Source organism: Donghicola eburneus (assembly GCF_900115865.1).
Lineage (GTDB): Bacteria > Pseudomonadota > Alphaproteobacteria > Rhodobacterales > Rhodobacteraceae > Donghicola > Donghicola eburneus.
In genome coordinates this window covers 110495-167528 of record NZ_FOXY01000005.1, presented here as the reverse complement: position 1 = coordinate 167528, position 57034 = coordinate 110495, and the positions used below count along the sequence as shown (strand labels likewise).

Sequence of the window (57034 nt, the reverse complement as noted above, 5' to 3'; positions counted from 1 at the left end):
AATCTCGGACGTCACGCTCAGCCCGTGATCTGACTGGACGCCCTGCCCGTCAAACGACAAGGCGGCCCCCATCCGGCTCGCCCGAGCGGTTTTCACAAACACGGTTCGCTCCAGCCAAGCGCGCCCTTCCTCCCCGAACCAGCCGCTCTGGACAGACGGGATCACACGCACCTCGGTCGCAGTCGTCCGCCAGTTCGGCAAACCAAGTCCAGCCTCGGCAGGTGTAGGGTCCAATTCCAGCACATCCCCGCCAGTCATCGGTGCGCCAATTCCCGCTTGGATATGCGTGCTTTTGGCCCCGAACCGCTCTGGAACCTGCCATGTCCCTGCGACCGCCAGATAGCCATAGGCCCCTTCGGTCGCGGCCCCAATCTCCAGCTCAGCACCAGCCGGCCAAGCATGGGTTTGCCCCCACGCCAAAGACTCACCGTCCAATTGAGCTTTCATCCGCGCGCCGGTCAGGGCGATGATCAGATCTCCGTCAGCCGTGTAGCGTCCGCCCATCTGTCCCATCTCAATCGCACAGCCATCAAAACCAGCCCCGAGCAAGGCACGGGCCTCGGCCAAAGCCATGGGGTCCATCGCCCCACCCGCCGACAAACCAAACGCCGACAGCCCGTTGCGCCCTCTGTCCTGCAAAGTGACTGAGGGTCCGGCGGACAGAACCTTGATCCGGGTCATAGCCGGTCCTCCAGCACCCCCCCGCCAGCGGCGAGATGATCGGCAAAAGCTTCTGGCCCCACAGGATCAAAGCGCAGGACGTCCCCTGCGCTCAGATACGGCCCCGCCCCATCAGGATCAAATCCACGCCATGCGGCCTGCCCGATCTGCCGCCAGCCAGTTCCCGAAGGTACGGCAAAAAGCACGATTTGCCGGATTGCTGCCGTAATCGCCCCAACCGGCACTTTCGGCGTCAAACCACTCTGCCGTGGCACATTCCAATGGGCAGGCAACTCTCCAAGATACGGCATTCCAGGCGCAAACCCCAAAGCCAGCACCCGAAGCGGTGTAGCGGCCAATTCATCGACCAAGTCCCCAGAAGACCGACCCGCCAGCCCCGCAAACTCCTCCAACTGCGGCGCAAAATCCGCATCAAAGCAACTCGGCAACCGCCAAGCCCGCGCGACCGGAGCCTCCACCTTAGACCAATCCTCTTGCCCCAACACATCGCGCAATGCCGCCTCGGCCCGCCCATGGGACAACACCACCGGATCAAAGCGCATAAACGTCGATTTCAGCGTCGATCCGACCTCGGTCACCCCATCCAGCCCCAACGCAGAAACAGCATCACGGCACGCAATCGCCGCCGCATTCGCCTGCATCGACAGGGCCGGCGCAAATTCCACCAGCAAGCCATCTTCGCCAAGGGGATAAAGAACAGGGTCAATCTTCGTCATGGCGCGCAGCCTAGCCAAATCCTCAGGCGCCGCAAGCCATGGTCGCGCCCCTCAGTCTCCTGAAACACTAAGCTCTTTCTGCTTTGCAAAAATACTCACGGCCCGCCGCAAGCCACAAAAAGCGCCAAAAGAAAAAGGCCCCGACCGTCACCAGCCAGAGCCCCTCTGATCTTATTCCGCCGCGTCCAGATACTCTTCCATCGGCGGACAAGTGCAAATCAGGTTGCGATCCCCGTGCACGTTGTCCACGCGCCCGACTGGCGGCCAGTACTTGTCCACGCGGAAGCTGCCCGCAGGGAAGCACCCCGCCTCGCGGCTGTAGGGGCGATCCCATTCGCCCACCAGCGATGCCACCGTATGGGGCGCATGCTTCAGCGGGTTATTCTCGGCGTCCATCTCGCCGCGCTCGATCGCGGCGACCTCTTCGGCGATGTCCTTCATAGCGACAATAAAGCGGTCCAGCTCGGCCTTCGTTTCCGATTCCGTCGGCTCGACCATTAAGGTCCCTGCCACGGGGAAGCTCATGGTCGGCGCGTGGAAACCGTGATCCATCAGACGCTTGGCAACGTCATCGACGGTCACATGGGCGCGGTCACTGAACGGGCGCGTATCAAGAATACATTCATGCGCCACACGGCCCGAACGGCCTTTGAACAGGACGTTGTAATGGTCCTTCAGTTTGCTCGCGATATAGTTCGCCGACAGGATCGCGACCTTGGTGGCTTGGGTCAAACCAGCGCCGCCCATGGCCAGACAGTAGGCCCAAGAGATCACCAGGATCGAGGCTGACCCCCATGGCGCACCGGACACCGGACCTGTTGCACCGCCCGTTTCGGGGTGGCCAGGCAAATAGGGCACAAGGTGCGCTTTAACACCGATCGGACCCATGCCGGGGCCGCCGCCACCGTGCGGGATAGCAAAGGTTTTGTGCAGGTTCAGGTGGCTGACATCCGCGCCAATCTCTCCGGGTTTCACCAGACCGACCAAAGCATTCAGGTTCGCGCCATCCAAGTAAACCTGCCCGCCATAGCGATGGGTGATCGCGCAAACCTCGCGCACGGTTTCCTCGTAAACCCCGTGGGTCGAGGGGTACGTGATCATACAGGCCGCCAGATCATCGCCGGCCTTTTCAGCCTTGGCGCGGAAATCCTCGAGGTCGATATCACCGTTCTCCAGCGCCTTGACCGCGACGACCTTCATCCCGCACATCTGGGCCGAGGCAGGGTTGGTCCCGTGGGCAGAGGTCGGGATGAGGCAAATCTTGCGGTGCCCTTCGCCGTTGCCCTCGTGGTAGGCCTTGATCGTCAAGAGGCCCGCGTATTCGCCCTGCGCGCCCGAATTCGGCTGCATGGACATCGCGTCATACCCTGTGGCCATGCACAGAATGCGGCTCAGATCGTCCACCATTTCGGCAAAACCAGCGCGCTGGTCCGCTGGCGCAAACGGGTGGATCGCGCTGAATTCGGGCCAAGTGATCGGAGCCATCTCGACCGCCGCGTTCAGCTTCATGGTACAAGACCCCAGCGGGATCATCGCACGGTCCAGCGCCAGATCACGGTCAGACAGACGACGCATATAGCGCATCATCTCGGTCTCGGCGCGGTTCATCTGGAAGATCGGGTGCGTCAGGTAATCGCTGGTCCGAACCAGATCAGCGGGCAGACGGTACGCCTGATGAGCCTCATCGAACGTGCGGGTGATGCCAAAGGCCTCCCACAGACGTTCGATGGTTTCGCCGCGAGTGGTCTCGTCCACCGAGATCCCCAGCTTCGTCGCCCCAACCTTGCGCAGGTTGATCTTGCGGTCCAGCGCCGCCTGATAGATCACGCCCTGCATTGGGCCGACCTCGACCGTGATGGTGTCAAAGAAGTTGGTTGGTTCGGCGCTAAATCCAGCCTCTTCCAGACCTTCGACGAATTGCACGGCGACCGAATGGATGCGCTGCGCGATGGCTCTCAGGCCTTTGGGACCATGGAACACCGCGTACATGCCCGCGATCACCGCCAGCAGCGCCTGCGCGGTACAGACGTTCGAGGTCGCCTTCTCGCGCCGGATGTGCTGCTCGCGGGTTTGCAGGGACAGGCGGTAGGCGGGCGTGCCGTGGCTGTCTACAGACACCCCGACAATCCGGCCGGGCATGGAGCGTTTGTACGCGTCGCGGCAAGACATATAGGCCGCGTGGGGGCCGCCTCCGCCAAGAGGCACGCCGAACCGCTGGGTGCTACCCACTGCGATATCCGCGCCCATCGCACCCGGCTCTTTCAGCAGGGTCAGCGCCATGATGTCTGCAACCACGATGCCCAAGGCTTTGGCCTCGTGCAGGGCATCCATCTGCGCGGTGAAATCGGTCAGCCCGCCATAGGTGCCGGGGTACTGGAAGATCGCTCCAAAGACCTGATCGGCCTGTAGATCGGCGGGGTCGCCGACGATGACCTCGATCCCCAAGGGCGCCGCGCGAGTTTGCATGACGGCGATGTTCTGCGGGTGGCAGTTCTCATCGACGAAGAAAGCCTTGGCTTTGGACTTGGCCAAACGCTCGGCCATGGCCATCGCTTCGGCGCAGGCGGTCGCCTCGTCCAGGAGCGAGGCATTGGCGATTTCCAGACCGGTCAGATCGCAGACCATGGTCTGGAAGTTCAAGAGCGCCTCAAGGCGGCCCTGCGAAATCTCGGGCTGGTAAGGCGTGTAGGCCGTGTACCACGCGGGATTTTCCAGAATGTTGCGCTGGATCGCGGGCGGGATCACCGTGTTGTAATAGCCCTGCCCGATCATCGAGGAATGCACGGTATTCTTCTTGGCGATCTGGCGCAGGAACCATGTCAGCTCGCGTTCGGACTTGGGCGCGCCGTATTCCAGCGGCTCGGCCTGACGGATGCTGGCGGGTACGGTTTCGTCGATCAGGGCATCCAGACTGTCTGCCCCCACCGCCTTCAGCATCTCGGCCATTTCCTCTGGCGAGGGGCCGATATGACGACGGTTGGCGAAATCATAGGGATCGTAGTCGGTGGGGGTAAAGGTCATGTCAGCCTCAGCCTGCGTAGTCTTTGTATGCGCCTTCGTCCATGAAGCCGTCGATTACACTGGTGTCTTCTACTTTGATCTTGAAGAACCAAGCCGCGCCCAAGGGGTCCTCGTTCACGAGGCTGGGGTTGTCCACGATCGCGTCGTTCACTTCGACGATTTCGCCATCCACGGGCGCGCTGATGTCCGATGCGGCCTTGACCGACTCGATCACAACGATCTCTTCGCCCTTTTCCACTTCGCGGCCCACGTCGGGCAGTTCGACAAACACCACGTCCCCGAGCTGGGTGCTGGCGTGTTCAGTGATGCCGACCACCAGCAGGTCGCCTTCGATTTTGAGCCATTCGTGTTCTTCGGTGAATTTCATCTCGGGGGTCTCCTACTGGCTTAGCGCTTGAAGTTATTGGGGACGAAGGGCAGGTCCACGACCTGCACTGGCATGCGTTTGCCGCGCACATCGCCAAACAGGCGCGTGCCGCTGGCCGCAAATTCTGTGGTGACATAGGCCATCGACATGGGCGCGTTCAGCGTGGGGCCAAAGGCACCGCTGGTCACTTCGCCGATCGGATCGGCGGCTTCTTCGCTGGCGTATATCATGGTGAGGGCGCGCATCGGGGCGCGGCCTTCGGGCTGCAGACCGACGCGTTTCTTGGGGGCGCCGTTGTCCAGCTGGTCCAGAATGACCTCCGCACCGGGGAAGCCGCCTGCCCGTTCGCCGCCCGTCCGGCGGGATTTCTGGATGGCCCAGATTAGGTTGCCCTCGACCGGCGTGGTCGTTGGATCAATGTCGTTGCCGTGCAGGCACAGACCTGCCTCAAGCCGCAGACTGTCGCGGGCCCCTAGACCGATGGGCTCGACAGCCTCCAGCGCGATCAGGGCTTTGGCAAAATCGGTGGCGGTCGCTTCGGGGACCGAAATTTCGTAGCCATCCTCGCCCGTGTAGCCAGAGCGCGAGACCCAGAGTTCGCCATAGGCGCTATCGACCACGGCGACGTCCATAAACTTCATGTCCGGCAGCGCGGGCACGACGGATTTCAGGGCGTCTTCCGACGCGGGGCCCTGCAAGGCCAACAGCGCGCGGTCAGTGATTTCTTCGACCCCATCCATGTGGGCCTTCAGGTGCGCAATGTCGGCGGCCTTGTTCGCGGCGTTCACGACCAGCAGCAGATGATCGCCGCGGTTAGCAAACATCAGGTCGTCCAGAATGCCGCCCTCTTCGTTGGTAAAGAAACCATAGCGCTGGCGCCCCTCGGCCAGACCCAACACATTCTGGGGAATGAGTGCTTCCAACTGAACAGCAGCATCAGCGCCACGCAGGATCACCTGCCCCATGTGGCTGACATCGAACAAGCCGGCAGCGGCACGGCAATGCAGGTGCTCTTTCATCACCCCAAGGGGATATTGGACGGGCATGTCATAGCCCGCGAATGGCACCATTTTGGCACCTAGTTCCACGTGCACATCGTACAGCGGTGTGCGAAGCAGATCGCTCATCTGTCCTCCGGTTCTTCCGGAGCGAACCTCCGGCATCGTGTTCCTGCGGGTTTCCCCACGCTCGATGCCCCCTCTGTCCTTGTCGCCTGAGATCGCTATCCCTTCGGCGGACGCTTTCGCGCCTCTCTCCAGAGTGTTCCAGTAGGCCGGTTCTTTTGCCTGAGAGTTTACCGGGGCGGTTGCTCCTTCGGCCCTGACATACGCCAGTGTCTCCCGTACCTGTCGTTTTTGATAGGCGAAGAGTCGAAAACGCGCAACGGGATTCGTTAATCTGTCGCTCAGATTTCTGTGCACGCGCAGAAAGCATGAAAAAGGGCAGCCGAAGCTGCCCTGTTCCGATCTGTCACTGCAGGCCCTGTTACGGGGTCTGGTTATCCTCGTCGGCCAGTTTTGCGTCCTCGCGCAGTTCCAGCCACATGGCGTTCAACACCGCGAACAACGCGGCCAGAGGCAGGCCCAAGATCCAGGCAAAGTACCACATGTGTCAGTCCTTTCTCAGTACAGGGTTTCGCCGTTGGCGGTGACGTCATCCTCGGTCACCTTGCCCCAAAGGACAGAGTAAACCCACGAGGTGTACATCAGGATCAGCGGCATAAAGATTACCGTCGCGACCAGCATCACGAACAGGGTCAGATGCGAGCTAGAGGCATCCCACACGGTCAGAGAGCTGTCGGGATCAGTGCTGGACGGCAGGATGAACGGGAACATGGTCAGGCCCACGGACGAGATCACCCCGAGGATGCCCATCTTGGACCACAGCATGGTCGTTGCCTCCCCGCCCGAGGTCAGCCCCCGCAGCGCCATCAGCATCCCGACAAAGCCCATGATCGGCGCAATCATGATCCAAGGACGCGCGCCATAGGCCGCCAGCCAAGAGCCACCCTTGACCACGTCCGACATTAGCGGGTTTGACGGGCCATCGGTGACCGCCGCATCGACAAAGCTGTAGCCGTCGGTGATCAGCAAAAGCCAAGCCCCCGCAACCGCGTAGCCAATGATCGCGACCACTCCGGCAGTAAAGCCGTAGCGGCGGGCACGGGACTGGATGCGGCCTTCGGTTTTCAGGTTCAGCCAAGCCGCGCCGTGCATGATCAGCATCGACAAAGACACCACGCCTGTCAGCAGCGCGAAGGGGTTCAAGAGGCCAAAGAAGCTGCCCTCGTAGATCGGCATCAGCGATGGGGTCAGGTGGAACGGCACACCGCGCAAGACGTTGCCGACGGCCACGCCAAAGATCAGCGCAGGCACCGCGCCCCCCGCGAACAGGGCCCAGTCCCACGTGCTGCGCCATGTGGGCGACGGACGCTTGGACCGGTATTTGAACGCCACCGGACGCACGATAAAGGCGCACAGGACGATGAACATCGCCATGTAGAACCCGCTGAAAGACACCGCGTAAAGCGGCGGCCATGCGGCGAAAATCGCACCACCGCCAAGGATGAACCACACTTGGTTGCCTTCCCACACGGGGCCGACCGTGTTGATCACCACGCGGCGTTCGGTGTCCGTCTTGGCAACGAAAGGCAGCAGCGCCCCCGTCCCCATGTCGAACCCGTCCGTCAGGGCAAATCCGATCAGCAGGACCCCGAGCAGGCCCCACCAGATCACGCGAAGCAGTTCGAAAGAAATCAGCTCATGAAGGATCATATCGATTACTCCGCCGGTGTGAATTCGGGCACATTGCCGTCATGGGTGCGCAAGCGGTGCTCGTGCTTGGCCATCCATTCGTCGGTCACTGCGACGTCCTGCGTCGGGCCCTTTTTGATGTATTTGATCATCAAGCCCATCTCGACGACGAACAGAACGGTGTAGAACAGCGCAAAGCCTGCGATGGTCAGCAGCAGCTGCGTGACGCTCAGGTGGCTGACAGACAGCGCGGTGGGCAGAATGCCGTCCACGGTCCAAGGCTGGCGGCCATACTCGGCCACGATCCAGCCCATCTCAGCCGCAATCCATGGCAGCGGGATCGCCGCCACGGACAGGCGCAGGGCCCAGCGGGGATAGTCCATCCCTTTGAACGAACTACGGACAAAGAAGTAACCGTTGATCAGGATCAGCGCCATGCCGATACCGACCATGATGCGGAAGGCCCAGAACATCGGCCACACATGCGGAACGGTATCGTTCGCGGCCATAACGATCTGCTCTTCGGTCGCGTTGCGCGGGTCATCCACGTAGCGCAGCAGCAGGAAGGCGTAGCCCAGATCGTCGCTATGCTGCTCAAATGTCTCCATGACATCTGCGGGCGTGTCTTGCATCTGCTCTTGGATGGTCATCAGCGCGTCATAGGCGATGATGCCGGAACGCACTTGTCCTTCGGCCTCTTCGACCAGTTCCGCGATGCCGGGGATTTCCTCGGTCAGCGAACGGGTGCCGATCAGCCCCATAACATAGGGCACATGGACCGCATAATGGGTCTCGCGGTCTTCTTGGTCGGGGATGCCCACCAGCGTAAAGGGCGCGGGGGCCTCTTCGGTTTCCCACATGCCTTCGATCGCGGCCAGCTTCATCTTCTGGTTCAGACCAGCGTCATAGCCGCTCTCGTCCCCCAGAACGACGACCGAGATCGCCGACGCCAAACCAAACGACGCTGCAACGGTGATCGACCGGCGGGCCAGTTCAATGTGACGTCCCTTGAGCAGGTACCACGCCGACACGCCCATCACGAACATTGCAGCAGTCACATACCCCGCAGAAACGGTGTGCACGAATTTGGCCTGTGCCACCTCGTTGAACACCACGTCGAAAAAGCTGGTCATCTCCATCCGCATGGTCATCGGATTGAATTCCGCGCCCACAGGGTTTTGCATCCAGCCGTTCGCGATCAGGATCCACAAGGCCGAGAAGTTCGAGCCAATCGCCACCAACCACGCGACCATCAAGTGCTTCACGCGGCTCAGCTTGTCCCAGCCAAAGAAGAACAGGCCCACGAACGTCGCCTCGAGGAAGAAGGCCATCAAACCCTCGATCGCCAAGGGCGCGCCAAACACGTCCCCGACATAGTGGCTGTAGTAGGCCCAGTTCATGCCGAACTGGAACTCCATGGTGATGCCCGTGGCCACGCCAAGGACAAAGTTGATCCCGAAGAGAGTCCCCCAGAATTTGGTCATCTGTCGCCAGATCGGACGACCTGTCATGACATAGACCGTCTCCATGATCGCAACGAGGATCGAAAGACCCAGCGTCAGTGGCACGAACAGAAAGTGATAGAGCGCCGTCATTGCAAACTGCAATCTGGACAGCTCTACGACATCGAGTTCCATTGTCTGCTCCTGTGTGCGCGGGAAAACCTATCCCGCAGATTAAGATTTTACGAGGAGACATATCCCATAGTCGGAATGCATCGGTCCTTGATCTGGGTCAAAACCTAAATCCGCGATACAGCAAACGTAAGGTGATAAATTACCGCAAGGTAATCGTGCGATCCGCGAGCGCACGGTCACAGTCTCGGTGGCTGGCGATCAGGATAGCAGAAGTGGGCAAATAAGTTCGAATGCCATGTAAAACAGCGGTTGCGGTGGCTTCGTCCAGCCCTTCGGTCGGTTCGTCCATCAGCAACACAGCGGGGCGCCCTGCGATCAGACGACCCAATGCGACACGCCGCCGCTCCCCCCCCGACAGCGCACTTCCTCGTGATCCGACGCGGGTTTTCAGCCCGTCGCGCGATGTCGCGAATCCCGAGAGCTGCACCGCTTCCAAGATTTGCCAAGCCTCATCTTCGGACAAATCAGGGTTCCCCAGACGTAAACTGTCCAGAACAGTGCCATCAATCAGCGCCGCTCGCTGAGGAAGATAACCTAGGTTCCCGCGCAGGTCCTCGTCGCTGTATTGGTCAACCGGTGTCCCGCCGATACACACGCTGCCACGATCCGCAGGCAAGAGCCCAGCGATCACATTCAGCACCGTGGATTTCCCAACGCCCGAGGGACCGGAGAGCAGCGCCATCTCGCCCCGTTCGACGGTCAGGGACAGGGTGTCGATCAGCGGCGTGATTGCCACCCCGCGCAGGTCCAAAGGCGGCACCACAACGGGTCCGGTTTTGCCGCGCTCTGCGAGTGGGGCGGTCTCTTCGGGAATGTCGTCCATCACGCGCCGCGCAGAGTCTGCGATCCGCCCGAATTCAGAGATCCCGCGGGCCAAGGGCATCAAAACCTCGGACAGAGCCAATGCCGCTAGAACACCGGTTGTCGCCAGCGGCGTGCTCAGAGTGCCTTGGCTGACCTGCCAGAACCCGATGAATAACGCCCCTGCCACAGCGCTTTGCACGGCGATGGTGACCCAGAATTGCGCGACCCGTTCCACGCTGTCACGGCGATCCCGAGCACGCCCAAGGGCAAAGCCCGCGCGGTGGATTTGTGCAGCCTGCGCATCCAGTGCGTTATAAACCGTCAGGTCCTCTCGCGCGGCAAAGGCGTCGTTGGCCCGCGCGCGCACGGCTTGGATCGCGCGTTCTGCGCGCCGGGCGGCCGGCAGCGCTTTGGGCCCGAACCGTCGGCCGATCGCCAGTGCACCGCCGCCATAGACCAAGGCGATCCACCCAGCGACCGGCGCACCGATCAGCCAGAGCAGCCCCAAAGAGGCCAAAATTAACGTAATCGCACCGGCAATCGCGGGCAGGAACAGGCGCAAGGTCACCCCGTCCAGAGCATCCACATCAGAAATCATCCGGTTCAGCGCAGCGCCCGCGCGGGCCCGTTCGAGCCGCCGCAAGGGCTGCGCCATCAACCCGCGCAGTAGCCGCAAACGCACCGCGACGAGCGCCTTGAGCGTCGCATCATGGGTGAGCAGCCGCTCCCCGTAGCGCGCTGCCGTCCGGCCCAAGGCCAGCGCACGGACCCCTGCACTGGGTTTAAAAACGTCAAATGTCAGGCCCGCGCCTGCCAGACCTGCCGCCGCAGCGGCCGCGATAAACCAGCCCGACAGCGATAACAGCCCCACGCCAGCCAACAGGACCAAGACGGTCAACGCCCCACCGCGCCACATCGCCCCCTTGGCAGAGCGCAAGCACAGGATCAAAACACGCTTCATCGCTGTCATGCGCTTGTCCCCCTCGGCTTGGGCGCGATCGATAGATCACACGCGGCAACCAACGCCGGATCATGGGTCGCAATGACCAGCAGCACGCCCTCGTCCCGAAGGCCAAGCAATGTGCTCCGCACCGCCGCAGCTGTCTCGGCGTCCAGATCCGCTGTGGGTTCGTCCACCAACAGCACATCTGCGCCCGCAAGGAGCGCACGGGCCAGTGTCACTCGGCGCGCTTCGCCGCCAGACAGACCCGCTCCGTTTTCACCCAAGGTTTCGTTAATGCCATGGGGCAAGCGGTGAATTTGCAACAAAATTCCAGCGGCTTGCAGCGCATTATTCACAGCCGCCACATCCGCGTCAGGCCGCGCGAGCTTCAGGTTTGCCAGTACCGATGCCTTCATGAAATGGGGGGATTGGGGCATCCACCCGATCCGCTGCCGCCAACCCGTTGCTGTGGCCGCGGTCAACGAGCGGCCTGCGACCTCGATCACGCCCGCCTCTGCGGGCATCAACCCCGCCAGCGCAGCCAAGAGTGTGGACTTGCCCGACCCGCTGGGGCCGGAAATCGCTAGGGCCTGTCCTGCGGCCACCTCGGCATCCGGATAAGAAATCGATTGGTCGCCCAAGCGCAGGGTGACATCCATCAGACGCACAGCCGCTGGACCGTCGATCTCCGCCGCCTCTGCCCCGCGGCCCAACACGGCAGGCACCTCGGCATCGCGCCATGCGATCACCTCGTCTGCGACAGCCAAGGCCGCCGCGCGGTCGTGCCATGCGGCAGACATATCGCGCAGGGGCGCAAAGTATTCCGGTGCAATCAGCAGCAAAAACACACCGGACCACACGTTGAGCGGCGCGCCATACGTGCCAAACTCGATCTGTCCCAGCAGCGAAAAGCCGACATAGACCGCCATCATCGCGACGCCGAGCGCAGCGAACAATTCCAGCGCAGTCGAGGTCAGAAAGGCGATCCGCAGAACCGCCATCGTCCGCGCGCGCAGATCATTGGTCGCCCCTTCGAAATCGCGTAGCACCGCACGCTCTGCCCCCAAAAGCCGAATATCGACCAGCGCGCCCACGCGCTCGGACAACAGCGTGCCTAGCGTCGACATCTGGTCCAATTGGCGTGCGCTGGCCTGTTGCGCGGCCATGCCAACCAACGCGGAAAAGACAGGGATCAGTGGCCCCGCCACCAGCAGGATCGCCCCCGCTGCCCATGACTGGGTAAAAGCGACAATCAGCAGCGCCAAGGGCACCACCATCGCTCGCAGCCGCGCCGGACCGAACCGCAGGATCGCAGGACGTAGCATTTCCAGCTTTTCCGAAACTAGACTGGACAGCGCGGCGGGCGCAGCCAAGGGACGGCGTGTCAACTCGCCATCAATGATCGCACGGCGCAGCGATGAAACGTGCCGCTCTGCCAGATCGGTCAATCGGCCACTGGCCCACCTCTCGAGCCCTGCGCGGCACAGCCCAAGGCCAAGAACCAAGGCCGCCGAAATTGCCACGAACGCCGCGTCAAGTGTGCCAGCAGTCCCCCGCGCCACAACAGACGCAATAGCCGCCGCCTGTCCCAGCCAAGCGAAAGAGCCAACCAGTAGCGCCAATTCGGCGCGGCGGTCTCGGGGCGCTGCGATCTGTTTTGGTGTATCGGGAATGCTCATTCTGATCAGCTATCCCGCTGGCCTTGCGGGGACAAGCACAAGTCCTGCGACAAACCGCACTAGGCGCGACGCCATGCGCTGGACGCACGCTCCCACCGCTGCACGATCAAATATTCGATCGCCAGCATGAGTGCGGTAAAGCTTAGGGCATAGGCCAAAACCGACGCTGTATCAAAAAGTTGGAAATAGAGGTGGATCTGAAAACCCACCCCGTTGGACCGACCCAAAAATTCGACAACCAGCACGATTTTCCAGATGACGGCCAATCCGTTGCGGGTCGATGCTGCCACAAATGGTCCAAGCTGTGGCCAGACCACATGGCGCAATCGCGCGCCCAAAGGCATGCGGTAGACCTGCGCCATCTCGGTCACGCCGCGGTCCAGTGCACGCACCCCTTCGCGGATCGTCACAGTGACCATCGCGAATTTATTCAGGGCCACGGCAAAGATCGCTGCGACCTCGTTCAAACCGATCCAGAGATAGCACAGCACAATGATGACGAGCGCAGGCACGTTCAAGAGCACCGTCACCCAAGGGTCGAGCCACAGGTTCAGCCGATCGGACTGCCCCAAAACAACCCCGAGCGCCCCACCTCCGATCATCGCCAGAGCGAACGCCATCAGTACACGCTGCAATGTCGCCCCCATATGGGTCCAAAGCTTGCCGCTTTGGGCATGATCGACGATGACAGACAGAACCTCGCCTGGGAAAGGCAGGACCATCGGATCCGCGGTTGACCATGCGGCCACCACCCACAGACATAGCAACGCTGCCAGCGAAACCGCCGTGACGCCAGATTTCCCCATCCGGTCTCTCCTCCCGTTCGGCACTTAGCCTAGCCGAAGCCTAACACATCCTGTTCCGCGACCAAGGTCGCATAGGGCATCAAAAAGATCAGTGCTTAACCTGCACTCATGGGAGTTCTACGGAGAGTCATGGCCGCGCTTGCGTGGCTGTTCATTGCGCATTGCGCCAGCGCCGAGGGCTTGCCCCGCGAGCGCATCGAAGACTTTATCGTCCCGCCCATGTCCTTGGGCGAGGCGCTGAATGACAAGGGCGTCTGGCAACTGCTGAACTCTGGCGGGGCCGAGACGGGCTATGTCTTTGAAACCTCGGTCATGGCCCCGTTGCCCGGCTTCTCCGGCGCGCCGATCAACATGTTGGTGGTGCTGGACCTCAACGGGCGCTTCATGGACGTCAAACTGATCGAGCATAACGAGCCGATCTTTGTCTCTGGTCTGGGAGAGGCACCTTTCCGTCAATTCCTAGAGCAATATCGAGGGCTCTCGATTTCTGACAACATGGTTGTGGGCACCCCATATGGTGCGGGTGGCGATGGCGGGCAGCTCGTCTATCTGGATGGCGTGACCAAAGCCACCGCGTCGGTCCGGATTGCCCACGAAAGCATTTTGGCCGCCGCCCTGCAGGTCGCCCGCGAAAAGATGCAAGGCATCTCGGCGGGTCCGCCTGCCCTGCCCGATCTGTCGATTGACGAGCCTCTGACTTGGCAGGATCTCGTAGACCAAGACCTGATCCACCGCGTCACCTATACCAACGCCGAAGTTCAACAGTTGTTCGAGGGGACGATCTGGCAGGATGACGACCCAGAGGCTCTGGACGATCCCGAAGCCCTGTATCTGGACCTGTGGGTCGCCGATCTGGGGCCGCCCTCGATTGCCCGCGCTGTCTTGGACGAGGATACCTACGAGGAACTCCAGTATTTCCTGTCGATCTCGACATCTGACGCACCGATCCTGATGGTTGAGACCGCCCGCCACGGGCTGGTGACCGAAGACTTCGTGCGCAACACCTCGCCCGATCTGATCGCTGCGCACCAAGATGGCCTACCCGTGGCCATGCGCGACGCCGACATCTTTGTGACTTTGGCCGATGATGCGCCGGACGCCCTGCACGACGGCACCGCCATGATCTTGCGCACCGACCGCCGTCTCGGCTTTGATCCAACCCGCGACTGGCTGCTCTCTATTCAGGCGCAACGACAGCACGGCATGTTCCAACCGGAAACAGGCTCGGTCTCTTTGGACGCAACCCTGTCGAGCCCCGAGCGGTTCTACACGCGCCCCGCCGAAGTCCGCCGTCTGTCCCCGTTCGAGGAAGCTATTCGCAGCCGCCAGACCGACCTGATTGTCCTGGGCATCGCGATGGCCGTACTGATCCCAGTGCTCTTGTTCGGTCAATCGTGGCTGGCCGCCCGCAAGCTGTTTACCCCAATCCGACTAGCCACTCTGGCTGGCGTTCTGGGTTTTGTCGGATGGTGGGGCCAAGGGCAACTGAGCATCGTCACGCCCCTCGCCACGCTGCAAACGGCGCTGACAGGCGGATCCTATGCGTTCCTGCTGTATGACCCCTTTGGCCTTGCTGTGTGGGTTGCCGCGATTGCCGGTTTCGTCCTGTGGGGACGCGGGCTGTTCTGTGGCTGGCTCTGCCCGTTCGGAGCGCTTCAGGAGTTTGCCCACCACATCGGTCGGTTGCTGCGCCTGCCCCAGATCACCATCAGCGCCACATGGGACCAGCGCCTGAAGTCGGTGAAATACATCGCCCTCGCCGGACTCGTCGCGGTCACCATCTTTGCCCCCGCCCATATGGACAAAGCCGCCGAGATCGAGCCATTCAAAACCGCGATCACCACGTTTTTCATCCGCGAATGGTACTACGTGGCCTATGCCGCGCTCTGGCTGGTGCTTGGCCTGTTCGTGTTCAAAGGGTTCTGCCGCTATCTTTGTCCACTCGGGGCGCTGATGGCGATCGGCGGCGCTTTGCGACTGCGCCGCTGGATTCCCCGCCGCGTAGAATGCGGATCGCCCTGCCAGCTGTGCCGTGTGAAATGCAACTACGGCGCCATCAAGAAGACCGGAGAGATCCAGTACTCGGAATGCTTCCAGTGCCTAGATTGCGTGACCATCCATGACGACCCAAAGCAGTGCGTGCCCCTGATCCTTGCCGCAAAGTCGCAAAAACGCCGCCCACAACCGGAGGCCGCCGAATGAACCGTCGCCGTTTCCTGACGCTCTCTGCTGCGTTTGCCTGCGCGCCCGCTCTGGCCCGTGCGGATACGTGGTCCGGTATCGCACTTGGGGCGGAGGTCAGCGTGACGCTTTATGGCTCGCCAGACCAAACAGGCCCGATGTTGTCCGCCATCCCGCGCAGATTGCGCCAGATCGAGCAGACCTTTTCGCTCTATGAACCTTCTGAGCTGACGCGCCTGAATGAACGGGGCTTGGCCGCGATGTCCCCCGAGTTCGCGCATCTGATTGACCTGTGTGATCAGGCGCACGGCCTGACAGGCGGGCTTTTTGACTCGACGATCCAGTCCCGTTGGTCCAACCCACAGGCGAGAACAGGCTGGCAGCACACCTCGCGGAACGGACGCCATCTGACCCTTGGCGCGGGCCAAAGCCTAACCTTGAATGGCATTGCCCAAGGCCATGCCACCGATCTGATCCGCGCGGACCTGCAGGCGGCGGGCGCGGATAAAGCCCTGATCAACATCGGCGAATATGCGGCACTCTCTGGCCCATTCCATATGGGGATCTCTGACCCAGTCCAAGGCATTGTCGGGCAGACCAGCCTAACCGGAACAGCCGTTGCGACCTCGAGCCCCTCGGCCACTCTGATCAACGGCGCGCCCCACATCACGGGCCCGATGGGCGAGCACCCGCTGTGGTCCACCGTCAGCATCACCGCAGACAGCGCAGCCATGGCCGATGCCCTATCGACAGCCGCCTGCATGATGCCCCTGACCGCCCTGCGTGCCCTGAAACGGCAAGCGAACCTGCACAAGATCACCGTTTTAGACGCTGACGGAAACCTACGGACGCTCTAACGCAAAAGGCGCGCCGGTTTTCCGACGCGCCCTCTTTTTCAAACCAATCGAAGATCAGCTAGCAGCGGCAACCGCGCGCTTGGTCATCACGCCCACAAGGTGCGCGCGATATTCCGGCGTGCCGTGCAGATCGCCGATCATGTCGCCTGCGTCCACGGTCAGACCGTTGATCGCATCGGGGCTGAAGTTCGCACTCAGCGCTTCTTCGGCCTCGGTCCAGCGGAAGACACCATCATTCGACGCGCCCGTCACAGCCACACGGACGCCATCGGCGAACTTGGCCACGAACACACCCACCAGCGCAAAGCGCGATGCAGGCTGCACGAACTTCTGGTAATTCGCCGCCTGCGGGACAGGGAAACGAACCTCGGTGATGATTTCGCCTTCTTCGAGCGCTGTCATGAACAGGCCGTCAAAGTAGTCATCCGCCGCGATTTCACGGTTGTTGGTCACCACAGTTGCGCCAGACGCCAGCACGGCCGACGGGTAGCACGCCGCCGGATCGTTGTTGGCCACGCTGCCGCCAATGGTGCCACGGTTGCGCACCGCCGGATCGCCGATGTTGCTGGCCAGAGCCGCAAGCGCCGGATAGTGCGCCGCAGCCTCGGCTGCGACAACAGCATGGGGGGTTGCGCCACCGATGCAGACCTCGCCTGCGTCGTTTTTGCAGACGCCCTGCATCTCTGGGATACCCGTCAGGCTCACCAGTTTGGACGGCATCGCCAGACGCTGCTTGAGCGTCGGGATCAGGGTCTGACCACCCGACAGAGGCTGCGCCTCGTCGTCGGCCAGCGCCGCAACTGCATCTGCGACGGTCGTGGGTTTTTCAAAGTCGAATGCGTACATATCGCTCCTCCTGAGATCGCAGTCTCCTGCTTTCTCTTTCTCGAAATACTCCGGGGGTCCGGGGGCAGCGCCCCCGGTCCACCCTCTCCGTCATTAGCCTTGCATCGCAGCCCAGACGCGCTGGGGCGACAGGGGCATGTCGATATGGGTCACGTCTTTTTTGCCGCTCGACTGGATCGCGTCGATCACCGCGTTCACCACCGAAGGCGGCGAGCCGATCGCGCCTGCTTCGCCGCAGCCCTTCACACCCAACGGGTTGTGAGTGCAGGGTGTCGCGCAGGAATGATCCACCACATAGAACGGCACATCTTCGGCGCGGGGCATCGCATAGTCCATGTAGGACGCGCTCAGCAGCTGGCCTTCGCTGTCGTAGACGCAGTTTTCCAGCAGCGCCTGACCGATACCCTGACCGATGCCGCCGTGGACCTGACCTTCGACGATCATCGGGTTCACCACGTTGCCAAAGTCATCGGCAGCCGCGAAACGCTCGATCGTGACCCTGCCGGTTTCGGGGTCAAGCTCGACCTCGCAGCAATAGGCCCCCGACGGGTAAGTGAAGTTCGACGGATCATAGAACGCGGTCTCTTCGAGGCCGGGCTCAATGTCTTCGAGCGGGTAGTTGTGGGGCACATAGGCCGCCAAGGTCACATCGCCCCAAGCCACCGACTTGTCGGTGCCTGCCACGGTGAATTGGCCATCCTTAAGCTCGATATCGCCCTCTGACGCTTCGAGCAGGTGGCTGGCGATCTTCTTGGCTTTCTTGATGATCTTCTCGGTCGCTTTGACCATCGCAGATCCGCAAACCGCCAAAGAGCGCGAGCCATAGGTGCCCATGCCGAACGGGATTTTCGAGCTGTCGCCGTGGACAATCTCGATCATCGACTCGTCGATACCCAGCATGTCTGCAACGACCTGCGGGAACGCCGTTTCATGGCCCTGACCGTGGCTGTGCGCGCCGACCATGACACTGATCGAGCCGGTCGCGTTCACACGCACGGTCGCCGCATCATACAGACCCGCGCGTGCACCCAGCTGACCCACCAGGTTCGACGGCGCGATGCCGCAAGCCTCGATGTAGCAGTTCACACCCAGACCGCGCAGCATGCCTTTGGCTTCGGACTCTTTGCGGCGCGCTTCGAAACCGGCCAGATCGGCGATCTCTTCGAGTTTGTCCATGGTCGCGAAGTAATCGCCGGTGTCGTACTCGACCGCCACGGGCGTCGCATAGGGGAACTCCGAGATGAAGTTCTGGCGGCGCAAGGCGATGGGGTCCACACCCAGTTCGCGGGCAGCTTTATCCACCACGCGCTCCAGCTGATAGGTCGCCTCAGGGCGGCCAGCGCCGCGATAGGCGTCAACAGGAACCGTGTTGGTGAACACGGCCTTGACGTTCACGTAGATCAGCGGGGTCTTGTAGTTGCCCGCCATCAGGGTGCCATGCAACCATGTGGGTACCGACGGCGCGAAGGTCGACAGGTAAGCCCCCATGTTTGCATAGGTTTCTGTGCGCAGCGCGGTGAAATTGTTGTCCGCATCCAGCGCCAGTTCGATCTTGGTCACGTGGTCGCGGCCATGAGCGTCCGACATGAACGCTTCGGAGCGCGAAGCAGTCCATTTCACCGGACGGTTCAGCTTGCGCGCAGCAAAGGTCACAAAGGCTTCTTCCGCGTAGTGGAAGATCTTGGTGCCAAAGCCGCCACCCACATCAGGGGCCACAACGCGCAGCTTGTGCTCGGGGATGCCCAGAACGAACGCGCCCATCAGCAGACGGATCACGTGGGGGTTCTGGCTGGTGGTGTAGAGCGTGGATTCGTCGTTCGAGCGGTTGTACTCGCCCACGGCAACACGCGGCTCCATCGGGTTTGCCACCAGACGGTTGTTCACCAGCTCCAGCGTGGTGACGTGCGCTGCGTTCTTGATCGCCTCGTCCACAGCGGCCTTGTTGTCCTCGACGAAACCCCAATCATAGCAGAGGTTCGAGGTCAGGTCGTCGTGCACCTTGGCGCTGCCCTCTTCCAGAGCGGCCTTCATGTCCACAACGGCGGGCAGTTCTTCGATATCTACCTCAATCGCCTCGGCGGCATCGCGGGCCTGCTGCAGGCTCTCGGCCACAACCGCGGCGATGGGATCGCCCACGTGGCGGACTTTGCCCTGCGCCAGAACGGGGTGCGCCGGTTCCTGCATCGCCTCGCCAAAGCGGTCAGTGACCTGCCAACCGCAGGGCAAACCGCCAATGCCTTCGAAATCGGCGCCGGTAAAGATGCCGACAACGCCTTCCATGGCGGCGGCAGCGCTGGTGTCGATGTTGTTAATCCGACCGTGCGCTACATCTGAGCGCAGAAAATACACATAGGTCTGACCGTAGACGTTGATGTCATCGGTATAATTGCCGGTTCCCGTCAGAAACCGGACGTCCTCGCGCCGCTTCGATGCAGCGCCGATGCCTGAATCCTTTGGCATGGTCCATCCTCCCTAAAACTGCGGCGGAGCGATCCGCCATGCGACCGGCGCCTCCTCGCGCCAGTAGCCGTTTTACTCTGCGGCGATCTTCGACACGTCCTGACCGGATGCCGCCATGATCGCCTTGACGATGTTGTGGTAGCCGGTGCAGCGGCAGATGTTGCCCTCGAGGTGATGCCGGATTTCGGCCTCGGTCGGGCTCGGGTTCTGCTCGAGCAGTTTGGTGGCTGTCATCACCATGCCAGGGGTGCAGAAACCGCACTGCAGGCCGTGATAATCCTGAAAGGCCTGCTGAACGCGGCTCAGGGTGCCGTCGGGCTCCGCGATGCCTTCGATTGTGGTGATTTCAGCGCCGTCTGCTTCGGCGGCCATCATGGTGCAGGACTTCACAGCCTTGCCGTTAACGTGGACAACACACGCGCCGCACTGGCTGGTGTCGCATCCCACGTGGGTGCCGGTCATCCGCAGATCCTCGCGCAGGAACTCTACCAAAAGGCGGTTCCCTGTCGCTTCTCCGCTCACGGCACGACCGTTTACGGTCATTGATAGTTTTGCCATCTAACTCCTCCCTAGCTGGCGAATTGCTTGGTCGTTTAGACCCAACCTGTCACGAGAACAGGCGTTTGATAAATCCTTTCTTCTCCGCAGGCGCTTCTTCGGCGGCTGCTGGCTCTTCTGCTGCTGGTTCGGGCGCTGCTTCCTCGGCAGGTCCCTCCACAACATTCTGGAAATTGGTGAAAAACTGGTCTGCCATCTTCTTGGCAAAGCCGTCGATGACGCGGCTGCCAAGCTGCGCGAGCTTGCCGCCGACCTTGGCATCGACATCATAGGTCAGGGTTGTGCCAGTGTCAGATGGCGCCAAGGTCACAGTCGCCTCGCCCTTGGCGAAACCGGCGGCCCCGCCCTTCCCTTCGCCCACCAGTTTGACTGAATTTGGCGGGTTCATATCTTCGAGATTTACTTTGCCCGAGAACTTGGCCTTCACGGGGCCGACCTTCTGGACAACGGTGGCATCAAAGCCCTCTTCGGGGCTGCCTTCCATGGATTCGCATCCGGGAATGCACTGTTTAAGCACCTCTGGATCGAGGATCGCCGCCCATACGGCTTCGGGCGTTGCGGCAATCTCTCGTGAGTCGTTCATTTTCACGGTAACGGTCCTCCCTCGCTTCCATCATCAAGCCTATGGGCGAACCGTCAAATGGCATATTAGACTAAGGGATGAGTTTCCCACATATTTTACCGCACAGGCGGTTGATGGGTCATTCCATAATCAGCGTAAATCTGCGCAATGCGGCCATCGGCAAGTGCCGCTGCGATGGCATCGTCCACCATGTAGCTCAGCGCCTTGTAGCTGAAGTGCACAGCCGTGCCCAAAGTCCACTTTGACACCGCAAAACCGGCCAGAGACGGCTGGTGAATACCGATGGTTTCAGTTGCGCCATACTCCAGTTGGCCCATCGGCCCCATCGCGGCTTTGACCTCTTGGTTCGCCAGCGCTTCCATGGCGCCTTCCATGGTCGGGAATCGGACGATGTTGGTCATCATCTGACCGCCCGCCATGCCACCCAAGTAGAAATCGGAAATCGAGTCATTCTCGACCGAGACTTTGTCGAACCGGAAATAGGCCGGCACAGGCAGATCTTCGGGATAACTCGCTTTGTCATAGGCGATGGCGATGCTCTCGGCTGCATATTGGCCCGTGAACGTCACCTGCTCGACCCGACATTTGAATTTGGAATCATAGGGAATGCGCATCATCACGTTGGCGATGCGTCCGCCCAGATTGGACCCTTTCCAGATATTGACCCGCAGGTCCGCTTCCAGATTTTCGCCGGACATCACGAAATTGAACTTGGGTTCGACGCCGATGTACTCGGCAATCAGCTTGGCAATTTCGACATCCACGCCCTTGGGCTGGCCATTTTCCATCCAGCTGTAGGGCGGATAATCCTCGTAGACCGCAAAGAGCATGGAGCCTTGGTCCATGATCTGATCCAAATCCAGCCCCACGATATCGCGGCTGGCATTCTGAGGTTTTTCCTGAGGGACGTAATCCGCGCAAGGGTCCTCGGCGTGGGCAGCGGTGACGCCGCCCACGACCAAAGAGAGAACAAGAGCGGGGAGAGAGAGGGCTCTTGTCCGCTGCATCTTAGTGCGCCGACGAGAGGCCGATGGTCAGGGTCTCGGCTGCCTTGTGATAGGCATCATCGCCGCCCTTCTCTAGGATGTGCGCCGCGCGGCTTGCCACGCTGTCCGCAACCGGAGCACCGGACAGGGTCTCGATACCGCCAGCGATTTCGGCCAGTTCGTCGTGGATCGCGTCCGCGTCGCCTTCGCCGCCGTCAGCCATGGCTGCCAGCTTGTCACGCAGAGCCAGCAGTTCGGGTGTCAGCTCGTCGATCTGGTCCTGGTCGGGACGGGTTTCGATGTAGGTGCGGATCGCCCAAGCGGCTTCTTGGCCCAGCAGTTCACCGAACGCGGGCATCTTGGTGATGCCGTTCTGGGTGTAACCGAACTGGAAACGCTCCACGTACCATTCGTCACCGTATTCTTCGGCCTCAAGGAACCGCAGGTCGGGAGCCAGACCGCCCGAGACCACACCCAGACCGTGGCAGCGCGCGCAGTTCTGGTTGTAGCCAGAGTCGCCAATCGCGATCGCCTTTTCCCAGATATCCTTGCCCGCTGCTTCCTCGCGGTAGGGATTTTCGCTCAGCCACTCTTCACCCACAGCCGGCAGGCCTTCGGTGTTGACGGCTTGGGGGGTCACATCGCCATGAGCCAGCGCGAGTGTCGCGGTCAGGGCCAGCGCCGCGCCACCAAGGGCGAGGGTCGAAATTGTCTTGGGCATTGGGGGTCTCCTCCGTGGTGCCGTGTTCGCGTCTTTTTATTTTGTTATAAATGCAGGGTCGCAGAGCGGTATTAGACCTTGGTTGGGGGACGGGCCTATCGAACGGGTGGGCATGTGGGACATTGGTCGTAGAGAGTTGCGAAGCCTACGGTTCCGACCTTTGTGGCAGTCGTCTGCGTGCACGATCCCCTTGCCCGCGCCGCGCCTTTGCGTGCAGTCTGATCCAGCGCGGGGCGCAAGGCACAGAAACCATTCGGGTCTTTGGCTTTGCTGGTCTGCTGCACATCGAGGGGGAGGACAGCACCGCATGACCGTAGGCTTGCAGGTCGATAATCTGCGCTATCGCTATGGCGCCAAAGAGGCGCTGAAGGGCGTGTCTTTTACCCTGGAGGCTGGCGCGTTTGGCGCACTGCTGGGACCGAACGGCGCAGGAAAATCGACATTGTACGGCTTGCTGACGCGGCTCTTCACCACTTCAGAGGGGCGGATCGAGATCGCGGGTCATGACCTAAAGGCACAGCCGCGCGCGGCCCTTGCCCGCATGGGGGTGGTGTTCCAGAACCAGACGCTGGATCTGGACCTGAGCGTCCGCCAAAACCTGTCCTATTTCGCCAGCCTGCATGGATTGTCCGGCCGCGACGCTGCAACGCGGATTGATGCCGCGCTTGACCGCCTGAACATGCGTGAACGTGCAGGGGAAAAGGCCCGCGCTCTAAATGGGGGCCATCGCCGCCGCACCGAGATCGCCCGCGCACTGATCCACCAGCCGGACGTACTGCTGCTGGATGAGCCGACCGTCGGCCTTGATGCCGCCGCCCGCCGCAGCATCACCGACCACGTACACCAACTCTGTGCAGAGGACGGCCTAACGGTGCTCTGGGCCACGCATCTGACGGACGAGGTCCACGACCCCGACCGCCTGATCGTCATTCATCAAGGGGAAAAGCTGGCGGACGGACACGCAGGCGATCTGCGAGGGGGTGCCGACCTGTCCGACTATTTCCTGTCCCTGACCGGAGCGCAGGCATGAACATCTACCTCACCGCCCTGAGCGCCATCGTCAAACGCGAGGCCCTGCGCTTCGTCCACCAACGTGAACGCTTCATCGCTGCCATGGTGCGCCCGCTGATGTGGCTACTGGTGTTCGCGGCTGGCTTCCGCGCCGCGCTGGGGCTGTCGATCATCCCGCCCTACCAAACCTACATCACCTACGAGACCTACATCGTCCCCGGCCTCTGCGGGATGATCCTGCTGTTCAACGGAATGCAGAGCAGCCTGTCACTGGTATATGACCGCGAGATGGGGTCGATGCGGCTGCTGCTGACCGCACCCTTACCGCGCTGGTGGCTGCTGTTTTCGAAACTCTGCGGGTCCACGGCGATCTCTATCCTGCAAGTCTACACCTTCCTTGGCGTCGCGGCGCTGTTCGACATCACGGTGGAGCCGTGGGGCTATGTCGCCGCCCTGCCCGCGTTGCTGATCGCGGGGCTGATGCTGGGGGCCTTGGGCCTCGCACTCTCCAGCTTCATCAAACAGCTCGAAAACTTTGCAGGCGTGATGAACTTCGTGATCTTCCCGATGTTCTTCCTGTCGTCGGCGCTCTATCCGCTGTGGAAAATGGCCGAGAGTTCCCCGCTCCTGCGGGACATCTGCGCGGTGAACCCATTCACCCACGCGGTCGAACTGATCCGCTTTGCGCTCTACCTGCGGCTAGAGCCTTTGGCGCTGCTCTGGACCGTCCTCGCGCTGGTCGCATTCATGCTTCTGGCGATCTGGGGTTACGATCCCGAACGGGGTATGACACGCCGCAAGGGCTGATCTACGACCATAGCAACCGTGAAAAATATGGCCTCCTGTGCTAGGTACAGCGCGGGAGGAATTTTTATGCGTTTGACTTTGGCCCTGATCGCCGCCGTTTTTGCGGCTCCTGTAACCGCCGCCGAATACGGCCCCGAGGATGGCACGCTCAACCCAGAAGAGCTGACTTGGCAGAACAACCTGAGGAAAGCCGAAGAGGGCAAAGTGGACATGATGGTCTGCGCCTCTGGCTATCTGATGACCAAGTCCGGCGACCACGACACCGCCCGCAAAATCTTCGAAGCCTGCGCCGAGGCGGGATACACCGCCGCCATGACGTGGATGAGCTATATGGAGAACAACGGCTTTGGCGGGGAGTATAATCCTGACGCCGCCGCACAGTGGGATCAGCGCGCCGCAGAGCTTGGGGATCCGGTGGGCAAGTTCAACCACGGCATCAACCTGATGCGCGGGCATGGGATCACCCAAAACGCAGAGCTTGGCCGTCAGTACGTGGACGAGGCTGCCAAAGACGGCCTGCTCGTTGCGCGCCGTCTGCAAGGGGCCGATTACGATCTCGACGAAGTCACGCCAGACGCGGACAATTGGCGGTACGCCCCGCTGTTCTGAACAGGCCTAGCCCCGGACGATCTGTGCGGGGCTGCCATCTAAACGCAAGATACGATCCGCCAGACGTGTTGCCTCTTCGGCGGAGTGCGTGACGATCAGGGTCGCCACATCACGCCGATCGCGCAGGGCTTCGAACAGGCTCATCATTTCATTGGCCATGTCAGGGTCGAGCGACACGAAAGGCTCGTCCAATAGAAGAAGCTTCGGCGAACCGGCAAACGCGCGCGCCAAGGCCAAGCGCCGCTGTTGTCCAAGTGAAAGCTGACGTGGAAAATCCGCGCCCCGACCCGCCAAGCCAACCTCTTCCAGCGCCTTTTCAGCGCCTTCGGCAGTGACCCCAGCCGTCAGTGTCAGATTGTCGAGTACCGACCGCCAAGGCATGAGGGTCGGTTCCTGAAAAACCATGCCAATCTGGTCTGGGCGGATGACTTGTCCCTGATACTTCGTTTCCAATCCTGCGATGATCCGCACCAAAGTGGATTTGCCGATCCCTGACGGACCGGTCAGCGCCAACGTCTGCCCAGCCGCAAGTGTCAGAGAAATCGCGCCGAGCACCTGCCGCGTGCCATAGGACATGCCATCCAAGGCAACGGTCAGTACAGGAGGCGTGTCCGCCCCCTGTGAGATGGAGTCATTCGATGCCACGAGTCGAAGCGCCATCCGCCCTGCCCTAGCTACCCGGCTGGACAAAGACGCCTTCGGGCAAGGTGGTTGCGTTCCCGATCAGGTCCGAGCCGCCAAGCTCGGCCATCAGTGCCAGCATCTTGGCTGCAGCCTCCTCATTTACGGCACCCTTGGCGGGGATGCCTGCGCGGAAGCCCGCAATCAGCGCGTCATATTGCGCGTCATTCTTGACGTTCATGCGGTCACGCAAACGGGCCCACGCGTCGTCATCCTCGGCCAGCAGATCCTTGGCCGCGCGGGATGATGCGGCAAACCCCTCTAGGATTTCGGGATGGTCGCGCAGCATCTCACCTTTGAACACGTAGCCCAACAAAGGGGTCTCGGGGTCGAGCCCCAAGGCCAAGGCCGCGTCCGACACAGACACGAGTTGGCGCATCCCAGCCGCCTGCATCTTGGCCATGAAGTGCCAGAAGTTGATAGCACCTTGGGTCTCGCCCTGAAGCGCGGTCTTGAACACCAGGGGCGGTGCGCCAAAGACTTGCTCGGTCTCTGCAGCCAAATCCATGCCGTATTCTTGCTGGGCATATGCCTGAAGGATCAGCCAGCTCTTGTCCAAGGGACCGCCGGCGATGCCGATCTTCTGACCCTTCAGATCCTCTAGCGATTGCGCAGGGCTGTCGCCTGCGACCATGACACCACCCACGGCCTTGGAGTACGGCACAAACACATAGTCATGTCCGTCCGCCCGCTGGCGCGCCACCCAGAGCCAGTCCGACACAATCACATCGGCCTCGCCGCCCTGAAACGCCACCTGCGCCGCGGACCCGCCCGCGACACCCTGCACCTGCAGGTCGTATCCGTTCTGTGCGTCCAACTCATAATGTTGAATGGTGTCGAGTTCCCAGTTCACGGTTCCGAACTCCAGAACCGCGGCGCGAATGACGGGGGTCTCGGCCAATGCTGCACCTGCACCTAGAATCAGTGCGGTGCAAGCGGTGCTCAGCGCCCTTGCAAACGTCATGTTAGTGTCCTCCCTGACAGTTGCGCCCATGGTACATGTCCCCCCAATCAGCGCAAATTACGACCAAAGGACGATATCGGAGCCCCCTCTCCGTTGACCTGTATCAAAGGAGCGCGAAATGCGGACTTCTAGCCTTGGGACGCACAACCCAAGGAGGGAAAAATGCATCGTTTCTGTTCCATTTTATGCGCGGCCGTGACCGCCGTTTCGGCCGTCCCTGCCATCGCCGCCGACAGCACATTCGAGGCCGTCAAAGTCACCGCGGGCGAAACCCTGTTCCAAGCGGAATGCCGCCGGTGCCACTCCCCCGACGCGGATCACGACTCTTATGGCCCGCCGCTAGAGAACATCGTTGGCCGCGCCGCTGGCAGCTATCAGGATTATGATTATTCGACTGCTTTGGAGGCATCGGGCATCGTTTGGACCCCAGCCGCCCTGCGCGCATGGATGGAGGACAACGACGGCTTTATGCCCGGCACCAAGATGCGCCACGTGGGGATCGAAGACAGGACAGTGCAGGATTTCATCCTTGCCTACCTGACCTCGATCACAACACAGGACAACAGCGCCATCTCTGAATGACGCGCGTTCGGGGCCGGATGAAACACGTTCGACCCCGCAACAAATTATGCACCTGCAGCGACTCAAATGTGCGGAATATCGGAGGGAGTATGTCAAGTCTCTAGGGGTCGTAAGACTAAGGCCGGATACCTATCAAACCTCGCGTCCGTATACTGATGCTCAGGACGGCTCCATTTTCCATTGTTCGGAGCTGAACTGACCGTCTAGGGAGGACATAATGAAGAAACTTCTAGCCGCAATGTCGGTGAGCGCGCTGGCAATCACTGCCGCGCACGCGCAAGTCACCGAGGAGATGCTGGCCAACGACCGCATGGACACATCGAACGTTGTGACCAACGGCATGGGCCGCGACCTTCAGCGTTACTCGCCGCTGGAAACCCTGAACAAAGATAACGTCAAGAACCTCGTTCCGGCATGGGCTTTCTCCATGGGCGGCGAAAAGCAGCGCGGTCAAGAGACCCAGCCGCTGATCTATGACGGCATCATGTATGTGACCGGTTCGTATTCGCGTCTCTACGCGATCGACGTGATGACCGGCGAAGAGCTGTGGCAGTACGACGCACGCCTGCCCGAAGGCATCCTGCCCTGCTGCGACGTGATCAACCGCGGTGCGGCGATCTACGGCGACAAGATCTTCTTTGGTACTCTGGACGCACGCATCGTTGCGCTGGACCTGAAGACCGGCGACGTTGTCTGGCGTGACAAGATCGCTGACTACAAGGCCGGCTACAGCTACACCGCAGCTCCGCTGATCGTTGACGGTCTGGTTGTGACCGGTAACTCGGGCGGTGAATTCGGCATCGTTGGCGAAGTTCAGGCCCGCAACGCGGACACCGGTGACATCGTCTGGACCCGTCCGATGATCGAAGGTCACATGGGCACCCTGAATGGCGAAGAATCGACCATGACCGGCACCCTGAACGCGACCTGGCCCGGCGATCTGTGGAAGACCGGTGGCGGCGCGACCTGGCTGGGTGGCTCGTATGACATCGAGACCGACACTCTGGTCTTCGGCGCAGGTAACCCTGCCCCTTGGAACAGCTGGCTGCGCGGCGCAGGTGAGCCCACCGAAGGCAACACCGGCGACAACCTGTACGCAGCAAGCCGCGTCGGCATCGACCCCAAGACCGGCGACATCAAGTGGCACTTCCAGACCACTCCTCGCGAAGGCTGGGACTATGACGGCGTGAACGAAGTCGTCGCGTATACCGACCGCGAGGGCAACAAGCGCTTCGCAACTGCGGACCGTAACGGCTACTTCTACGTTCTGAACCGCGAAGACGGTACGTTCGTATCGGCCAAGCCCTTCGTCAAGGACATCACTTGGGCGAATGGCATCGACGAAACCGGTCGTCCAATCTTTAACGAGCCCAACCGTCCCGGCAATCCTGCGAACGCGGCTGACGGTGGCAAAGGCGAAGTCGTCTTCTCGTCGCCCTCGTTCCTTGGCGGTAAGAACTGGATGCCCATGGCGTTCAGCCAGAACACCGGCAACTTCTACGTTCCCTCGAACGAGTGGGGCATGGACATCTGGAACGAGCCTGTGACCTACAAGAAGGGCGCGGCATACTTGGGTTCGGGCTTTACCATCAAGCCGAACTACGAAGACCACATCGGTTCGCTCAAGGCGATCGACCCCGACACCGGCGAATGGGTCTGGGAATACAAGAACGACGCACCCCTCTGGGGCGGCGTGATGACCACCGCAGGCGGTCTGGTGTTCTTTGGCACCCCCGAAGGCAAGTTCATCGCTCTGGATGACGCGACCGGCGAAGAGCTGTGGTCGTTCCAAACCGGCTCCGGCATCGTTGGCCAGCCTGTCACCTGGGAAATGGACGGCGAGCAGTATGTTTCGGTCGTTTCCGGCTGGGGCGGCGCGGTTCCGCTCTGGGGTGGTGAAGTGGCCAAGAAGGTCAACTACCTGAACCAAGGTGGCATGGTCTGGACATTCAAGCTGCCCAAGCAGCTGGCGTCCGCCAACTAATCCCCAACCTCTCCCAGAGGTACCAGAGGCGTCCGGTTTCGACCGGGCGCCTTTTGTGTTGCCAGCCGTTTTTGCACGTGGCGCATAATACCCTGCGGTATTAGACTTTTTGGTAACAGAAGACATTCGCGAAAAACGGCTATCCTCAATCGAGGAACACGAGGACAGATTCATGCAACATCGCGCCACTTCACAGATCGCAGCCGGAAACGCGCTGGTCGTTGACGACCACCCGCTCTTTTGTGACGCCTTGACGCTAACACTGCGGTCCATCGCCAACTTTGGCGAGATCCACACCGCTGGCACCTTGGAAAATGCGCTAGAAGCCGTGAGCGCCGACCCCAAGATCGAGATGATCATCCTTGATCTGAACCTGCCCGATGTGAATGGCCTTGACGGGCTGATCCGCCTGCGCAACGCGACCCCCAAAGCCGCGATCGTCATCGCCTCGTCCATGTCCGACAACCGTATGATCAGCCGCGCCCTGCAAGCTGGCGCGAATGGCTTTGTTCCAAAACAGGCGCAGCGGGCGGTGTTCCAGATGGCCTATGACGCGGTCAAGGCCGGACAGCCCTTTGTCCCCGAAGGCTACATTGATCCCAACGGCCAGAATGGTGAGGGCGGCAACCAAGAAGACGCGCTTCAGCGCCTGTCGTCCCTGACCAACCAGCAGGCGCGCATCCTGAACCTGATCTGCGAAGGTAAGCTGAACAAACAGATCGCCTATGACCTGTCGATCGCTGAAACGACAGTCAAAGCACACGTTACCGCAATCATGCGAAAGCTCGGTGTTCACAGCCGGACTCAGGCAGTTTTGATCGCGCAAGAGGCCAACTTTAACAGGGTCTTGCCAACCACAGAGTAATCGCCCATCCTCGGGCAAATATGTAAGAGGACACCGGTCGAGTGAACGGAGCGCTACCACGTTCCGGCAGGGAGGAGACCGCTGACAAGAAAGCGATGCGTGTTGCGCAGGTGGCGTGCGACCAGCCCAATCTGATGGAGGAGATCAGGTTACAGCTGGGAGACGATCCATTTGCGCTGGTGTGCTTGTTTGCTGCTCCCTGTGCGGATTTTAAACAGTTGATCGAGGATGCCTCTGGCGCCTTCGAGGGTGCCGATGTGTTGGGCTGCACCACCGCCGGAGAGCTCGGAGCCGCGGGCTACGAAGAAGGTCAGATCCTCTGCGTTGGATTTCCCGCGCGCTATTTCACCTCCATCACCTATGCGCTGGACCTGCTGAACATGGCGGATGATCAGCAGATCATCGATACGCTCATCCAGCAACGCATGGCCTTGGCTCAGACTGCACCTGACCGGCCCCACGAATTCGCGTTTCTACTGGTGGACGGCCTGTCCATGAGCGAAGAGAGCCTGACAACGATCTTGGCCTCTGGTCTGGGACCGATGCCGCTGTTTGGGGGGTCCGCTGGCGACGGCGTGAACTTCAAACAGACATGGCTCAGCCACAACGGCGAGATCATGGAAAACGCGGCTGTGCTTGCGCTGGTCCGCAGCGCCTGCCCTGTCAAAGTGTTCAGCCACGACAATCTGGCCCCAACCGAGATGCGGATGGTCGTGACCGCCGCCAATCCCGAAGCCCGCACGGTTCAGGAAATCAACGCCGAGCCCGCCGCCGCCGAATACGCGCGGCTCTTGGGCAAGGACCCGAACCAGCTGGATCCTTTTACCTTTGCCGAACACCCTGTGGTCGTGCGTCTGGGGGACAGCCACCACGTGCGTGCCATCCAACGGGTCAACGAACACGGCGAGCTGGTTTTTTTCTCTGCGATCAACGAAGGCATGGTCCTGACGCTGGCGGAACACCGCGATATCGTGGAAAACCTGCGCGAGGGTTTAGGCAAACTCAGTGCGGAACACGAACCCGACCTTATCCTTGGGTGTGATTGCATTTTACGCCGGATCGCGGCGGACCAGCGGCAAAAGACCCGAGAGGTCTCTGCCCTGCTTTCGGAAAACCGCGTGATCGGGTTCTCGACCTATGGTGAACAGTTCGGTGCTTTGCATGTTAACCAGACTCTGACCGGGGTGGCCATCTACCCCCCGACCGACAACGAGGTAGCCTGATGTCGCTGATCAACCCTGCTGACAGTCTGGAACGCCAGAACGAAAAGCTGATGAAGATCACGCAGGCGCTGATGAGCCGCGTCGAATACGGCACCGCCCAATCGAACGCGGCCTATGCCCAATTCGAACGCGCCGCCCTGCTGGAAAAGCGTGTGCGCGAGCGGACGCTGGAACTGGAAAGCACGCTGGAGCTGCTGCACGACTCAAACGCTGCTCTGGCCAAGGCGCACACCGAAACCGAAGCCGCGCGCCGGAACCTTGCCGATGCGATCGAGACCGTGTCCGAAGGCTTCGCCCTGTTCGATCCCGAAGACAATCTGGTCATGTCGAACTCGCGTTTTTGTCGTGATTTCAGGAACATGCAGGCCTATCTGAAACCTGGCCTGTCGTTCGAGGAATACGTGCGCCACATCGCGGAATCCGCGCAACTGGCCTTGCCGACAGAGGAAACAGCCGACAGCTGGTGCGCCCGCCGCATCCGCCGCCACAAAGACCACCACGTCATGTTCAACGTCGAACTGACCGGCGACCGGTGGCTGCAGGTGTCCGAACACCGCACCAGCAATGGCGGCACCGTGGTCCTACAGACCGACGTCACCGACATCATGCGGATGGAACGTCAAGAGCGCGCCCGTCTGAAAGACAAACAGACCCGTATGATCCGCGCGACCTTGGATCACCTGAACCAAGGCGTCTGCGTCTTTGACGAGAACGCCCAACTGGTCGGCTGGAACCAGAAGATCAGCCATCTTTTGTCCGTGCCTGTCCGCCGCCTGACCATCGGCGCGTCGTTCGATGGACTCCTGGAACGGCTTGGCGATGACGTCCGTTTCAGCCGTGGCATGGACCGCGTCAGCTTCTTGCGGTGGGCGATGGCCAAGGGGCCGAAGTTCCCGATCTCGTTCGAGGTCAAGCGCGAGAACATGACGCTGCAGATCTTTGGCCGTGGAATGCCGGACCAAGGCTTCGTGATCTCTTGCACCGACGTGACGGCCGAACGCGAAGCTGCGCAGAAGCTGTACGAGCTTAACGAGATCCTCGAACAGCGCGTCATGGAGCGCACGCTCGAGCTAGAGGACGCTCTGTCCGCCGCCGAACGGGCGAATGCGTCCAAATCCCGCTTTGTTGCGGCGGCCAGCCACGATCTGCTGCAGCCCCTATCGGCGGCAAAATTGTTCATCTCTTCGCTCGCGGACAACGCGACCTGCCAAAATGACATGGCGGTTTTGGCCAAGGCTGAGACCGCGCTGACCGGCGCAGAACAGATCATTGACGCTCTGCTGGATATTTCGAAACTGGAATCTGATGGGCTCAGTTTCGACATCCGCCGCTTTGCTCTGCGTGAAATCCTGTCTCCTTTGCGGGATGAAATGACGATCCACGCCAATAGCAAGGGGCTTGAACTGTGCATCGTCGACAGCAACCTGATGGTCGAGAGCGACCCGTCTTACCTGCGCCGGATCGTGCGCAACCTGATCTCGAACGCGATCCGCTACACCCCAAAAGGCCGCGTGCTGGTGGGGGTTCGCCGCAATGGCGGCTCTGCTCGCATCGAGGTGTGGGATACAGGCGTCGGCATCCCCGAAGAGGATCAGAGCGCCATCTTCGAAGAGTTCAAGCGGCTGGACACCAAGGCCAGCGCGAATGAGGGGCTTGGCCTAGGACTGGCCATCGTAGAGCGCGCCTGCGCCCGTCTGGGCCACCCCTTGGGCGTCTGGTCCGAGGTTGGGCGCGGCAGTTGCTTTATGGTAAACGTCCCCGTCGCCGGAGAGGCAGAGCCCGCCCTCACCCCCTCGAACCGCCCCACCCGTCCGGTCGGTCTGGCACAATCAGGTCTGATCGTTCTGCTGGTCGAAAACGATCCGCAGCTGCGCCGCGCGATCTCGATCCTTGTCGAGAGTTGGGGCGTCAACGTGATCGAGGCCGAGGACGCGCCATCTGCGCTAGACCTGCTGTCGGTGCTGCAAATTTCGCCAGACGTGTTGCTGCTAGACTACCAGCTTGGGCCAGGCATGTCGGGAACAGAGCTTTACTGCGCCGTCACAGACAGTCTGGGCCGTATTCCCTGCGCGATTATTTCGGCGGATCGGTCACCTGAGCTTAGACAAACTTGCAAAACTCTGGACATCGAGTTGCTGCTCAAGCCATTGGACCGCCAGAAGCTGGCACAGTTCCTAGATAGCACCGCACGCGCGATCGCCCTGTAAGCTGACACACTGATTCACCTTAACACCTGCTGGGTTTCACGCCTCGCGGGTGTTTCTATGTGCGCTGCCAACCCAAAGGCGCCACAGTGCATGCTGCGCTGCCAAAATCAGATGCAAACCCACTCACTTTCGCTTCAAGACTTAACTTTTTGCTACCCCAAAAGGGTAGGTTAATGTATCATTAAGCTTACAAATTGGTTTCATCGGTGCGTTCTGCCGATGTCTGTGTACCCCCCCGGCCCCTTGTTCCAGCCGGCTTGGATTGGAGACTTTTGATGCAGCAACCTATCGCAGCCAGTGCCACAACAGCCCTCGCCCATTCGAACAAGTTGGGCAAAGATAACAAAGAATTCTGCATGAGCATGTGGGCCGCGTGGCGCCTGCGCTCTGTTGTGGAATCCTACGCAGAACAGACCGCCAAGCGCGAGGCCTAAGGCCCTAACCTTGGCGCCGCGCCATCCACGGAATCAGGGCCATCAGGAACCCGATCCGGCACAGGTGGTGCACAGCGACATAAGCCCCGTCAAAATCCAGAGCGAGACCGATGGCTGCCATCGCCTCGACACCGCCGGGGGAATAGGCAACCCAGACTTGGCCGAACGGTAACCCCGTGAGTGCCGAGGCCACCCCGGCAAACCCCATCGAAATCAGCGCCGCAGCCCCAACGCTCGCGGCGCTGGCCGTAAAGAGGCGCAGGATGTCCGCTGGACGGATGCCTGTGAACCGCACCCCCATGACAGATCCGGTCACACAGAACCCCGCAAAGATCAGTTCTGCGGGCGGCAGGCCGTGCACGATCCCCGTGACATGGGCCACCGCGCTGACGATCATTCCACCCAGCAGATAAGCTGCCGGAAAGCCGCGGCGGGCAATACCCCACGAAAATGCACCGCCAACGGCCAACATTCCAAGCAAGGCAACCAACCCCAGAGTCTCGGTTGGACCCGTGGCCGTGCCCGCCTCGACCCCGAGCAGCAGCATACCCAACGGCAGCACAGCCGACAGGATCAGCAGGCGCATGCATTGCAGGATCAATACGGTCGTCGCATCGCCTCGCCCGCTGACGGCCATGGACAGGGCCAAAGACAATGTCCCCGGAGAACTGGCCAAGAGAGCAGTTTCACGATCCTTGGCAAATCCGCGCATGAGAATGGCGCGGCTGGCGACAACGGTGGCAAAGATCGACAGGCACAGCAGGATCAGGCTTAGGGCCCAGCCCCCGATCTGTCCCAGCAGCTCACTTCGAAAGCCCGAGCCCAAGGACGATCCGATGATCAGAAACCCGACATCGCGCAGCCGGTTGGGCAAGTAAAGCTTTACCCCGCTCCATGCGAGCGCCGAGGTCGCAAGCGCCGCCCCCACGAGTGGGGCCGCAGGAAAGCCGACAAAGGTCAGGGCAAATGCGCCCGTTGTGCCAACGGCAAGCGTCAGAGCGGTGCGCTGAAGGGACCCGTCAAACATGAAACCCACTTTTCAGTATACAACAGTATGCAATTCTGGTTCTAGCATAGTTTCCGCTAACACATCCAGAGTGCATTCCCGCATTTCTGCAAATGCCCCAGTCATTTACGCGCCTAAGCGGCCCAATGCATATTTTCTGGCAGGAGTGATCGCATCCAAGACATCGGAGCGCCCGCCTTCGAATGCTTGCACCAGAAGGTCGGCCGAGGCTGGCCCTTTGGTAAAGCCCAGATGTCCGTGGCCAAAGTGGCACCACAGCCCTTTGTGTTTCGGGGCAGCCCCGACGACGGGCAGCATGTCAGGCATAAAAGGACGCGTGCCGTACCATTGCGGCTCTGCGATGCGGGGGCCCAATTCGATAATATCGGACACGCCCTTGGCACCTCGGGTGATCTGCCGTGTGTCTGCAGGCGCGGACATATCCACCAGCGCAGCGCCCGTCGCCAGACGCAGGCCCTTGTTCATGCTGGTTAGCACGACTGCGTTATCACCGTCCATGATGGACGCCCCCAGCCCGCGCGGCGCGTCAAAGTGCGCGTGGTAGCCACGCTTGTAGACCATAGGGATTTTGTAGCCGAACCTTGCCAGCAATTTTGGCGACCACGCCCCCATGGCGACAACCACATGTTCTGCGCTGATTGGGCCGCCGTCGGACTGAACCCGCCAACCGCCAGACACCTGTTCAAGGGTCGTCGCGTCCCCCTGCGCCCACGTACCACCACGGTTGCGAAACAGCTCTGCATACCCTTCGACCAACGCACCAGGATCAGCGCAGAGCCACGTCTGTGGCCACCAAATCGCCCCACCAACTTCGGAGATGATCGCAGGCTCTCGGCGGCACAGTTCTGCCCCGCTCAGGATTTCAGGCGACACATTATAATCGCGGCCAAGGGCCTGCGCATCCCGAGCCTCGGCCTCGGCTGTGCGCGGATCGCGCCGGATTTCATAATAGCCAGAGCGGCGGACCAGATTGCCCAAACCCGCAGCATCGATCAGGCGCTGGTGGGCGGCCGTCGAGCGGCGGGCCATTTCCGCATAGGTGCGCGCTTGCTCTGCGACCCTGTCGGGGCGCGAATGCCGCAAGTACTGCCAGAGGGCGGGCGCCATACGTAGTACGGCCCGCAGGTCGTAGGTCACATCATTGCGCAGCCCCAGCCCGAAGGCCGCCAAAGTTTTGAGATTACGGGGCAAAGGATATGGTTCTGTGCTGTCTGCACTGATGAATCCTGCGTTGCCATAGCTGGCCTCCTGCCCTGCGGCGCGGCGATCCAACAAGGTGACCGCATGTCCGCGCTCTTGAAACGCCAGCGCAGTCGAGACGCCGATCATCCCTGCCCCAAGCACCAGAATCTCTGCCATTGCCTGCCCCCTATGCACTCGCGCAACGCTGTCTGGACTGAACCGCTGCAATTAACGGATTGCAAGCCCTTGTGCGAAGCGCCCCTTGCAGCTTGGACGCGGATCGCCCATCAGTAAGACTCACCCCTCATTCCAAAGCTGTAGTGCCGATGTTCAGTATCCTTGCGATTACGACCCCAATTTACATGCTGATCGCAACAGGCTTTGTCAGCCTCAAATCCGGCTACATCAGCCGCGACGTTCCAAAAGCCTTGGGGACCTTTGTTCTGCGCATCTGTATGCCGGTCATGATCGCGGGCGCTGTGAACCGCGAAGGGGCCGCCGCGCTGAACTGGCACTTCATGCTCGTCTATGGTGGGGCGTCCTTGCTGCTGATGATGGCGGGCATCTTTGTCATGCATAACTTGCGCAAGAATGGCTTTGCCGCCAGCGCGATGTATGCCTTGGGCATGTCGAACTCGAATAGCGGCTTTATGGGGTACCCGATTGCGGCGCTCGTGGTGGGCGAGGCCGCTTTTGACATTCTGGCGTGGGCACTGATCGTCGAGAATATGGTGATGATCCCACTCGCTTTGGCTGTGGCCGACGCTGGCGCCTACCCCGAAGAAAAGTTCCATCGCGCCTTCTTCAAAGCGTTCACGGGGCTCTATAAAAACCCGATCTTTATTGGGCTCGCAATCGGACTTGTTGTGCGGTTCACGGGCATGCCGATCCCGGAAGTCATCCAGACCGTCATTGGGTATCTGACCGCCACCGCTCCTGTGGTCGCGCTGTTTGTGGTGGGTGGCACCGTTGCGAACTTTCCGATCAAGACGATTTCGGTCGAGACCGGAATGATCGCTGTGGGCAAGCTGGTGTTCCACCCGCTGCTGGTAACGGTCGGCATGCTCGCCTTCCCCATGAACGATCCGGCGTACATGCTGGGGGCTGCGTTGTTCGCGTCCGTGCCGATGCTGTCGATCTATCCGATCTTTGGCCAGCGCTACGGGATTGAGAGTATCACCGCGACCACGCTGGTGTTCACCACAACGCTGTCGTTCTTTACTGTCAGCGCGCTGATCTACCTGATGGGTTAACGAGCTAACGACAGCAGGCCATCCACATCCAGATGCGACTCCATGTGGTCGGCCAGCGCGTCGAGCGTTGTCTCGACCACTTGTCCATAGTTCAGCTGACCGGACTGCACACCAAAGCCATCCAGAAACGCCGCGCGGAAGGCGTTATCCGTGAACATGCCGTGCAGATAGCTGCCGATGATACGCCCATCGGCAGAGATCGCGCCTTCGGGCGCACCATCCACGATGGCAAAGGGCCGCGCGCGGTCCGCCCCATCTGTGCGGCCGATGTGGATCTCGTACCCGTCGAGTTCTATTCCGCTGGCCGCATGGGTCGCACGGACTTGGGTCAAACGCTTGTCGCCGGTCATCTCGGTGGTCACGTCGAGCAGACCTAGGCCTGCATCCTCGCCCGCCGCGCCTTCGACACCCATTGGGTCGCGCACCACCTGCCCCAACATTTGGTAGCCGCCGCAAATTCCCAACACGTATCCGCCGCGCCGCACGTGGGCTTGCAAATCAACGTCCCAGCCCTGCGCCCGCAGATAGGCCAAGTCCCCGCGGGTCGATTTGCTGCCCGGAATGATCACCAGATCGGTGTCTCCGGGGATCGGCTGACCTGCGCGCAGCACAGAGAGGTCCACACCCTCTTCCTGCGCGAGCGGATCAAGGTCATCGAAATTGGCGATCCGAGACAGGCCAAGGCACACCACCTTGAACCCCCGCCCACTGGAGCGGGTCGGGAGGTCAAGCGCATCTTCGGCAGGCAGCTTTGACGCATCGGGGAAATAGGGCAGAACGCCAAATCCCTGCCATCCCGTGCGGTCCGCGATCATTTTGTAGCCGTCATCAAAGAGGCTCACATCCCCGCGGAATTTGTTGATCAAGAAACCTGCGATCTGCGCATTATCCTGATCGGGCAGCACGGCCTGCGTGCCCACCATCTGCGCAATCACGCCGCCACGGTCGATGTCCCCGGCAAGGATCACCGGAACATCCGCCGCGCAGGCAAAGCCCATATTGGCAATATCGCCGGCCCGCAGGTTGACCTCGGCGGGGCTTCCTGCCCCTTCGACGATCACCAGATCATAGCCGGATTTCAGACGGTTGAAGCTGTCCAAGACGCTGGTCATCAACTGCGGCTTCAGGTTGGCATAATCCCGCGCTTTGACTGTGGCGATCCGCTTGCCCTGCACCACGACCTGCGCACCCACATCGGTTTCCGGCTTCAGCAGCACCGGGTTCATATCGGTGTGTAGCGGCACCCCACAGGCAACCGCCTGAAGCGCCTGAGCGCGGCCAATCTCGCCCCCGTCAGAGGTGACGGCCGCGTTGTTCGACATGTTCTGGGGTTTAAACGGCGCAACCGACAGGCCGCGGCGGCGCGCGGCGCGACAGAGACCAGCCACCAACAGGGATTTGCCGACATTGGAGCCAGCGCCCTGAATCATAATCGCGGTCATCGGGTGTCTCCTGTTGCGGGCCGCGCCTACCAGCGCGGTGCCTTCGGCGAGGGTATTTCTGCCAAGAAAGAGGCTGCAGGGTTGGTTTTACAGGCCCAGAGATTTACGCAGCATATTGCCCGCGACCAAAAGCAGGAACAATGCGAACACTCGCTTGAGCGGTTTGGGGTTCAGCGAATGGGCAATCTTGGCTCCGATGGGCGCTGTGATCATGGTCATGCATACAACAATCGCAAAGGCCCCGAAGTTGACCGCACCGATGGTCAGCGGCGGACGGACGTCCGGCGAAACGGGCACGAACAAGAAGGCAACGACCGACGGGATTGCGATCAGGGCACCGAACCCGGCAGCGGTCGCGACCGCGCGGTGGATCGGTGTTCCATAAAGGGTCATTAGCGGAACGCCAAAGCTACCGCCCCCGATCCCCATCAGGACCGACAGAAAGCCAACGATGGGCGAAAGAATGGAACGCGCCTTGGTGCCCGGCATTTCGTCGCCCAAACGCCATTCGGATTTGCTGAACGCCATCCAGAGTCCGATGCAAATCCCGAGGCCGCCGAAGATCCCCTGCAGAGCCGCAGACCGCAGTTGGGACACGGCCAGAACGCCGATCACAGCGCCGATCCCGATGCCCGGCGCCCATGTTTTCAGGATATCCCAGTCCACTGCGCCCTTCTTGTTGTGGCTGTGCACAGAACGGGCCGACGTCACGATGATGGTCGCGAGCGAGGTCGCGAGGCAGATGCGCATGACCTCGTCGCTGGCGTACCCCAGATGCGTGAAAGTATAAAAGAAGGCGGGCACCAGAACGATACCGCCCCCGACCCCAAGAAGGCCTGCGAGGATACCAGCGAACGCGCCGATCCCCATCAAGAGCGCCAGAAGTGGAAGGATTATGTCGAACTGCATCTGTATCTCCCCTGAGGTCTTGGGTCTGCCCTAACGGTGGAAACGCGCAGTGACAAGAACTTAGGCAGGCTCAGGGATCTGCGCGAGCGCCGCAAGCACCGTTTCGGGGCCCGCGCCGGTCCCATGAGCATGTTCAGACAAATACCGCCGCCAGAGCCGTGCACCGGGTTGGCCCGTAAAGAGCCCAAGCATGTGCCGCGTGATCTGGTTCAGCTTGCCGCCAGCACTTAGATGGCCCTCGATATAAGGCAGCATCTGGTGAACAATCGCCGCGCGGCTCGGTGCGGGCCCACCGCCATAAATGCGCTGATCGGCCAGCCCCAGAATATCGTAGGGCTGATGGTACGCCGCGCGCCCAATCATCACACCGTCAAGGCCGTGGTCCAGATGGGGAACGGCGTCATCCAGCGTCGCGATACCCCCGTTGATGGAAATATGAAGATCCGGATAGGCGGCCTTCATCTTGTGCACCAGCGGGTAGTCGAGCGGTGGGATGTCGCGGTTTTCCTTGGGACTCAGCCCTTCGAGCCACGCTTTGCGCGCGTGGATGGTGAAACGGGTCACACCCGCCTGTGCAACCGTTTCGATAAAGGCGGGCAGCACATCCTCGGGGACTTGGTCATCCACGCCGATGCGGCACTTCACAGTGACTTCTGCAGTGCACTCGGCTTGCATCTCGCTCACGCACTCGGCCACCAGTTCGGGACGGGTCATCAGGATCGCGCCAAAACACCCTGACTGCACGCGGTCCGACGGGCATCCGACATTCAGGTTCACCTCATCATATCCGGCCTCTGCCCCCAGGCGCGCGGCCTGCCGCAGTTCAACAGGCTCCGAGCCACCAAGTTGAAGGGCGACGGGATGCTCTTCGGGAGAGTAATCCAGCAAATGGAGCGCCCCGCCGCGGACGAGCGCAGGAGCGGTCACCATTTCGGTGTATAGCAGAGTCTCGCCACTGATAAGGCGGTGGAAGTACCGGCAGTGTCGGTCGGTCCAATCCATCATCGGGGCCACGCTCAACTTTGCATTTATGCAAATATCTGATTTTAAAGCATTATTTCTAACTTCTTGCACCGCTTCCATTGCCCGTGTTGTTCTCTTTTTGGCTTATTTTTGCCCGTTTCGTGTTATTGGAACAACAAAAGTTGTTCCGAATCAGCATGAAGTTGTTCCGCCGTGGCTCACATTATCGAACGCAAGCGCAAAGACGGCACTGTCGCCTATCTCGCACAAATCGCCATCAAAAGAAAAGGAAAATGGGCACACCGGGAAGCCCGAAGCTTCGACCGGAAGAGCGCAGCCAGCGCATGGCTGAAGAAAAGGATGAAGGAAATCGACGCCGCTGGCGATGATCTGTCATCGATCCGCAATCGTGGGCGCACCCTTGCCGACGCCATCGAACGCTACACCCGCGAAAGCGTCAAAGAGATTGGTCGCACCAAAGCACAGGTGCTGCGCTCGATTCTCGAATACGACATCGCGGACATGGACTGCTGCGACATTCAAAGTCATGACATCGTCGCTTTCGCCAAGGAAATCGGAACCAGCCGGACACCATCGACCGTCAGCAACTACCTTTCACACCTTGGGGCAGTCTTTGCATTGGCCCGGCCCGCATGGGGCATGGAATTGGACCAGCAGGCGATGAAGGATGCATTTGTTGTCTGCAGCCGTCTGGGCATCACTGGGAAAGGCCGCAGCCGCGACCGCAGGCCCACGCTGAAGGAACTGGATGCGCTGCTGACGCTCTTCGAACAAAAGCACCGCCATCGGCCCAGCTCTCTGCCGATGCACCGGGTGATGGGCTTCGCCCTGTTCTCGACGCGACGGCAGGAAGAAATCACCCGCATAACATGGAAGGGGCTGGATGCCGATCACAGCCGGGTGTTCATCACCGACATGAAGCATCCGGGCGACAAGATCGGCAACGATGTCTGGTGTGATCTGCCGGACCCGGCCTTAAAGATTGCGCTGGCGATGCCAAAGAAAAAGGACAGGGTTTTCCCCTATCACAGCGACACCATCAGCGCCGCCTTCACACGGGCTTGTAAGTTCTTGGGGATAGAAGACCTGCGCTTTCATGATCTGCGCCATGAAGGCGTGACGCGACTATTCGAAACGGGACTTTCGATTCCGCAGGTTGCCGCCGTGTCCGGGCATCGCTCATGGTCTTCCTTGCAGCGATACACCCACATCAAGCAGACGGGCGACAAATATGAAGATTGGGAATGGTTGGACCGGCTGACCCAACCACTACCAGAACGCAAAACGCGCCGACGCACTTTATGATAAAATTCCCCGCAGAATAATAGGATCAGCGTCGAACGGCACATCTGGACGCAGCGGCAGGATAGTTTGCCGCCCGACCAAATAAAGCGCAAAACGGTATTCTTTTTGATGACAATAGTCAGGGCGCTTTGAAAACTCAGGTCGCGTCAACCGCCTAACAAGTGGCTCTTCTAGCGGCTTCCAGATTTGACCAAAGTCCACCACATTCGATTCGTACTTAACTTCCCCGTGGCGGAGTACAAACACCGCATTCCTGTACATCTCTTCAGAGAATATAGAAGTTTCAGGGCGAAAAGCGGCCTTCTTAGAAGGGAGCAGAGAATTGGCAAAATCAAGAATTCTCTCTGCCAGCGCATCTGCCGAAGTAGCCTCGATATCCCAAAAGCCCTCATATTCACCGAATATCTCTGCACTTTCTTCAGAAAGCATACTCATGCAGAACACAAATGCGTCGGACCCTGTATAGTGGAAGCGCCAAGCCCCATCTAACATGAAACTTGCACCTTCCACTTGGATTGAGCCTTGCTCAGTCAGGCCGTATCGCTTCAGCGCATTAAAATCGTCAATACCCGTAATTCCGGGAACTAGGGTATTCGCAAATTCAGAACCAACGCTATACCTCTGAAAAACCGCACGAACTTCTTGCTTTGTCTCTTGAGGGTCTCCAATCTCAGGATCCTTGTGGGTTCGGAAGTATTCAAGAGTATTAAGGCGAACAGAATGACCATCAGAAGGAAGATGATTGGTCGATTTGCGAAGAATAATGCCCATACTTTTCTCAGTTATCACACCTACGTTCTGCTCAGGCTAGTTGCTGACTATTGATTGGTCCAGAAGCACGTCAACGGAGCACAGGCAATTCGTGCGCTAACGAAGCATGCGCAGGGCACCGACCCCCGATCCGACATAGAACAGCCAGCGGATCATATCGCCTGCCCATTCCTGCATCTGTGGAGTCGGCAGATCGGCCACTGACCAGCTGAACATAAACACGCTATCGAGAATGACCGCCGCCCACCACAGCGCCAGCGGCGCGATGAACATGCCCGCAAACACCCAGAACCAAGGAAACGACAGCTTGGCGCGGTTGTAGTCCGCCATGATCTTCGCTTCGCTGACGGCCTCGCGCGCAAGCGCCACGGTGGTTTCCGATTTCAGACGCTCACGGTCATTTTGCAGTTCCGCGCGCCGCTCCATGTGATCAAGGGCCTTGTCGACAACGCCGCCAAAGCCCAGCTTGATCAGGAATGCGATAATACCGCTCATCGCAGCGTCACCGGCTCAGTGGTGATCGCGCGCAGGATCATGTTGCCAATGACGGTCACAAAGGCAATGCCTGCCCGCAGGGGCGCAACCCACTCTGCGTCATATCCAGCGGCGACTAGGTGGTCGATGATCGGGGTCAGTTCGGCAATGACGGCCATCAGCGCCATTAGCGCGTTGAACCAGTATGTTTTTGACCTCCACCATGGTTTACCCATTGGCCAATTCCCTCTGCTTTGCACGATAAGCCGCAGCCCGGCGCGCGTGTTGTGCCGCGCTCAAAGCCATGAACAGCGCGATGACCACCGCCACCGCAATGACGCCGCCAAAGGCCCATTCCGGCAGATCCAGCAGGCCCGTTCCCGCGCCACCTGCCGCCGTTCCGGTCGCACCCGTGGCCTGGGTCGCTTTTGCCTTGTCCGCGCGTTCAGCTTCACCCGCCACGACATCAGCAGACCTCGAGTACATCGCCACCGCAGTCGCTTCGGTATCGGCAACCCGGCGCGCCCAACCCCGCCCAAAGGTGGACCACGTGCCCAACTTCTGCAGGAAACCCATGCGCGCAGCGCATGCCCGCTGGATGATGGAAACACCCGTTCGCGCTGTCTGCGCCGCTTCCAACGTGACGGGACCAATGGCACCATCTGCGGCAACGCCAAGACCCTTCTGCAGCCAGCGAACGCCACGCGACGGGCCGGAATTCACACCGCCATCGAAAGCGACCAAATCCATGCCATCGGGCAGCTGATCACCTTTGACCTTGTTCCAGTATTTCGGGCGGTAGATTTCTCCAGCCTCAGCGATAGTCAGATTGCGCACGTCTTGCTTTGATACAGCACGTCCGCGATGCGCCGCCAGCGTGGCCCGCGTGATGCCGTGATTGGTCGCGCCACCCGGATCGCGCGGGTGGTCGACATAGCCACCTTCCCACCTCAAAACGTGGTCAAGGCAGGCCCGATAGTTTCCTGCAGTCATGAGGTTCCCCCATAAAAAAGGCCCGCACAGGTGGCGGGCCGGGTTGCGTTCGATCGACAGATTTCAATTCGGTGGTGGGTGAATGATCGACAGGCGCACCGCTACCGCCGAAAGCGTGAACACCAGCACGGCCTTGCTGAAGAGCAAGGACACAGGCAGCACGAAATTCAGCAGATCCAGATTGCGAAACAGCATGTTCGCCAGAACGGCCAAAGCCAGCATCGAATAGCCTGACGCGATTGTCCGCCCGAACGGTTCCCGGCCGGCGGAATTCTGATGCGCCAGCCACCAGCACACTAAAACCAAAAGAACCGACAAGACGTTGTCGGCCAACAGCATGACGTTCATTTCTTCACCATCATTTTGTCCTGCATGGCCTTCACAGCCAGTTCGCCGCCCGACCCCATCAGGAAGCCCGCAGCGAGATAGGATAGGACACCCGCGCCGGTCATCGAGTCGATAACATGCGCCAACACCCCGCCCAGAAAGATTGCCGACAGCGCCCCGCTGATGCCCTGCACCACGCGGCGCTTCCATTGCTCTTCCGGGGCCAGAACCGCCCGAAAGAACGCGCCCCCAATCCCCGAAAACGCCAGTAGCGCAATCTGTTCCCTCAGGTTCGCAAAAATCTGAACCAGTCCTGTCTGATCTGCCATATCCAATCCACTTTTCATTCAGTCGGTATTTTCACCGCCGGGGTTCAATTGTTATGCGACCGCCCGGCCCGGTTGTGGTTCAGGCCCCAAAGGGCCATTTCACCATTTATTCACAGTGTCTGGAGTCTCAGCGCCACCAGACACGACAGCCGCTACAGCTGACACTTGAGAAAGGCCCAAACAGCATCGGCAATCTGTTGATATCCGGATGTATTCGGATGCACCGCATTTGTAGGACGCGAAATCTCAACAGTCGTGCGCGCATTTGCAGGCGCGGGCGACCCCGGCGAATAGCCGTGCACCGTGTCAATATTCAGATTGCTTGGGACCAGATATATCCGGCTGGCCTCGCTGTCGCCATACATCGCAATCAACTGCCGCGCCCAGATCGCAGCAGCACGTTTGTTGCGCGCCTTCGAAACACCCGTCCCATAGTTGTTCCCGAACGCATCCTGCGAAGCAGCAGGCGGCGGCGGGACCATGAGGCCAATATTGATGCCGACATCTGCCGACAGAATGTCGGTCAGAAGGGCATTCAAGTCGGTAAGAAGCGAGTCCGCCGCTGCGCTATCCGTTGCGTCTGGGCCAGTGAAACCAAACACATCATTTGTCCCAATCTGGATGAACACCCAATCAGGCGTAGCCAGCGAATGATCGACAAGATATTGCGCAAAATCCAACCCCCCGCCGATCCAGAACGGATTCCCCGGCTGTGATGCCGCCGCGCTGAACGCGATTGTATCGTCGCCAGCAACCGCATTGCTCTTGGTCAAGGTTCCGCTTGCGGCAGGGGCCGAACCACTGATCAATTGGCATGTGATTGTGCCAGCACCGCCGGTCAGGTCCACCTCTTGCACACGGAATGTCGCGCCATTGTTGGTATATTCAGTCCCGGTGATGATCGGTTCGACCACGACACCGCTCACTGTGAACTCATAGTAGGTCGGCCCCGCGGTTGTCCATGACGCCGACGACCAGCCGCCGCGACCTTCATGCAGGTTCGGCGCAGTTCCGCGCGTTCCGATCAGGGAAACGGAAATCCCGGCATCCGCACCGGCCAAGTCAAGGATCGTCTGGGAAATGGTGCCTGCATTCGTGATACTGTCACCGATGAACAGTGCGGTGACGGAACCGCTCCCCGCAGAGGCGGACGCAGAAAGAACCGACGATGACGCAGATGCGAGTGTTTCACCCGTGGCCTTATCAAGCGCAGCGACCGTAAGATCACCCGAGGAAATCGCCCCGCCCGGTGTCAGCGTCCACCGTTCCGACTGATGCACTCCGGCTTCAGACGCCGTGCAGGTCACCTCCCAATCATAATCCCGGTAATCACTCGCCAAAAGCAGGTTGTCGAAATAGACATTCGCCTCCTGCCCTTCCAGCGCATAAACTTTGGGTGGCAATACCAGTTCAATTGGCGTGCCTTGCAGGCCATCAATTTCTGCGGCCAACACACGATGACTGGGATCTTCAAAAAGCAACCTTCCCGCCACCTGACCATAGGTCGGATTGGGATTAGACATCGAAACAGCGATGTTCCAAGTGCTGGTTGCCGCAAAAGGGAAGCCGTGCCGGGCTGGCGATGCCCCGGCATCATAGAGCCAGTGCGCAAGGTAGATACGGGAACCATCCGCCGCGCGGAACATCCAGAACACATGCTCCCCAGCCTCTGCTACCAAAGTGTCCGGCAGTTTCAGCGCATAGATTCCCCCGCTGGCTGTCGGGAAATCACCCGCCGCAATCGTTCCGCTCTGGTCCGGTGTTTCACTGTACATATTGAAGCTGGCGGCGCTCGGCCTGATCCAGACCCGCCATTCAATATCCGTTGTGTCGAACTCAGCGCGAACAGCATATTCAATGACATTGAACCGCGTTTGGACGTCAACAGCCTCATAACCACCCACGACGCTGGTGGACCATTCACTGTCACCGGCCATTTCGTCATCACCAGAAGGGTGCTCCCACGCGACATAGGGCGCGGCGTTAGCCTCATTGGCTGAAATGCGGGCCTCAAAGTCGTCTTCGACCAGTTGCCGTCCACTCTCTGGCATGATCGGCCACGCCGGACCATCGGTCGAAGGCCCCTTAAACGCCCAACATGCCACCAAATCAAAGCTGCTCGTTCCTGCCGAAGCATACGGGCCGACCGCAATGGCGGTTGCCCCTGACGGCACAACTGCCTCAACGCGCAGCCACTTTGGAACACCTGTAGCCGTTATCCCACCAGTGCCACCCTCTTCATTGTAGGATGTCAAATTGGAGCCAACAAGCGCATCAGCGTCATCCACGAAACGAGACAGCGCGGTAACGGTTCCACCCAGACTGACCACCAGAACATAGGCCGTTACAGTGTCACCTTCAGCCGCGCCGATCTCATCCAGCCAAATCTTTGGGCCGGAATAACTTGCTACACCATAGCCAGCCGCACGCTGAAGCGCCTTGCCGTTGAATACCGGGTTATCGACCAGCGTCCAGCCGCCGAATGCCTGACCGGCGCTGTTGTTGCCCCACCAGCGATCCCGCCCCAGAATTGCACTTGATGGCGGCGTGATGCGTCGAAAGAACGGGTCTGGCCAGCCGTTCACCCGCCCGACCCAAGACGGCTGCTGCACGGCTTCCGCGCTCGGATAGGCTTTCACCAGTGTCGCAGACCCGGTGTCATTGCGATAAAGCAGGATTGTTTCATCATCATCGGCAGACGGCACATTGAAGTAATCGCCATCGCTGGTCGCAGCCAGACCTGCCGCTGTGTCGGCATACATCGGCGCGCCACTTGCATTCAGTGCCTGCAGCTGCGCAAACGCGGCAGTGTTCGCATCGACTTTCGTTTCGACCGAACGCCCCCAGTCCCTAATCTGCTGCTTTTTAGGCTTATATGCCCCGCCAACGCCATCACGCCAAATCTGGCCAGCCCCACCATGTGGATAGGTCATTCTCTTACCTCTCGATTTTCAGATGATCACGCGATGGTGGCGTTCACCGGCCCGGCATCGCTGGTTGAATTAATGTTCGACACGTTCACCGACCGGGCAGTCCAATCGAAGGTGCCCGCGCCGCTGTTGTCGATGAACGCGATTTCGGACCCCGGCCCGGCGTAGACCACGCCAACCAGAACCGCATCGCGGTAGATTTCCGTCTTCCACAGGCTGGCGCTGACCGACGCGGTCATCTCGACCAGCGCCGTGCTGCCGCCCGCATCAGACACCGCCAGATTGGTAGGTGCAGCAGGTGGATCGGTGACAGCCGCCGCAACCACATTCGTGATAGTGACAGCATCGCCGACCACACCGCCCGGCGTGACAAAGGCCAGCGACACATCATATCCCTGACCGTCGATCAGGCCGGGAATGGTCACCGAAGTTGCCCCGGTGCCGACAGACACATCCTGCCAGTTCCCTTCGCCCGTTTTGGTGACCTTCAGCAGCGGTGATAGCGCATCACTGGGTGGCGCTTGCCAACCCACTGCAATACCCGCGACAAAGGTGTTTGCGGCCGTCTGAATGCCTGCCGCCGCCGCCGTGACGTTCTGCGGCAGCGGCACCCCTGCGGGCGTGTCCGGTTCGGGCAGCTGCTGCACAGATCCCTGTTCTGCCAGCGCCAAGGTAAAGGCTGCGGAATCGATCTTGCGAAGCGTCAAGCCGACTGCCTTCAGCAGCCCCTTTTCGAAACTCAGGGCATGTCGCGCGACCTCATAGTTCCCAACCAAGCCCAGCTGCGGCGCGTTCAGCGCGATAGTGTCTTCATATATCGCGGGCAGCGCTTTGGGTTTGCACAGCATCGTGACTTCCTGTTTCGGGTTGTCGCGCTCCATGTGGATTTTCATGACCTGCCGAGCCTGACGGTGCGACGGGCACATCAGCAGGCTTTTGTCCGGCCCGGTCAGAACCTCGCCATCTTCGGCAACACGGGTCGCGTCCTGCCATGGTTCGGCATCGACTTCGATATGACCCAGATCATGGCTGTTGAAGCGCGCGGGCAGTTCATTGTAGCGATCCAGCAGGTCCGGCCCGCTGTTGACTTCCTGCACTTCCAGAATGTCGCCATAGGTCAGCGTGAATTCCGGGTCAGCCCAAGCCCCGACCTTCAGTCCCACCTTGCCAGATGGCTTCAACCGAATGCGACCGGCACAAGCCTGCAGCATCCGCCCCAGCACGTTCTGCGGCTTTTCGTTCAGCAGGTATGAACCGCTGATTCGATACAGCTTTTCGGTTCCGCCCGCAGCCAAGGCCACATCACGGTCACAGATGTCCGCCTGATCGGCAATGTCCTGACTGTCGAAGGCATTAGGCCGATTAAAGCCGTCAGCGGACGCCACATAATCCCGGATCGCAAGCGCCATGTTTTCGGTGAACACCGTCAGCCCCGTGCGCGGATCAAGGCATTTCGTGGTTTCCGCCAGAACGGCCAGATCCGGTTCATTCTTTGGATACATGGCGCGATACTTTTCCGGCGGAACGCTTTCGCTGATGATCAAACTGGACCAAAACCCATCCAGACGGTGCGCCGATGTCCATTCATCCCACACTGATGTGATCTGCGAATAATGGGTTTCAGGGACCAACCCCATCCGCTCGAACAGCTGCACCCGCGACCGACCGCCATACTGATACTGGTCATCGATGACAAATCCGCTGTCATCAATGAAAACGAATTCATTGTTTAAGTATCGGCTCAGAATTTTGGAAATTTCGCCATGACCATGCACGATGACCCGATACGACTTTCCCCCACTGGCACGGTGAAACACGACATTACCACCGGCTTTTACTAGGCCATAATGACGGACGCGCCCTGCAGCACTATTTTTAGAAATCGTCTGAATGTTATCAGGACGTGTAGGTTCTGGAATATCTGGACGGTCTATGTGCCCTTTTAAAGCTTTATTAAGGATAAATGCACCAGCAACATTTACCGCAACTCCAGCAATGGTCAATCCGCCCGTTGTTGTGATCAACGCGATAGTACCCGCCGCGCCAAATAGCGCAGGAACAATTGCCGCAACCGCTACCGCCATGACCACCCCCGGAGAACCTTGAAGTCATCCGCGACCCGAAGGCCGTTTTGCATTTTGACCACCGCGCGACCATCCAAGATCAGGCCGCACAGCTGGCGCTTGTCCAGCGTCAGGATTGCAACCCCGTCGCCGTCCAGATCAGACATGCTGTGCCACGCCATGCGGGGTGCTATCAGCGGCACAAGTCCACCTGCAGCCATGATGATCTGGCGGCACTCGAACCGGCTGGCATAGGTGCCGCGCAGGTCTTCCGCTGGATCAAACCCGGTTTCATGCGCCACAGCCGATGCGCACCACAGGGCGCAATCATTCCGGCCCCACTCGAAGGGATCAGAGCGGGTCTTTTCGATGAAGTCGGCCAGCATGTTACCAATCCGTCCAAGTGATCAGCTTGCCCGCTTCGGTGACAAACTGCAGACCTTCATCGGTCGGATGACGGCGCTTTTGGTCGAAATAGGTCTGCATGCCATAGACCGGCACACCCTTGCGGGCCATGAAGCTTTCCGTGGTCAGGCTGACGATGGCACCGCCGCGCGGAAAGGACACCGTCATGCGGTCCATGATGCCGATGTCGAAGGCGAAAGGATGCCCCACGGGCTGATTGCTGTCAGGGTCGAACAGTTGCCCATACAGGCCGGAATCGCGCCCCCGGTATTCCGCGACATTGCCAACCATTTCGACCAGATCAGCGGCCCAGTTTTCCGCATCGATCCATTCGTTTGGCATGCCCAGACGATATTCATGGAACGGGGCCAGCTGGTTGTCGCCGCCATTCACTTCCGGCAGGCCGACCAGCAGACCACCACCTGCCCCCCAAGTGTAACCCCATTTCAGATCGGTGAACGGAATGTTACGATTACTCAACCAAACCGGGTCAGTCGCAAAATCCAGATGCAGCATGACGGCCATCTGCACAGCGCCACGCCCCAACAAATCCATCACCTGATCGCGGTATTCTTCCGGCTGTGCCTGCAGAAATTCGATCATCGGTCAAACGCCTCAATCACATTGACGGTCATCGGCTGGCCGTTGCGGAAATACTCGCAGAACGGACGCCAGTCGGCCTTGTCCTGCAGCCGCACCTGAACCTTGGGATAGGTGACATCCACCTGCGCCCCTGCCGTCACGGCCTGCCGCAGTGGCGGGTTGAAGGTGACTGCGCCATCGGTGTTTACCTCGACCCGATACAGGAAGTCATTGATCGAAAAGAAGGCGCCAACAGCGATGTTCCTACCAAGATAGCCATCCATCTGAATGGTGGAAGAACCTGCAGCGACATCAGCCACGACAGTCGGTTCATCGTGGTCTGGCAAGGCAAAGCCCGCGCCATCATCGAAGGACGCACCATCATCAAACAGGATATGCCCCCGCGCGATGTCATCGGCAGGCACACCAACCGATTCATAAAAGGCCGCTTCATCACCCAGATAGCGCGCGGTGCGGTGGTTGCAGAGCGTGATGCGCAGGATGTTCGCGCGACCGCGAAGACGGTCACCAATCACCACGGCTTGACTTAGCGCCGCCGGGCGCATGCGCACGAAATCCAGCCGACCAATCCAGCGGCGATTTTCGGTGAACAGCACCTGTTCCCGACCATCAAGACCGGGCCCGGGCGACACGTCATCCAAATCCAGCCAGAAATTTTCATGGGCGCGGCGCAGCAAGTTTGCGTCGATGTCAATCACTGTTGCCATGGGTCACCTGCGCTGCATTTGTGAAACTTGGCGGTTGTTTTCCGAAATCATCTGGCTGGACACATTCACCGCCACGTCACCACTGATCTGCTGAACCCGCGTGTCGAATTCGCCGCTTGGATGGACAAAGACATCAACCTGCGACCGGCCACCACCCTGACCAAGCTTGTGGTTCGGAATAACCTTGGACCCGCGCGGCAGATGCACCAGTTCCGGCCCCTCTTCCCCGACAATAGCCGCACCGCCCGGCGCGTAGTCGGTGCCACGGGCAAAGAACCCAAGACCACCACCACCGAAAAGCCCCCCCAGAAGACCGCCGCCGCCGAACAATCCGGCCAACGGCCCGTCACCGAATAGCGCAGCCTGCAATGCCGCTTTGGCCAGCTGCTTGGTGACGTTTTCCAGAACTTCACCGAAGTTCTTACCTTCGATGATGGCGTCGATCAGGCCGTCTTTCAGATCCTGACTCAGATCGGCCATGAAGTCGGCCTGCGCCGCGTATTGTTCCGCCTCAATTGTCAGATTGGCGATGGCTTCTGCCTGCGCGTCGATTTCTTCGCGCAGCGTCCGGCCTGTTTCGGTCGACCGCTGGTTCAGATCGATCCCGCGTTCACGGGCTTCATCCAGCAGTTCATACTTGGCCGTCAGAGCGACTATTTCCCGCCGCGACTTGCCAACCATTTCAATCTGCCGTTCAAGCGCGATGATTTCCTGTTCCGAATTTGCAAACAGGTCGAATTCTTCGCGCGACCGGGACCCACCACCGCTGCGCCCACCCGATGTGCGCTGCGGGCGGCTGGCCTCCTGAAGTCGGGCGATTTCACGGGCGTTTGCCACATACGCTTCGCGCTCCGCTGCAAGCTGGGTGCCCGCTGTAGGGCCAAGCGTCTGCGCCAGCGGATCAACGCGCCGATCGAATTCGGCACCCGCCAGCGCCCCGGCGCGCCCAACCGGGTCATCCCGGTATTCGTAACGAATTTGCGCTGTTTCCAGATCAGTGAGACCTTGGGCGCGCAGTTCATACATCGCATCTGCAGCGCGCGAAATTTCATCGGCCATCCGCGATGCGCTCGATGCTGCCCCGTCGAAGCTGATGCCTGATGCCGCGTTTTTGAGGCGCTCAGAATTCGCCACTGATTGACGCAACAAGTCTTCGGCCAGCGCCAATTCATCACCCATATCCGCCAACGGTCCGTCAGGGATGGCCGCAAGCACCGCCCGCATGTTGGCGATGGCATCGACCATGGCTTCCATGTCGCCGATCTCACTGGCCTGCTGCAGTGCGTCACGCGCATCGCGAATGCTGTTTAGCGCAGATGGATCGACAGAAAAGTCTTCCGAAATCCCTTCCATGCGCTCCATGGCTTCCAGATCGGCGCGCATCTCTTCCAAAATTCGGGCATTTTCCGGCGGGACATATGTCGCCCATTGCTGCTGGTCTTCCATTGCCGCGATTTCACGGCTCAAATCGGCCATAGATGCCTGCCGATCCTCAAGGGCCTGAAACAGTTGTTCGACCTGCGTGTTCTCAGTGAAGAACTGGTCTATGGCAGCACGGGATGCTCTAAGATCGGATTCCGCCTCCAAACGAGCAAGCGCATCAATGAGGCTTTTAATTTCAATCGTGACCTCACCATACATTTCACGCAACGCATCCAAATCACCAGCCGCGGCACGGCTAACTGCTGCGTTTGTTCTATTAATTGCAGCCTCAGCACGATCATAGGCATCCGCGAAATCTTCGATCTTGTCCGCGCTTTCCTCTGCCGCTTCACCCTGCGACATGAGAATTGCAGCCACCGGGAAACCAATCGCAGCGATAGTGCCCAAGAGAACTGCATATCTGCCGACTGGGCCGGGAAGCATACCAAAACCCATAGCAAGTTGCGGCAGTTGCTGCCCCATAACTCGCATCGGGTTCGTGCCCATTTCAAGCTGAACCATCATGTCCGAAATCTGGTATGAAGCGTTCTGCGCTGCCGCGCCCATCCCGCGAGTGCCCCGACCGAAGGTGCCCGCCTGACCGGCTGATGCTGTCGCAGCAGATGCCAACCCAAGATGCGCTGCACGGGCCTGTTGAAGAACAGCATTGGCTTCTTTCTGACTGACCGCACCCATGCGCACCGCGGCTTCTACCTGCCGCACAGCGGCTTCATAGCGCCGCTGCGCCGCATAGGCCGGATCGACCGACGCCTTCAGTTGCTGGAATGCGCGGGTTTCCTTCTGGATGGCCCGTTCGAATACTTGCGCCGATGCAGCCGCCGATTTCGTCAGCGCCTGACCGGAACGCCCGTTCGCCTCATTGAACTTGCGTTCGATGTTCTGGGCGCGCTTGACCGCTGCGGCTTCGGCCTTGGCCAGCTGCTTTTCGAACTTCGAAAGCGGTATCTGAAGCGGTACGGAAAGGCCCGGCGTGTCAGTCATGGTCAAAAGCCCTCAATGCCAATTTCGCGTAGGTCTTCATCGCTGAAGTCATCCCCGCCTGTGCGATCCTTTTTCGACCCATGCGCCGCATTCCATCCGTCGCGGCATGCCATGAATTCCCAAAGGCTCATTTTGTTGATGTCTGACGGGGTGAAACCCATCACTGCCCCGGCTCCGTAGAGCTTGGAGAACTGCCAGAGTCCGCTTCCGGCTTCACCCCCGCTTCCTCCCCCACCGGGTCATCAGCCTCACCGATCAGCGCAGCCGCCAGAACCTGATAGGCAGGCAGCTTCAGCGCGAACGCAGGGTGTTGATCGAACGCCCGGCGCACCATCGGCCCGGCCTCTTTGGCATCCATGCCCGCGCCGATCAGGCCAAGGCGAAGCGTTTCAAAGATGTCATCGATCTTCCACGACCCGACCTTCAGCCGCGTCAGGATCAGTTCAGGCCCGGCATCGCAGTTCTTCTGCAGTGCCCGCAGTTCACCGATGTTCAGGGCGAAATCATGTTCGCCCTGAACCCAGTTGATCGTCACCTTGTTGTGCATCAGGCTTTCGCCGTCCGCGTCGGGGTGCCATCGAATTCAAGTTCGATGGATGCGGTCACGCGACCACGGCCATCAGACCGTTCATTCGAAATGTCCGAAACCAGCATGCGACCGACTTCATATTCGGTGTCGCCGGTTGCAGCCTTCAGGTTGCCCAAACGGGCCGGGATGGACGCGCCGGAATAGAACCAGTCCAACAACTTGCCATTCGACTGCTGCGCCCAGACTCCCGTGGCCGAAACGGTCACTTCCAGCGACCGGACATCGCGTTCGACCTCATTGGGCAGGCTTTCGTCATCGCAGTCGGGCACTTCCGTGGTGTCGACGTTCGCGGTGCGCTTGATGGTGACTCCCTTCATCCCACAGATCCGCGCATAGACGGGCGTGGGCTGAGTGTCATCGAAGTCCACTTCAAGGACCATTTCTTCATATTTTTCAGTGACAGCTTTCGCCATGTCATCACCTCATAAAAAAGCCGCCTCAAAGGGCGGCAATGGTTGCAGGTTTTGGGCCGATCAGCTGATCAATTCACGCCCGCTTCTTGGCCCTTCTTGGCCGTTTTCGCCTTGCGCGGCGAAACCCGTGTGGCGACACCCGCCGCCACGCCCGCAGCAATGACTTCTTCGGGCAGGGTCTGCGGCTCTTCCGATGCCTTGATCCCCCAGCCCACATTCCGCTTGCGGCTCGAATAGTTGAAGTCCTGATGAAAGACAGCTTTGGCCATGTCATTCCCTTTCCTCAATGTGGGCGGTGAACTGCATGACGCCATGGGTGACGGCTTCATCCGGGTCCGGCAAAATGCGCTGCAGCACCAGATCAGTGGTCAAATGCCCATGCGTGGGCAGATTCAGTTCCACATCCTTCAAAGCATCGCGCACCGCCCGGCAAATCTGCTTGCAATGCAGCCGCCCCACCTTGCGCGACCAGATGTCCAACTGGACGGTGATTTCATCCAAGGCGATGCAGTCATAATCATCTGGCACGGTCGATTCCGGGCCGAATGACACATAGCCGCCAGCCGCCCCATACGGCGCGCCAGCAGCCTTCTGCGCATCGCTCAAACGGGTGTCATCATACACATCATGCACCAACGCCATGACGCCAGCCGAAGCCTTCAGCGCATCATAGATCGCTTTCTGCAGTTCGATTTCCGGTTCAGCCATGTCAGAGCGACCTTATTGCCTTGTTGATCGCGCGGGTGATCCGCGACTTGATACGCGACCGCATTGCCCGATAGGCGGGCCAGAAGAACGGATGCGCCGGGGCTTTGGATGTGCCGAATTCGACCCACCGCGCATAGAAGGCCAGTTCGCTGCCCGCATAGACCACAATACGCATGGATGGGTCTTCAGCAGGCGCGATGTCATCCAGCGCAATCGATCCTTTTGGCGGCTCACCCCATGTCCAGCCAATGCTGGCCAGCAGGAAGCCATCTTCGACCGGCGCAAGCGAACGAATCATGTCGACCAGTTCCTGCGCCCCTTTTTCCAGCGCATCGCGCGCAGCAGTTCGCACAGCGTCAGGCACGGTCTGATACATGAAGCGACGGAATTCCGCCACACCATCAACCATTCACCCGCCCACGCTCGACAAGCATTTCCAAAAACTGCCGATCATCGGTCAGACGCGGCGCTTCCTTGATGCTCCAGACAACGCCACCAGTGACCGCAATCCAATCAGCATTCACGGCTTCAGCCGCTGTTGTCGCGCGAACCGTCAAGATGGCCGGTTGCCGGGCTGACAGGCGCGCTTCAACGACACCTTCACCGCCCTTCATGGGCTTCACCCGTGCCCATTCCCGGAACACTTCGGCAAATTCGCCATCAACCTTGTTGCCGTGCCCGTCATCGACCTCGCGACGGCGCTGAAAGCTGACGACCCGGTCCAGATCGGTGACGCGGATTCCACGCTTCATGCCGCGAACCTCCGATAGCGCATCGTCAGACGGTCAACACAGCGGGCAACCTCTTCGCTAACACCATCGGTCGCATCTGCGCCCCGGTTGTGAAAGTAAAAGCTGATCATCTGCTTTGCCGCCTCGACAATGTCATCCGGCACCGATGCGACATCGGCAAACCCCGCCGTGAAGCGCAGGTCGACCGCATCCGGCCTGTCGATCAGGTTTGGCCACGACTTGCCCGGCAACAGCGTCACGACCGCGTCACGCCCGCGCCAGGTCAAGAGATAGTCGGTGGCAGGCACAACACCGAGCGTTCCATCCGGCGCGGTGTAGCGGATTTCCGTCACGGCAGTGACCCGCGCAAACGGCAAGCGCAAAACCGATGGCACAAAGCCAGCGGCCTTCGATGACCATTGCTGCGCGACGAGCGGAAAACCCAAGCCGCCAAAGCCATCGGCATCGACATCCAGATGAATGGACGCCGCCGAAATCG

General features: G+C 60.2%; 57 protein-coding genes and 1 riboswitch (2 of these 58 cut by a window edge). Of the genes, 13 read left to right on the top strand and 44 right to left on the bottom strand.

The window, feature by feature from the left end:
- From BM225_RS10565 to BM225_RS10515, 11 genes are all read right to left on the bottom strand, one after another.
- A protein-coding gene (locus BM225_RS10565) for a 5-oxoprolinase subunit C family protein (protein ID WP_072706671.1) crosses the window boundary here: on the bottom strand, positions 1–681 show its 5' portion. It extends 333 nt beyond the left edge of the window; only the first 681 of its 1014 coding nucleotides appear in the window; its start codon is at positions 679–681; the stop codon falls past the left edge of the window.
- On the bottom strand, positions 678–1397 hold the full coding sequence (locus tag BM225_RS10560; RefSeq protein ID WP_072706672.1) for a 5-oxoprolinase subunit B family protein: 720 nt from the start codon (positions 1395–1397) through the stop codon (positions 678–680). Before BM225_RS10560 ends, BM225_RS10565 begins: the two co-directional genes overlap by 4 nt.
- A gap of 171 nt (positions 1398–1568) precedes the next feature.
- Entirely contained in the window at positions 1569–4418 is a 2850-nt protein-coding gene (gene gcvP / locus BM225_RS10555; protein ID WP_072706673.1) for an aminomethyl-transferring glycine dehydrogenase, read from the bottom strand.
- A 7-nt stretch (positions 4419–4425) separates the two neighbouring features.
- A complete protein-coding gene (gene gcvH, locus BM225_RS10550) occupies positions 4426–4785 on the bottom strand; it encodes a glycine cleavage system protein GcvH (RefSeq protein ID WP_072706674.1) in 360 nt (119 codons plus the stop codon).
- 20 nt (positions 4786–4805) lie between these two features.
- Positions 4806–5912 carry a glycine cleavage system aminomethyltransferase GcvT gene (gene gcvT / locus BM225_RS10545; protein WP_072706675.1) on the bottom strand — a complete coding sequence of 369 codons (1107 nt, stop codon included), beginning with the start codon at positions 5910–5912 and terminating at the stop codon, positions 4806–4808.
- Between the two features lie 138 nt (positions 5913–6050).
- Positions 6051–6138: riboswitch (glycine riboswitch) on the bottom strand.
- A 132-nt stretch (positions 6139–6270) separates the two neighbouring features.
- A complete protein-coding gene (gene cydX / locus BM225_RS10540; protein ID WP_072706676.1) occupies positions 6271–6393 on the bottom strand; it encodes a cytochrome bd-I oxidase subunit CydX in 123 nt (40 codons plus the stop codon).
- Between the two features lie 14 nt (positions 6394–6407).
- Positions 6408–7559 (bottom strand): cytochrome d ubiquinol oxidase subunit II, encoded by a 1152-nt coding sequence (gene cydB / locus BM225_RS10535; RefSeq protein ID WP_072706677.1) that lies wholly within the window; start codon positions 7557–7559, stop codon positions 6408–6410.
- A 5-nt stretch (positions 7560–7564) separates the two neighbouring features.
- Complete coding sequence (locus BM225_RS10530) at positions 7565–9175, bottom strand: cytochrome ubiquinol oxidase subunit I (protein ID WP_072706678.1); 1611 nt, start codon at positions 9173–9175, stop codon at positions 7565–7567.
- 139 nt (positions 9176–9314) lie between these two features.
- A complete protein-coding gene (locus BM225_RS10525; protein WP_072706679.1) occupies positions 9315–10949 on the bottom strand; it encodes an amino acid ABC transporter ATP-binding/permease protein in 1635 nt (544 codons plus the stop codon).
- Entirely contained in the window at positions 10946–12601 is a 1656-nt protein-coding gene (locus tag BM225_RS10520) for an ABC transporter ATP-binding protein/permease (protein WP_072706680.1), read from the bottom strand. Before BM225_RS10520 ends, BM225_RS10525 begins: the two co-directional genes overlap by 4 nt.
- A gap of 59 nt (positions 12602–12660) precedes the next feature.
- A complete protein-coding gene (locus BM225_RS10515; protein ID WP_072706681.1) occupies positions 12661–13407 on the bottom strand; it encodes an ABC transporter permease in 747 nt (248 codons plus the stop codon).
- 129 nt (positions 13408–13536) lie between these two features.
- Between BM225_RS10515 and BM225_RS10510 the strand changes: the two genes are divergently transcribed.
- On the top strand, positions 13537–15609 hold the full coding sequence (locus BM225_RS10510) for a 4Fe-4S binding protein (protein ID WP_245780456.1): 2073 nt from the start codon (positions 13537–13539) through the stop codon (positions 15607–15609).
- On the top strand, positions 15606–16445 hold the full coding sequence (locus BM225_RS10505; RefSeq protein ID WP_072706683.1) for an FAD:protein FMN transferase: 840 nt from the start codon (positions 15606–15608) through the stop codon (positions 16443–16445). Before BM225_RS10510 ends, BM225_RS10505 begins: the two co-directional genes overlap by 4 nt.
- Positions 16446–16499: 54 nt before the next feature.
- Here the strand turns inward: BM225_RS10505 and BM225_RS10500 are convergent, their stop codons facing one another.
- The 6 genes from BM225_RS10500 to pedF all read right to left on the bottom strand — a co-directional run bounded on the left by BM225_RS10500 (position 16500) and on the right by pedF (position 22599).
- Positions 16500–17291 (bottom strand): FAD binding domain-containing protein, encoded by a 792-nt coding sequence (locus tag BM225_RS10500; protein WP_072706684.1) that lies wholly within the window; start codon positions 17289–17291, stop codon positions 16500–16502.
- Between the two features lie 93 nt (positions 17292–17384).
- Complete coding sequence (locus BM225_RS10495; RefSeq protein ID WP_072706685.1) at positions 17385–19751, bottom strand: xanthine dehydrogenase family protein molybdopterin-binding subunit; 2367 nt, start codon at positions 19749–19751, stop codon at positions 17385–17387.
- 72 nt (positions 19752–19823) lie between these two features.
- Positions 19824–20309, bottom strand: coding sequence for a (2Fe-2S)-binding protein (locus BM225_RS10490; protein WP_072706686.1), 486 nt, complete (start codon positions 20307–20309; stop codon positions 19824–19826).
- A gap of 49 nt (positions 20310–20358) precedes the next feature.
- On the bottom strand, positions 20359–20898 hold the full coding sequence (locus BM225_RS10485; RefSeq protein WP_072706687.1) for an SRPBCC family protein: 540 nt from the start codon (positions 20896–20898) through the stop codon (positions 20359–20361).
- A gap of 89 nt (positions 20899–20987) precedes the next feature.
- Positions 20988–21899, bottom strand: coding sequence for a substrate-binding periplasmic protein (locus tag BM225_RS10480; RefSeq protein WP_083595682.1), 912 nt, complete (start codon positions 21897–21899; stop codon positions 20988–20990).
- A gap of 1 nt (position 21900) precedes the next feature.
- Positions 21901–22599, bottom strand: coding sequence for a cytochrome c-550 PedF (pedF, locus tag BM225_RS10475; protein WP_072706689.1), 699 nt, complete (start codon positions 22597–22599; stop codon positions 21901–21903).
- A 307-nt stretch (positions 22600–22906) separates the two neighbouring features.
- Here pedF and BM225_RS10470 point away from each other — a divergent pair, with 307 nt between their 5' ends.
- The 3 genes from BM225_RS10470 (at position 22907) to BM225_RS10460 (ending at position 25026) form a co-directional block, all read left to right on the top strand.
- The gene (locus tag BM225_RS10470; protein WP_072706690.1) at positions 22907–23629 is read left to right on the top strand and encodes an ABC transporter ATP-binding protein; all 723 of its coding nucleotides are present in this window, start codon (positions 22907–22909) and stop codon (positions 23627–23629) included.
- Positions 23626–24417, top strand: a complete 792-nt coding sequence (locus BM225_RS10465; protein ID WP_092464348.1) for an ABC transporter permease — start codon at positions 23626–23628, stop codon at positions 24415–24417. The genes BM225_RS10470 and BM225_RS10465 overlap by 4 nt, the downstream gene beginning before the upstream one ends.
- A gap of 66 nt (positions 24418–24483) precedes the next feature.
- Positions 24484–25026, top strand: a complete 543-nt coding sequence (locus BM225_RS10460) for a tetratricopeptide repeat protein (RefSeq protein WP_072706692.1) — start codon at positions 24484–24486, stop codon at positions 25024–25026.
- 6 nt (positions 25027–25032) lie between these two features.
- Here BM225_RS10460 and BM225_RS10455 read toward each other — a convergent pair whose 3' ends face one another.
- Both BM225_RS10455 and BM225_RS10450 read right to left on the bottom strand, forming a co-directional pair.
- Positions 25033–25686 carry an ABC transporter ATP-binding protein gene (locus BM225_RS10455; RefSeq protein WP_072706693.1) on the bottom strand — a complete coding sequence of 218 codons (654 nt, stop codon included), beginning with the start codon at positions 25684–25686 and terminating at the stop codon, positions 25033–25035.
- Between the two features lie 10 nt (positions 25687–25696).
- On the bottom strand, positions 25697–26671 hold the full coding sequence (locus BM225_RS10450) for an ABC transporter substrate-binding protein (protein ID WP_092464346.1): 975 nt from the start codon (positions 26669–26671) through the stop codon (positions 25697–25699).
- 162 nt (positions 26672–26833) lie between these two features.
- On the opposite strand from BM225_RS10450, the gene BM225_RS10445 reads away from it, so the two are divergent.
- The 6 genes from BM225_RS10445 to BM225_RS21815 all read left to right on the top strand — a co-directional run bounded on the left by BM225_RS10445 (position 26834) and on the right by BM225_RS21815 (position 33966).
- Positions 26834–27253 (top strand): c-type cytochrome, encoded by a 420-nt coding sequence (locus tag BM225_RS10445; protein ID WP_072706695.1) that lies wholly within the window; start codon positions 26834–26836, stop codon positions 27251–27253.
- A gap of 217 nt (positions 27254–27470) precedes the next feature.
- The gene (locus BM225_RS10440; protein ID WP_072706696.1) at positions 27471–29237 is read left to right on the top strand and encodes a PQQ-dependent methanol/ethanol family dehydrogenase; all 1767 of its coding nucleotides are present in this window, start codon (positions 27471–27473) and stop codon (positions 29235–29237) included.
- A gap of 172 nt (positions 29238–29409) precedes the next feature.
- On the top strand, positions 29410–30102 hold the full coding sequence (locus tag BM225_RS10435) for a response regulator (RefSeq protein WP_072706697.1): 693 nt from the start codon (positions 29410–29412) through the stop codon (positions 30100–30102).
- Positions 30103–30143: 41 nt separating this feature from the next.
- Positions 30144–31325 (top strand): FIST N-terminal domain-containing protein, encoded by a 1182-nt coding sequence (locus tag BM225_RS10430; protein ID WP_245780455.1) that lies wholly within the window; start codon positions 30144–30146, stop codon positions 31323–31325.
- Positions 31325–33532, top strand: a complete 2208-nt coding sequence (locus tag BM225_RS10425; protein ID WP_072706699.1) for a hybrid sensor histidine kinase/response regulator — start codon at positions 31325–31327, stop codon at positions 33530–33532. Before BM225_RS10430 ends, BM225_RS10425 begins: the two co-directional genes overlap by 1 nt.
- A gap of 275 nt (positions 33533–33807) precedes the next feature.
- Positions 33808–33966 (top strand): hypothetical protein, encoded by a 159-nt coding sequence (locus tag BM225_RS21815; RefSeq protein ID WP_177218605.1) that lies wholly within the window; start codon positions 33808–33810, stop codon positions 33964–33966.
- Between the two features lie 4 nt (positions 33967–33970).
- Here the strand turns inward: BM225_RS21815 and BM225_RS10420 are convergent, their stop codons facing one another.
- Together BM225_RS10420 and BM225_RS10415 are read right to left on the bottom strand one after the other, a co-directional pair.
- Positions 33971–34993 carry an AbrB family transcriptional regulator gene (locus BM225_RS10420; RefSeq protein WP_072706700.1) on the bottom strand — a complete coding sequence of 341 codons (1023 nt, stop codon included), beginning with the start codon at positions 34991–34993 and terminating at the stop codon, positions 33971–33973.
- Between the two features lie 105 nt (positions 34994–35098).
- Complete coding sequence (locus BM225_RS10415) at positions 35099–36352, bottom strand: NAD(P)/FAD-dependent oxidoreductase (protein ID WP_072706701.1); 1254 nt, start codon at positions 36350–36352, stop codon at positions 35099–35101.
- Positions 36353–36501: 149 nt separating this feature from the next.
- Here BM225_RS10415 and BM225_RS10410 point away from each other — a divergent pair, with 149 nt between their 5' ends.
- Complete coding sequence (locus BM225_RS10410) at positions 36502–37428, top strand: AEC family transporter (RefSeq protein ID WP_072706702.1); 927 nt, start codon at positions 36502–36504, stop codon at positions 37426–37428.
- Here BM225_RS10410 and BM225_RS10405 read toward each other — a convergent pair.
- The 3 genes from BM225_RS10405 to dusA all read right to left on the bottom strand — a co-directional run bounded on the left by BM225_RS10405 (position 37425) and on the right by dusA (position 40862).
- Positions 37425–38870 carry a cobyric acid synthase gene (locus tag BM225_RS10405; protein WP_072706703.1) on the bottom strand — a complete coding sequence of 482 codons (1446 nt, stop codon included), beginning with the start codon at positions 38868–38870 and terminating at the stop codon, positions 37425–37427. The two genes, BM225_RS10410 and BM225_RS10405, sit on opposite strands and share 4 nt — an antisense overlap.
- Positions 38871–38957: 87 nt before the next feature.
- Positions 38958–39779 carry a sulfite exporter TauE/SafE family protein gene (locus tag BM225_RS10400; protein WP_092464344.1) on the bottom strand — a complete coding sequence of 274 codons (822 nt, stop codon included), beginning with the start codon at positions 39777–39779 and terminating at the stop codon, positions 38958–38960.
- Between the two features lie 60 nt (positions 39780–39839).
- Entirely contained in the window at positions 39840–40862 is a 1023-nt protein-coding gene (gene dusA / locus BM225_RS10395; protein WP_092464342.1) for a tRNA dihydrouridine(20/20a) synthase DusA, read from the bottom strand.
- Positions 40863–40955: 93 nt separating this feature from the next.
- Here dusA and BM225_RS10390 point away from each other — a divergent pair, with 93 nt between their 5' ends.
- The gene (locus BM225_RS10390) at positions 40956–42068 is read left to right on the top strand and encodes a site-specific integrase (protein ID WP_092464340.1); all 1113 of its coding nucleotides are present in this window, start codon (positions 40956–40958) and stop codon (positions 42066–42068) included.
- Here BM225_RS10390 and BM225_RS10385 read toward each other — a convergent pair.
- The 20 genes from BM225_RS10385 to BM225_RS10300 form a co-directional block, all read right to left on the bottom strand.
- Positions 42063–42839, bottom strand: coding sequence for a hypothetical protein (locus tag BM225_RS10385; protein ID WP_143095370.1), 777 nt, complete (start codon positions 42837–42839; stop codon positions 42063–42065). The genes BM225_RS10390 and BM225_RS10385 overlap by 6 nt on opposite strands.
- 96 nt (positions 42840–42935) lie before the next feature.
- Positions 42936–43334, bottom strand: coding sequence for a hypothetical protein (locus tag BM225_RS10380; RefSeq protein ID WP_092464336.1), 399 nt, complete (start codon positions 43332–43334; stop codon positions 42936–42938).
- A complete protein-coding gene (locus BM225_RS21580) occupies positions 43331–43549 on the bottom strand; it encodes a hypothetical protein (RefSeq protein ID WP_143095369.1) in 219 nt (72 codons plus the stop codon). Before BM225_RS21580 ends, BM225_RS10380 begins: the two co-directional genes overlap by 4 nt.
- The gene (locus tag BM225_RS10375) at positions 43542–44306 is read right to left on the bottom strand and encodes a glycoside hydrolase family 108 protein (RefSeq protein ID WP_092464334.1); all 765 of its coding nucleotides are present in this window, start codon (positions 44304–44306) and stop codon (positions 43542–43544) included. Before BM225_RS10375 ends, BM225_RS21580 begins: the two co-directional genes overlap by 8 nt.
- A 63-nt stretch (positions 44307–44369) precedes the next feature.
- The gene (locus tag BM225_RS10370) at positions 44370–44654 is read right to left on the bottom strand and encodes a hotdog family protein (RefSeq protein ID WP_092464332.1); all 285 of its coding nucleotides are present in this window, start codon (positions 44652–44654) and stop codon (positions 44370–44372) included.
- A complete protein-coding gene (locus BM225_RS10365; protein ID WP_092464330.1) occupies positions 44651–44962 on the bottom strand; it encodes a hypothetical protein in 312 nt (103 codons plus the stop codon). The genes BM225_RS10370 and BM225_RS10365 overlap by 4 nt, the downstream gene beginning before the upstream one ends.
- Positions 44963–45114: 152 nt before the next feature.
- Complete coding sequence (locus BM225_RS10360; RefSeq protein ID WP_092464328.1) at positions 45115–47895, bottom strand: SGNH/GDSL hydrolase family protein; 2781 nt, start codon at positions 47893–47895, stop codon at positions 45115–45117.
- Positions 47896–47921: 26 nt separating this feature from the next.
- Complete coding sequence (locus BM225_RS10355) at positions 47922–49709, bottom strand: phage tail protein (RefSeq protein ID WP_143095368.1); 1788 nt, start codon at positions 49707–49709, stop codon at positions 47922–47924.
- Positions 49710–49966: 257 nt separating this feature from the next.
- Positions 49967–50341, bottom strand: a complete 375-nt coding sequence (locus tag BM225_RS10350) for a DUF6950 family protein (RefSeq protein ID WP_092464324.1) — start codon at positions 50339–50341, stop codon at positions 49967–49969.
- Position 50342: 1 nt separating this feature from the next.
- Complete coding sequence (locus tag BM225_RS10345) at positions 50343–50963, bottom strand: hypothetical protein (protein ID WP_092464322.1); 621 nt, start codon at positions 50961–50963, stop codon at positions 50343–50345.
- Entirely contained in the window at positions 50960–51670 is a 711-nt protein-coding gene (locus BM225_RS10340; protein ID WP_092464320.1) for a hypothetical protein, read from the bottom strand. Before BM225_RS10340 ends, BM225_RS10345 begins: the two co-directional genes overlap by 4 nt.
- A 3-nt stretch (positions 51671–51673) precedes the next feature.
- Positions 51674–54094 carry a phage tail length tape measure family protein gene (locus tag BM225_RS10335; RefSeq protein ID WP_092464318.1) on the bottom strand — a complete coding sequence of 807 codons (2421 nt, stop codon included), beginning with the start codon at positions 54092–54094 and terminating at the stop codon, positions 51674–51676.
- A gap of 2 nt (positions 54095–54096) precedes the next feature.
- Positions 54097–54258 carry a hypothetical protein gene (locus BM225_RS21810; RefSeq protein ID WP_177218604.1) on the bottom strand — a complete coding sequence of 54 codons (162 nt, stop codon included), beginning with the start codon at positions 54256–54258 and terminating at the stop codon, positions 54097–54099.
- Complete coding sequence (locus tag BM225_RS10330; protein WP_092464316.1) at positions 54255–54641, bottom strand: gene transfer agent family protein; 387 nt, start codon at positions 54639–54641, stop codon at positions 54255–54257. The genes BM225_RS21810 and BM225_RS10330 overlap by 4 nt, the downstream gene beginning before the upstream one ends.
- Positions 54641–55096 (bottom strand): phage tail tube protein, encoded by a 456-nt coding sequence (locus BM225_RS10325; RefSeq protein WP_092464314.1) that lies wholly within the window; start codon positions 55094–55096, stop codon positions 54641–54643. The genes BM225_RS10330 and BM225_RS10325 overlap by 1 nt, the downstream gene beginning before the upstream one ends.
- Positions 55097–55164: 68 nt before the next feature.
- Entirely contained in the window at positions 55165–55365 is a 201-nt protein-coding gene (locus BM225_RS10320; protein WP_092464312.1) for a hypothetical protein, read from the bottom strand.
- A gap of 1 nt (position 55366) precedes the next feature.
- Positions 55367–55804 (bottom strand): DUF3168 domain-containing protein, encoded by a 438-nt coding sequence (locus BM225_RS10315; RefSeq protein ID WP_092464310.1) that lies wholly within the window; start codon positions 55802–55804, stop codon positions 55367–55369.
- Between the two features lies 1 nt (position 55805).
- Positions 55806–56213 carry an HK97-gp10 family putative phage morphogenesis protein gene (locus BM225_RS10310; protein ID WP_092464308.1) on the bottom strand — a complete coding sequence of 136 codons (408 nt, stop codon included), beginning with the start codon at positions 56211–56213 and terminating at the stop codon, positions 55806–55808.
- Positions 56206–56556, bottom strand: coding sequence for a phage head completion protein (locus BM225_RS10305; protein WP_092464307.1), 351 nt, complete (start codon positions 56554–56556; stop codon positions 56206–56208). The genes BM225_RS10310 and BM225_RS10305 overlap by 8 nt, the downstream gene beginning before the upstream one ends.
- Positions 56553–57034, bottom strand: partial view of a head-tail connector protein gene (locus BM225_RS10300; protein ID WP_092464305.1) — the 3' portion only. It continues 109 nt past the right edge of the window; only the last 482 of its 591 coding nucleotides appear in the window; the start codon falls outside the window, past its right edge; its stop codon occupies positions 56553–56555. The genes BM225_RS10305 and BM225_RS10300 overlap by 4 nt, the downstream gene beginning before the upstream one ends.

Bases quoted from the DNA above. Each gene is read 5' to 3' on its own strand.
- pedF (WP_072706689.1), bottom strand. From the start codon at position 22,599: ATGCCCAAGACAATTTCGACCCTCGCCCTTGGTGGCGCGGCGCTGGCC.
- BM225_RS10370 (WP_092464332.1), bottom strand. From the start codon at position 44,654: ATGAACGTCATGCTGTTGGCCGACAACGTCTTGTCGGTTCTTTTGGTT.
- BM225_RS10310 (WP_092464308.1), bottom strand. From the start codon at position 56,213: ATGGTTGATGGTGTGGCGGAATTCCGTCGCTTCATGTATCAGACCGTG.
- BM225_RS10315 (WP_092464310.1), bottom strand. From the start codon at position 55,804: ATGGCTGAACCGGAAATCGAACTGCAGAAAGCGATCTATGATGCGCTG.
- BM225_RS10530 (WP_072706678.1), bottom strand. From the start codon at position 9,175: ATGGAACTCGATGTCGTAGAGCTGTCCAGATTGCAGTTTGCAATGACG.
- BM225_RS10375 (WP_092464334.1), bottom strand. From the start codon at position 44,306: ATGACTGCAGGAAACTATCGGGCCTGCCTTGACCACGTTTTGAGGTGG.
- BM225_RS10360 (WP_092464328.1), bottom strand. From the start codon at position 47,895: ATGACCTATCCACATGGTGGGGCTGGCCAGATTTGGCGTGATGGCGTT.
- BM225_RS10400 (WP_092464344.1), bottom strand. From the start codon at position 39,779: ATGCAGTTCGACATAATCCTTCCACTTCTGGCGCTCTTGATGGGGATC.
- BM225_RS10450 (WP_092464346.1), bottom strand. From the start codon at position 26,671: ATGACGTTTGCAAGGGCGCTGAGCACCGCTTGCACCGCACTGATTCTA.
- BM225_RS10515 (WP_072706681.1), bottom strand. From the start codon at position 13,407: ATGGGGAAATCTGGCGTCACGGCGGTTTCGCTGGCAGCGTTGCTATGT.
- BM225_RS21580 (WP_143095369.1), bottom strand. From the start codon at position 43,549: ATGGGTAAACCATGGTGGAGGTCAAAAACATACTGGTTCAACGCGCTA.
- BM225_RS10455 (WP_072706693.1), bottom strand. From the start codon at position 25,686: ATGGCGCTTCGACTCGTGGCATCGAATGACTCCATCTCACAGGGGGCG.
- BM225_RS10345 (WP_092464322.1), bottom strand. From the start codon at position 50,963: ATGATCGAATTTCTGCAGGCACAGCCGGAAGAATACCGCGATCAGGTG.
- BM225_RS10305 (WP_092464307.1), bottom strand. From the start codon at position 56,556: ATGAAGCGTGGAATCCGCGTCACCGATCTGGACCGGGTCGTCAGCTTT.
- BM225_RS10505 (WP_072706683.1), top strand. From the start codon at position 15,606: ATGAACCGTCGCCGTTTCCTGACGCTCTCTGCTGCGTTTGCCTGCGCG.
- BM225_RS10500 (WP_072706684.1), bottom strand. From the start codon at position 17,291: ATGTACGCATTCGACTTTGAAAAACCCACGACCGTCGCAGATGCAGTT.
- BM225_RS10340 (WP_092464320.1), bottom strand. From the start codon at position 51,670: ATGGCAACAGTGATTGACATCGACGCAAACTTGCTGCGCCGCGCCCAT.
- BM225_RS10440 (WP_072706696.1), top strand. From the start codon at position 27,471: ATGAAGAAACTTCTAGCCGCAATGTCGGTGAGCGCGCTGGCAATCACT.
- BM225_RS10330 (WP_092464316.1), bottom strand. From the start codon at position 54,641: ATGCACAACAAGGTGACGATCAACTGGGTTCAGGGCGAACATGATTTC.
- BM225_RS10495 (WP_072706685.1), bottom strand. From the start codon at position 19,751: ATGCCAAAGGATTCAGGCATCGGCGCTGCATCGAAGCGGCGCGAGGAC.
- BM225_RS10385 (WP_143095370.1), bottom strand. From the start codon at position 42,839: ATGGGCATTATTCTTCGCAAATCGACCAATCATCTTCCTTCTGATGGT.
- BM225_RS10560 (WP_072706672.1), bottom strand. From the start codon at position 1,397: ATGACGAAGATTGACCCTGTTCTTTATCCCCTTGGCGAAGATGGCTTG.
- BM225_RS10465 (WP_092464348.1), top strand. From the start codon at position 23,626: ATGAACATCTACCTCACCGCCCTGAGCGCCATCGTCAAACGCGAGGCC.
- BM225_RS10480 (WP_083595682.1), bottom strand. From the start codon at position 21,899: ATGCAGCGGACAAGAGCCCTCTCTCTCCCCGCTCTTGTTCTCTCTTTG.
- BM225_RS10510 (WP_245780456.1), top strand. From the start codon at position 13,537: ATGGCCGCGCTTGCGTGGCTGTTCATTGCGCATTGCGCCAGCGCCGAG.
- BM225_RS10425 (WP_072706699.1), top strand. From the start codon at position 31,325: ATGTCGCTGATCAACCCTGCTGACAGTCTGGAACGCCAGAACGAAAAG.
- cydB (WP_072706677.1), bottom strand. From the start codon at position 7,559: ATGATCCTTCATGAGCTGATTTCTTTCGAACTGCTTCGCGTGATCTGG.
- dusA (WP_092464342.1), bottom strand. From the start codon at position 40,862: ATGGAAGCGGTGCAAGAAGTTAGAAATAATGCTTTAAAATCAGATATT.
- BM225_RS10320 (WP_092464312.1), bottom strand. From the start codon at position 55,365: ATGGCCAAAGCTGTCTTTCATCAGGACTTCAACTATTCGAGCCGCAAG.
- BM225_RS10350 (WP_092464324.1), bottom strand. From the start codon at position 50,341: ATGCTGGCCGACTTCATCGAAAAGACCCGCTCTGATCCCTTCGAGTGG.
- BM225_RS10520 (WP_072706680.1), bottom strand. From the start codon at position 12,601: ATGAGCATTCCCGATACACCAAAACAGATCGCAGCGCCCCGAGACCGC.
- BM225_RS10325 (WP_092464314.1), bottom strand. From the start codon at position 55,096: ATGGCGAAAGCTGTCACTGAAAAATATGAAGAAATGGTCCTTGAAGTG.
- BM225_RS10445 (WP_072706695.1), top strand. From the start codon at position 26,834: ATGCATCGTTTCTGTTCCATTTTATGCGCGGCCGTGACCGCCGTTTCG.
- BM225_RS10380 (WP_092464336.1), bottom strand. From the start codon at position 43,334: ATGAGCGGTATTATCGCATTCCTGATCAAGCTGGGCTTTGGCGGCGTT.
- BM225_RS10460 (WP_072706692.1), top strand. From the start codon at position 24,484: ATGCGTTTGACTTTGGCCCTGATCGCCGCCGTTTTTGCGGCTCCTGTA.
- BM225_RS10415 (WP_072706701.1), bottom strand. From the start codon at position 36,352: ATGGCAGAGATTCTGGTGCTTGGGGCAGGGATGATCGGCGTCTCGACT.
- BM225_RS10470 (WP_072706690.1), top strand. From the start codon at position 22,907: ATGACCGTAGGCTTGCAGGTCGATAATCTGCGCTATCGCTATGGCGCC.
- cydX (WP_072706676.1), bottom strand. From the start codon at position 6,393: ATGTGGTACTTTGCCTGGATCTTGGGCCTGCCTCTGGCCGCGTTGTTC.
- gcvH (WP_072706674.1), bottom strand. From the start codon at position 4,785: ATGAAATTCACCGAAGAACACGAATGGCTCAAAATCGAAGGCGACCTG.
- BM225_RS10525 (WP_072706679.1), bottom strand. From the start codon at position 10,949: ATGACAGCGATGAAGCGTGTTTTGATCCTGTGCTTGCGCTCTGCCAAG.
- gcvT (WP_072706675.1), bottom strand. From the start codon at position 5,912: ATGAGCGATCTGCTTCGCACACCGCTGTACGATGTGCACGTGGAACTA.
- BM225_RS10365 (WP_092464330.1), bottom strand. From the start codon at position 44,962: ATGGCAGATCAGACAGGACTGGTTCAGATTTTTGCGAACCTGAGGGAA.
- BM225_RS21815 (WP_177218605.1), top strand. From the start codon at position 33,808: ATGCAGCAACCTATCGCAGCCAGTGCCACAACAGCCCTCGCCCATTCG.
- BM225_RS10405 (WP_072706703.1), bottom strand. From the start codon at position 38,870: ATGACCGCGATTATGATTCAGGGCGCTGGCTCCAATGTCGGCAAATCC.
- gcvP (WP_072706673.1), bottom strand. From the start codon at position 4,418: ATGACCTTTACCCCCACCGACTACGATCCCTATGATTTCGCCAACCGT.
- BM225_RS10490 (WP_072706686.1), bottom strand. From the start codon at position 20,309: ATGGCAAAACTATCAATGACCGTAAACGGTCGTGCCGTGAGCGGAGAA.
- BM225_RS10420 (WP_072706700.1), bottom strand. From the start codon at position 34,993: ATGTTTGACGGGTCCCTTCAGCGCACCGCTCTGACGCTTGCCGTTGGC.
- BM225_RS10335 (WP_092464318.1), bottom strand. From the start codon at position 54,094: ATGACTGACACGCCGGGCCTTTCCGTACCGCTTCAGATACCGCTTTCG.
- BM225_RS10410 (WP_072706702.1), top strand. From the start codon at position 36,502: ATGTTCAGTATCCTTGCGATTACGACCCCAATTTACATGCTGATCGCA.
- BM225_RS10435 (WP_072706697.1), top strand. From the start codon at position 29,410: ATGCAACATCGCGCCACTTCACAGATCGCAGCCGGAAACGCGCTGGTC.